Raw genomic sequence first — 57,428 nt, forward strand, 5'->3', positions numbered from 1 at the left:
GTTCGCGCCTGGCGGTGGAGCAGCACCCGCAAGTGCTCGGCCGCCCGTTGCACTACAAGGTCATCGACACCGAGGGCAATGCCGGCAAGGCGGTGCGCAAGGTGCAGGAGGCGATTCAGCAGGACGGCGCGCGGTTCTTCCAGGGCTGCACGCTGTCCTCGTCGGCCCTGGCAGTGGCCAAGGAAGTCGACAAGGTCGGCGGCGTGTTCATGACCCCGGTGGGCGCTGATGAAGTCACCGGCAAGGACTGCAACAAGGCGACGTTCCGCTGGTCGGTGCCCACCTACGGCGCCATCCGCGAAACCATGCTGCCGCTGATCAAGCTGCTGCCGGACGCCAAGCGCTGGTACACCATCACCCCGCAATACGTGTTCGGTGAAGCCTTGCTCGAAGGCGCGAAAAACGTGCTCAAGGAACACGGCCTGGAGCACGTCGGCAACAGCTACCACTCCTTGCAGGAGCAGGAGTTCTCCGGCTACCTGACCAATGCCATTTCCACCAAACCCGATGTGCTGGTGCTGCTGAATTTCGGCAGCCAGTCATCCAACACCCTGCGCCAGGCGGTGAATTTCGGCATCAAGGAACGCATGAAGGTGCTGCTGGTATGGTCCGCCGGCCTCGATCAGTTCCAGGAACTGGGCAGCGACATTCTCGAAGGCGTGTACCTCGGCGCGCAGTACTGGCACCAGGTCGATACGCCGCTCAACCGCGAACTGGTCAAGCTGACCCAGGCCAAATACGGCATCAACCCCACCTACCCGCTCGCCGCCGACTACATCAGCACCAAGGTGATGCTCGAGACCATCGTCGCCACCGGCAGCTTCGACGGGCCGACCGTGGCCAAGGCCCTGCAGGGCCTGAGCTATGAGGGCCCGACCGGCAAGGAGTCGATCCGCGCCGGCGACCATCAGGTGATCAAGGACTACTACCTGCTGATCGGCAAGGCCGCCGCCGATATGACCGACAAGGACGACCTGGCCAAGGTGCTCAGCGCCGGCCAGTCCTTCCCGCCGGTGGAAGCCACGGGCTGCACGCTCGTCTGAGTTTCTGACTATCGCACCGGCTTCCTGCTGAGGGCTTGCGCATGCTTAATCTTTACCTGTTCCAGATACTCAACGGCCTCGGGTTGGGAATGATCTACTTCCTGATCGCGGTCGGGCTGACGATCATTTTCGGGCTGCTCAACTTCGTCAATTTCGCCCACGGCGCGTTCTTCCTGCTCGGCGCCTATATCTGCTACACCGCCGTCAGCCTCACCGGCAGCTTCTGGCTGGCGCTGCTGATCGCGCCGCTGGTGGTGGCTGCGCTGGCGTGGGTGATCGAGCGCCTGCTGATCCAGCGCATTTATCATTTGCCGCACATGTTCCAGATCCTGGTAACGCTGGGCATCGCGTTGATCATCCAGGAAGCCAGCGTGATGATCTGGGGCCCGGTGGGCAAGAGCGTCGCGGTGCCGGAACTGCTGCGCGGCGTGCTGGTGGTGGGCGATTTCGTCTACCCCTACTACCGCCTGTTCCTCATCGTGTTTTCCGCGGTGGTGGGCCTGGGCCTGTGGTTGCTGCTGGAACGCACGCGCTTCGGTGCACTGGTACGCGCCGGCAGTGAGAGCACCGAAACCGTATCGCTGCTGGGCACCAATATCTTCCGCCTGTTCTCCATGACCTTCGCCCTGGGCGTTGGCCTGGCCGGCATGGCCGGTGTGCTGTTCGCGCCGTTGCGCGGTGCGCAGCCGTTCGTGGGCCCGGAGATTCTCGGCATCGCCTTCGTGGTGGTGGTGATCGGCGGCATGGGTTCGTTCAGCGGTGCGCTGGTCGGCGGTTTGCTGGTGGGCGTGGTGCAAAGCCTGATGACCACACTCTGGCCCCAGGGCGCGAGCCTGATGATCTACGGCGCAATGGCCGTGGTGATTCTGGTACGCCCCTACGGCCTGTTCGGGAGAGCCTGACATGAGCGAGAAAAATCCCCTGCCGTTTGCCAAGACGCAATCGCGCGCCATGTTGCTGTGGGTCGTGGCGGTGCTGATCGGCCTGCCGTTGGTTTTACCCTCGGCCACCCTGGCCAGCGAAATACTGATCTTTGCCATGGCCGCCCTGGCCTGCAACCTGTTGCTGGGCTACACCGGGCTGTTGTCGTTCGGCCAAGGTATTTTCTTTGGCGCCGGTGCATATTGCGCGGCGTTGCTGATGATCCACCTGCAATGGGGCCTGTTCACGGCGTTGCTGGGTGCTGCCGTCGTCGGCGGCTTCCTGGCGTTGCTGGTGGGCGCCCTGGCGATCCGTCGCACTGGCATCTACTTCGTGATGCTCACGTTGGCGTTCAGCCAGATGGCTTACTTTGTCGCCTACACCCTGAGTGACTGGACCGGCGGCGACAACGGCCTGCTCAGCGTGCCGCGCCCCGAGATTCGTATCGGTGACACGGTGCTGCTGTCGCTGGCCGATGCACGCGCCTTCTACGGCTTTGTCGCGGTGCTGTTCCTGCTGATCTTCATCGGCGCGCGCCGGGTGATCGCCTCGCCGTTCGGCAGCACCTTGATGGCGATCCGCGAAAACGAAACCCGCGCCTCGGCGATCGGTTATGACACACGGCACTTCAAGATTCTGGTGTTTGTGTTGTCGGGCGCGGTCACCGGTATCGCCGGGGCGCTGTACGCGATGCTGCTGCACTTTGTACCGCTGTCGAATATCGATCTGATGATGTCCGAGAACATCCTGATCATGACCATCGTCGGCGGCACCGGCTCGTTGTTCGGCTCGTTGCTGGGCGCCGGCTCCATCGTGCTGCTGGGGGATTTCCTGTCGGACCTGTGGCCGCGCTGGCTGATGCTGCTGGGGGTGATCCTGATCGTGGTGGTGGTCTTCATGCGCGGCGGTTTGTGGGGCGGCCTGGTGTCGCTGTTCGAGAAGGTGCGCGGCAGCCGCAAAACCGCCGTCGTCGCCAAGGAGGAAGGGCTATGAGCATCCTGCTGGAAACCCACGACCTGGAACTGGCCTACGGCGCGTTCCATGCGGTCAATGGCGTCAACCTCAAGGTCGAGGCCGGCACCATCCACACCATCATCGGCCCCAACGGCGCGGGCAAGACCAGCCTGTTCCACTGCCTCACCGGTGAGCGCCAGGCCACCGCCGGTGCGATCCACTTCGACGGTAGGAACCTGATGCGCAAACCGGCCCACGCCCGCGTCGGCCTGGGCATGGCGCGCTCGTTCCAGCTCACCAGCCTGTTCCAGAACCTCAGCGTGCGCGAAAACCTGCGCCTGGCGGCCCAGGGCCGGGACGGTGCGCGCGCCCTGAACTTCTGGCGCCGCGTGGACAGCAAGCGCGAACACCTGGAGATGGCCGACCAGGTGCTCGAGCGCCTGCAACTCACCGCTCGCGCCGACACCCTGGCCGGCGAGTTGTCCCACGGCCAGCAGCGAGTGCTGGAAGTGGGCATGTCGATCTGCTCCAAGCCCAAACTGCTGATGCTCGATGAGCCCACCTCGGGCATGGGCATCGATGACATTCCGATCATGACCCAACTGATCAGCGATCTGGGCCGCGACCACACGGTGCTGCTGATCGAACACAACATGAGCATCGTCATGTCCATCAGCCAACGCATCACCGTGATGAGCCACGGGCAGATCCTGGTGGAAGGCACGCCGGAATTCGTGCGCGCCGATGAACGTGTACGCAGTGCATATCTTGGGGAGGCTGCCTGATGCTGATCGTCGAGAATATCCATTCCTACTACGACAAGAGCCACGTGCTCGAAGGCGTGTCATTGACCGTCAACCCCGGCGAACTGGTGACGCTGCTCGGGCGCAACGGCGCCGGCAAGACCACGACCTTGCGCAGCATCCTCGGCATCATCTGCCCGCGCCAGGGCCAGATTCACTTCAACGGGCAGGCGCTGGTGGGCCAGAAGATTTTTCAAATCGCCCGCCAGGGCCTGGCGCTGGTGCCGGAGAACCGTGGGATTTTCCGCCTGCTCAGCGTCGAGGAAAACCTGCGCATCGCCGCCCGCAAGACCAGCCGCTGGCAGCTGGAGGATGTGTACGGCATGTTCCCGCGCCTCAAGGAACGGCGCAAGAACGCCGGCCATGCACTCTCCGGCGGCGAGCAACAGATGCTCGCCATTGCCCGCGCGCTGCTTAACGACCCCAAGCTGCTGATCCTCGATGAACCCACCGAAGGCCTGGCCCCGGTGATCGTCGACGAACTGGTGAAGATCCTGCGCAAGGTCAAGGACGACGGCCTGCCCGTGCTGCTGGTGGAACAGAACCTGATGGTCTGCGACAAGCTCGCCGACCGCCATTACGTACTCGAACAGGGCCGCGTGGTGTACGAAGGCAGCGCCGCAGATTTTCGCGCCGACCCGACCATCAAGAATCGCTACCTGGCCCTGAGTGCCTGACCGGAGAATGCCCATGAACAGCTTTGCGCAACCGCTAACCAGCAATGCCCCGCTGATCGATCGCGACCGCCTGTGGCAATCCTTGATGGACCTGGCCCGGCTTGGCGCCACGGCCAAAGGCGGCGTGTGCCGTCTGGCCCTGACCGACCTGGACCGCCAGGCCCGTGACCTGTTCGTGCAGTGGTGCGAGGCCGCCGGGTGCAGCGTCAGCGTGGATGCCATCGGCAATATCTTTGCCCGCCGCGCCGGGCGCAATCCCGCCCTGCCCCCGGTGATGACCGGCAGCCACATCGACACCCAGCCCACCGGCGGCAAGTTCGATGGCTGCTACGGGGTGATGGCCGGCCTGGAAGTGATCCGCACCCTGAACGACCTGCAGATCGAAACCGAAGCGCCCATCGAAGTGGTGGTGTGGACCAACGAAGAAGGCTCGCGCTTCCCGCCGTGCATGATGGGCTCCGGGGTATTCGCCGGTAAGTTCGACCTGCAGGACACCCTCGACAAACAGGACGAACATGGCCTGTCGGTGGGCGCAGAATTGCAGCGCATCGGTTATGCCGGCTCCCGCCCTGTGCTGGGCCATCCGGTGGGCGCGTATTTCGAGGCGCATATCGAACAGGGCCCGGTGCTCGAGGACCAGGCCACCACCATCGGCGTGGTGATGGGTTGCCTGGGCCAGAAATGGTTCGACCTCACCCTTACCGGCGTCGAAGCCCATGCCGGGCCGACGCCGATGCACCTGCGCAAGGACGCCCTGGTGGGCGCCGCCGAGGTGGTCAGCGCGGTCAACCGCATCGCCCACCAACAACAGCCTCACGCCTGCGGCACCGTCGGGTGCCTGAGCCTGCACCCCGGCTCACGCAATGTGATTCCCGGCCAGGTGCACATGACCCTCGACCTGCGCCACCTGCATGCGGACAAGTTGCACGCCATGGTCGACGAAGTGCGCGGCGTGATCGAAGCCAGCGCCGCCCGGCACGGCTTGACGTTCGAACTGACCCCCACCGCCGACTTCCCGCCCCTGGACTTCAACCCCACCTGCGTGAATGCCGTGCGCGACGGCGCGAAGGCCTTGGGCTTGAGCCATATGGATATCGTCAGCGGCGCCGGGCATGACGCGATCTTCGTCGCCGAACTGGGCCCGGCCGGGATGATCTTCGTGCCGTGCGAAGGCGGCATCAGCCATAACGAAATCGAAAACGCCGCGCCGGATGACCTGGCGGCGGGTTGCGCGGTGCTGCTGCGCGCCATGGTCAATGCCGCACAGGGAGCCCAGCCATGAGCGAAATCGGGCAACTGACGGCGGTGCAACTGCTGCAGCATTTTCGCGACAAGACCTTGTCGCCGGTGGAGGTCACCGAGGACGCGCTGTTGCGTATCGAGCGCTATAACCCGCTGGTGAATGCCTACTGCCATGTGGACCCGGAAGGTGCGTTGAATGCGGCACGCGCCGCCGAGCAACGCTGGCTCAAAGGCCAGCCCTGCGGCGCGCTGGACGGCGTGCCGGCCTCGATCAAGGACTTGACGCTGACGGCGGGCATGCCCACCCGCAAGGGTTCGCGCACCACGTCCGCCGAAGGGCCGTGGGACGTCGATGCACCCTTCACCGCCTTCATGCGCAAGGCCGGCGCGGTGCTGCTGGGCAAAACCACCACCCCGGAGTTCGGCTGGAAAGGCGTCACCGACAACCCGCTGTACGGCATCACGCGCAACCCCTGGGACACCCGCACCACGGCGGGCGGTTCGTCCGGTGGCGCCGGGGCGGCAGCGGCGCTGAACCTCGGCGTGCTGCACCAGGGCAGCGACGCGGGCGGCTCGATCCGGATTCCCTGTGCGTTCACCGGCACCTTCGGCATCAAGCCGACCTTCGGTTATGTGCCGCAATGGCCGGCGAGCTCGATGACGATCCTGTCGCACCTGGGCCCGATGACGCGCACCGTGGAAGACAGCGTGCTGATGCTGCAGGCCGTGGCGCAGCCGGACGCGCGGGACGGGCTGATCGGTGCGCCAAGGACCACGCCGTGGCTGACGCCAGGTAACGATCTGAAGGGATTGCGCATCGCCTACAGCCCGACCTTTGGTTACGTGGATGTCGACCCGCAGGTGGCCAGGGTGGTCGCCGCGGCGGTCGATGGCCTGGTGCAGTTGGGCGCCCATGTCGAACAGATCGACCCCGGCTTCAGCGACCCGTTGGAAGTCTTCAGCACCTTGTGGGCCGCCGGCGCCGCGCGCTTGATTCGCAGCATGAGCGACGCGCAGAAGCAACTGCTGGATCCCGGCCTGTTGCGCATTGCGCAACGGGGCGAACGCTTGAGCCTGGATGATTTCAATGCGGCCCTGGAGGCACGTGCGGCGCTGGTCGCGCGGATGGCGGCGTTCCATGAGCACTACGACGTACTGGTGTCACCGATGATGCCGATCACCGCGTTCGAGGCCGGGCACACCGTCCCGCCGGGTTCGGGCCTGGAGGAATGGACGCTGTGGACGCCGTTCACCTACCCCTTCAACCTCACCCAGCAACCGGCCGCGTCGGTGCCGTGCGGGCTGGCGGCGAATGGGCTGCCGGTGGGGCTGCATGTGGTGGGTGCGCGGTTTGCCGATGAGCAGGTGTTGAGGGTGTGCCAGGCGTACGCCAAGGCATTCCCCACCCAACACCTGCAAGCCCCGATCACCCAAGCACTCTAGATCCAAATGTGGGAGGGGGCTTGCTCCCGATAGCAGTGGTTCAGTCAATTAATCTGTCACTGATCCACCGCCATCGGGAGCAAGCCCCCTCCCACATTTTTGACCGCATTCCAGTCCCTAACCTCTACAATGCCCCATTCATTTCCGGGGGGCTTCATGGACATCGAACTGGCACGCACCTTTCTCGAAATCACCCGCTGCGGCAGCCTGGCCGCGGCGGCGGAGAAACTGCACGTTACCCAGACCGCCATCACCGCACGGGTGAAAAACCTGGAAAACCAGTTGGGCAGTACGCTGTTCGTGCGCAATCGCGCCGGGGCCAGGCTGACCGCCGATGGCGAGGCCTTCGTGGTGTACGCCAACCAGTTGCTGCAAACCTGGGAAGCGGCACGCCGTGACCTGCCGTTGCCCGATGGCTATCGCAATGTGCTGCATATCGGTGGCGAAGTCAGCCTGTGCAACCCGTTGATGCTCGGCTGGGCCAAGGCGCTGCGCGAGCGGATACCGGGGCACGCGCTGCGCACGGAAGTGCGTGAAGGCGAGTACCTGTTGCGCCAGTTGGAGCTGGGGGTGCTCGACGCCGCGCTGGTGTTCCAGCCGCAATACTGGCCGGGCTTGCAGGTGGAGCAGGTGCTGGAAGAAAAACTGATCCTGGTGCAACTGGCGAGCAAGCCCGAGCCCTACGTGTATATCGATTGGGGCCCAGGCTTTCGCCAGCAGCACGACGCCGCCCTGCCCGACCGGGCGCGTGCTGCGGTGAGTTTCAACCTGGGGCCGCTGGCGTTGCAGTACATCCTGGAGAACGGCGGCGCCGGGTATTTCCGCACGCGGGTGGTGCAGAGTTACCTGGACAGCGGCGTGATGCAGCGCGTGGCCAAGGCGCCGGAGTTCAGTTTTCCGACCTATCTGGTGTACTCGCGGGCACGGGACTCGGCGGTGCTGCAGCAGGCGTTGACGCTGTTGCGCGAGGTGGTCAAGGCCGAAGGTGACTGGTCGCAACGCTGGGACCCGCTGATTTGAATCACCCTGCACCTGCGCCCATGCTAGCCTGCGGGTGTTTCCTCTCGCAGCCTTACCGATGAACAAGAAAAAGTCCGTCACCATCAGCGACATCGCCAAACGGGTGGGCATGACCACCATCACCGTGTCCCGGGCGCTGAGCAAACCCGACCTGGTCAAACCCGCCACCCTGGCGCGCATTCTGGAAGTGGCGCGCGAGCTCGACTACGTGCCCAACGCCTTCGCGCGCGGGCTCAAGCGCAGTGAGAGCCTGATCATCGGTGTGATCACCGCATCCGTAGACAACCCGTTCTACAGCGAGATGATCAAGGCGATTTCCCGCGAAGCGAAAAAACACGGCTACACCATCATGCTGGTGGACACCGATGAGCTGGAAGAACTGGAAAGCAAGGCCGTCGATACCCTGCTGGGGTATCGCGTGGCGGGGATCATCCTGTCGCCGGTCTCCGATGAGCCAAGTTACCAGCCCGACTATCTCGAGCGCCTGGGCAACGGCAAGACACCGGTGGTGCTGCTTGACCGCACGCTGCATGACAGCCCATTCAGCCGCGTGGTGCTCGACAACTACCACAGCGGCATCCAGGCCGCGCAGTACCTGCTGCGCCAGACCCCGGACCTCAAGCGCCTGCTGGTGCTGACCGGCCCCGAGCACTCGCGCATCACCGTGGAACGCCTCAAGGGCCTGCGCGAAGTGCTCGCCGAACATCCCCAGGTGCAGGTCGAAGTGCAGGCCGGGGACTACACGTTGATGCCGGCTTACCTGCACACCCTCGACTACCTCGCCGCGCACTCGGCGCCGGACGCGATCATGGGTTTCAACCAGTTGATCACCCTCGGCGCCCTGCGCGCGTTGCGCATGCACAACATCGCCCATGACAGCCTGACCATCTGCGGCATCGACCGCCTGCCCTTCGCCGACATTTTCGGCGTGCCCATCGCCTGTGTGGCCCACGACGCATCCCTGGCCGGCAGCAGCGCGGTGCGACTGCTGCTCGATCGCCTGCAAGACCCGCACAGACCACGGGACAAGGTGGTTATCGCCGGGCAGCTGGAGAACGGCTAGCGGCTGGTATAGCCGCCATCGATGGGCAGGCTCACGCCGCTGATCATGCTGGCGGCATCGCTGAGCAGGAACAGCACGGGCAACGCCACTTCCACGGTTTGCGCAAAACGGCCGAGGGGAATCGCAGCCAGCGCCGGATCTCGCTTGGCCGGATCCGACCAGGCCATGGTCGCCATCGGCGTGAGCGTGACAGTGGGGTTGACACTGTTGACGCGAATGCCGAAGCGGCCCCATTCAGCGCACTGCACGCGGGTGATCGCATCCAGCGCGGCCTTGGAGGCGCAGTAGCCGAGATGATCATCCAAGGCCACCAGCGAGGCCTGGCTGGACACGTTGACGATACTGCCGGCGATGCTCGCCTCGATCATCCTCGCCGCGACACGGCTGGCCACCTGCGCAGCGGCGCGGGCGTTGACGTTCATCACCTGGTCGAAGGCCGCAGCGCTGATGGAAACGGCGGGCTCCAGGCGTGAAATGCCGGCGCAGTTGACCAGGCCGTGCAGGGGCGGCAAGTCTTGCAATGCTTTATCGAGGGCCGCGCTGTCGGCGATATCCAGGCTCAGGGTATGGCAGCCTAATTCGGCCAAAGCTTGAGCATCGCGGCCCAGGGCGAATACTTCAGCGCCGCTGAGGATGAGCTGTCGGGCGATCTCGCGACCGATGCCACTGCTGGCGCCGGTGACGAGGATGCGGTGACGGGTGAAGTCAAAGCTGGCCTGCATAAATGAATTCCCAAAATAATGAAGATCCCCTGTGGGAGGGGGCTTGCCCTATGCCATTCAGTTAAGGCTTTTTGTAGGAGCGAGCTTGCTCGCGAAAAACTCACAAGCACCGCGTTTATTCAGGAAGCACGCGTTATCGTTGACGTTTTTCGCGAGCAAGCTCGCTCCTACAGACGGTGGTGTACGCTTAACTGACTGGCATTAGGGCAAGCCCCTCCCACATTTTTGGCCAATGTTGGGTCAGGTGGCTTGCAGGTTGTGCATGATCGGTTTCAGGGCCGGGTAGAGCTTCAGATATTCGGAAAACGCCTGGTCGTAGATCGCGACGTTCTCGCGCTTGGGCTGTGCGCGCAGCGTCAACTGCACCCAGCCCTTGTCCATCTGCCCATCACTGACCATCCCCACCGTATGCGCCGCCAACAATGCAGCGCCGAGCGCTGCTTCGACTTCCTGGACAAGGGTGTACACCGGGTAGCGCGTCACATCCGCGATGATTTGCATCCACAGATCCGAATGGCTCGCACCGCCCACTACGATCAAACGCGGGTCAAGGGAATGCGCGCCCTGGGTGCCGGCTTCGATGTTGTGGCGCAGGGCAAAACTCACCCCTTCGAGCACGGCGCGGTACAGGTGCAGGCGCGTGTGATACAGGTTCAGCCCGACAAAACTGCCACTGGCGCGGTCATCCCATACCGGGCTGCGCTCGCCCATCAGGTACGGCAGAAACAGCAGGCCCTCGCTGCCCGCCGGGATCGTCATCGCGCCGTGTTCCAGCAGCGCCAGGCTGTCCTGGCCGGTGGCCTGGGCCTGTTGCTCCTCGGCCTGGCAGAACTGCTCGCGAAACCAGCTGACCGACGCCCCGGCGGTGATCGCGCCGCCGAAGATGTACAGGTCGCGATGGCCGTTATAGACGTGAGGCATGCTCACCAACCCGTGGTGCGCGTCGACCTGCTGGTTGAGGTAGCCCCAACACATGCTGGTGCCGATCATTGCCACATGGTTGCCCGGTTGGGTCACGCCTGCAGCCAGGGTCGCCATGGCCGCATCCACGCCACCGGCGAGCACCGGCGTGCCTGCCTGCAAGCCCAGGCGGGCGGCCCAGTCTTCCAGCAAACCGCCCACCACTTCGCCGGAATACACCAACCGCTCGGGCATCATCGAGTGCGGGATGCCCAGCGCATCGAGCATCTCGCCCGACCAGCTGCGCGCAGCCACATCGTAGACACCGCCGATATTGCCGGCGCTGCTGTGGTCCACCGCCAGCGCGCCGGTCAGGCACCAGTTGATGTAGCTGTTGGGCGGCAGCAAATAGCGCGTACTGGCCCACACCTCAGGCCGATGCTGCTTGAGCCAGAGCATCTTGGTGAAGCCGTAGTAACTGTCCACCGAATTCCCGGTGATCGCGAACAGCCGCTCCAGGTCCATGTGCTCACGCACCCACTGCACCTGCTCGCCAGCGCGCCGGTCCATCCAGATCAGGCACGGGTGCAACGGGGTGATCTGCGCATCCACCGCGATCCCCGAACCGCCATACAGGCTGCTGATGCACAGCGCCTTGACCTGCGCCTGCTCCACACCGGCCTTGACCATGCACTGCGCCACGCACGCCTCGACCGCCGCCAACCAGACCTGCGGCCATTGCTCGGCCCAGCGCACTTTCGGGGTATCCACGCGATACCCCTGGCTGTGCTGGGCGATGAGCGTGCCGTGGGCATCCACCAGCAGCGCCTTGGTGCTCTGGGTTCCGATATCGACCCCGATCACGTAGTCCATGGTCAGAGCACCGGCTTCAACAAGACCTTGATCGACTTCGTGGAATTGGCCAGCTCGAAGGCTTCGGCAAAGTCATCCAGCGGGAAGTCATGGGTCACGATGCCCTGGGAGGTGACCAGACCGCGTTCGAACAGGTCGATGGCGATCGGGTAGCAATACGGGCCGAGGTGGGCGCCGCGTACGTCCAGCTCCTTGCGGTCGCCGATGATCGACCAGTCCACGCTGGTCTCGGCGCCGAACACGCTGAACTCGACGAAACGCCCCAGCTTGCGGATCAGGTCCAGGCCCTGGGTGACGCCGGCCGGTACGCCGGTGGTCTCGATGTACACGTCGCAGCCATAGTTGTCAGTCAGGCCGTTGATGATCTCGCGGGCGTTGTCGCGGGACGGGTTGATCACCACATCGGCACCGAACTTCTTCGCCAACGCCAGGCGCTCGTCGACCATATCGATCACCACCAGTTTCTTCGGCGTCTTCAGCGCCGCCACCTGCACCATGCACAGGCCCAGGGTACCGGCGCCGGCAATCACCACCACGTCATCGAGCTGGATATCGCCACGGTTGACCGTGTGGATCGAGCAGGCCATCGGCTCGACCAGCGCCGAGTCTTCCAGGGACACCGACTCGGGAATCCGGTGCACGATGGCGGTCTTGGGAATGCGCATGTACTGCGCCATGCCGCCCTCGGCGACTTCACGCTGGAAGCCGAAGATGTTGTGCACTTCGCACATCCAGTATTTGCCCGACTTGCAGAAACGGCACTTGGCGCACGGCACGATCTGCTCGGCGATCACCTTGTCCCCCACCGCCACTTCGAAGTGTTCCTCAGCGCCCTCGCCCGCCTCCACCACATAGCCAAAAAACTCGTGGCCCGGCACCACCGGCGCCTTGACCCAGGGGTTGTCGCCGCCCCAGAACATCGCCGCGCCGGAATGGCACTTGCAGTCGCTGGCGCAGATACCGCACGCGGCGATACGGATCACCAGTTCATTGGCGCGCGCCTGGGGTTTGCCGATGCGCTCCAGACGGTAGTCTTTCGGGCCGTGGCAGACGACGGCTTGCATCTCTGTGTGCTTGTCCATGGTGTTCGTCCTGTATTGATCGTTGTTTATCGATGGCGCTGACGGCTGATAAAGATCGCCAGCAAAATGATTGCGCCCTTGATCACGCTCTGCACGTAAGGCGAGACGCCGAGCATGTTCAGGCCGTTGTTCAAAACGCCGAGCAGCATGGCGCCCAGCAGCGTGCCGACGATCACCCCGCGCCCACCGGCAATCGATGCCCCGCCCAGTACCACGGCGGCAATCGCATCCAGCTCGAAGGACACGCCGGCATTCGGCTGGCCGCTCATCAAGCGCGACGTCAGCACCAGCCCGGCAATCGCGGCGGTGAGGCCGCTGATGCCGTACACCAGCAACTTGAAGCGCGCCGCCCGCACCCCGGACAAGCGCACCGCCTCTTCATTGCCGCCGATGGCGTATATGTAGCGGCCGATGCGCGTGTGCTGCAGCAGCACATAAGCCGCCAGGTAGGTGAGCAGCATGATCAGGATCGGCACCTGGATGCCCCACACGCTGGCGCGGCCGAAGACCGCGAACCACTCCGGCAGCCCGGAAATCGGGTAGCCGTCGGTGTACATCAGCCCGAACCCACGGGCGATGCCCATGGTCGCCAGGGTCACGATGATCGGCGGCATATGCAGGTAGGCCACGAACAGGCCGTTGCCGATGCCGAACGCCACCCCCACCAGCATCCCCGCGCCGATGGCCAGGCCCGGCGGCACACCCGCGACCATCAAGCCGGCCGTGAGCGTGCCGGACAACGCCATCACCGGCCCCACCGACAGATCGATGCCGCCGGTGAGAATCACGCAGGTCATGCCCACCGCGATAATCGCGTTGATCGATACCTGGCGGGCGATGTTCGACAGGTTGCTGGCGGTGAGAAAGGTGTCACTGGCCAGGATCATCACCAGGGTCACCACCACCAGCCCGACGAAGGGATAAAACGCCGGCGAGCGCAGCAGCCGCGCCAGGTTCAGGCGCAAGCGGCCGGTGCCTGCAAGGTTAATGGACGTATTCACTGGAGCCCCCTGTTGCATGGCGCATGACCTCTTGAGGATTGACGGCGGACGCTTCCAGCACCTTGACGATCGCGCCCTTGTGGAACACCGCGACGCGGTCGCACATGCCGATGACTTCCGGCAGTTCGGAGGAAATCATGATGATCGCGTAGCCCTGTTCGGTCAGGCTGCGCATCAGCGCGTAGATCTGCGCCTTGGCCCCCACATCGATGCCACGGGTGGGTTCGTCGAACACCAGCACGTCGCAGTGGTGGTTGATCCAGCGGGCGATCACGACTTTCTGCTGGTTGCCGCCGCTGAGGTTGAACACTCGGCTTTCAGCGCTGGGCGCCTTGATCGATAGCTGGCGCATCAAGGCTTCGACGCTGGCGCATTCCCTGGCCTTGTCGATCAGGCCCGTGGCGTTCTGGTATTTGGGCAGGTTATTCAGCGAGATATTTTCGCGAATGCTGAAGTCGGTGATCAGCCCTTCGCTCTTGCGGCTCTCCGGCAGCAGGCCGATGCCATGGGCAAGTGCCTGGGCCGGGTCGTCGAGGCTGACCTTTGCGCCGCGCAGCCATACGTCTTTGCTCACCGAGGGCAGCGCGCCCATCATGCCCAGGGCCAGCTCGGTACGGCCGGAACCGACGAGGCCGGCAAAGCCGAGAATCTCACCCTTGTGCAGGTTGAAGCGGTTGTGCGGGCCGTTGCGCACCAGCTGAATGTCCTTGACCTCCAACAGCAAAGGCCCGCGTTCTGTGGTGGGTTTGGGCGGGAAACTGCAGGCCAGGCGGCGGCCGACCATCATTTCGACCAAGCGGTCGATGTCGCTGTCGGCCACATCGGTGACGCCCACGTTAGCGCCGTCGCGCAGCACGCTGATGCGGTCGCACACCTGGAAAATTTCTTCCAGATGGTGCGAGATAAAGATCACCGCCACGCCCTGGCGCTTGAGCTCGCGCATGATCTCGAACAGCAACTCGGCTTCGCTGGGGGTCAGCGTCGCGGTGGGTTCATCGAGCACCAGCAAGCGCGCGTCCAGGGCCAGGGCCTTGGCGATTTCGACGAACTGCTGCTCGGCCACGCTCAGGTGCTTGACCGCGCAATCAAGGTTGATCGACACACCCAGGCGCTTGAACAGCGCTTCGCAGGCCTCACGCATGTCGCGCTTGCGCAACAGGCCGAAGCGGTTGCTCAGTTCATGGCCGAGGAAGATGTTTTCCACGGCCGTGAGGTAGGGAATCAGGCTGAACTCCTGGAACACGATGCCGATGCCGGCGGCAATAGCGTCCCGGTAGGTCGCAAATTGCCGGGCCTGGCCGTCGATCAGGATCTGCCCTTCGTCCTGATGCTCGACACCGCCGAGGATTTTCATCAGGGTGGATTTGCCCGCGCCATTTTCCCCGAGCAACGCGTGGATTTCGCCGCGCTCCACTTGCAGGTTGATGGACGTGAGGGCTTGTACCCCCGGGTAACGCTTACAGATATTTTCCAGCTTCAGAAGACTGCTCATACCGCCGACCTCGCATTCAGAAGGACAACCCGAGCCCCACGGCGGGCGTGGGGCGCGGGCGATTTACCAGCTGAAATCCTTGGCCTTGGCCTGGTCGATCAAGGTGATGTCCACCGGCAGCGTGGCGGGCACTTGCGCGCCCCACTTCCTGGCCAGGGCAATGCCCAAGGCAAGGCGGATCTGGTCGCGCGGGTACTGGGCCGAGGTGGCGATGAATTTGCTGCCGGGTTTCTGGATCGCCTTGATCGCTTCCGGCGCGCCGTCGACACTGACCAGCTTCACATCCAGGCCGCTGGCTTCAATGGCCGACAGCGCACCAAGGGAGCCGTTGTCGTTCACGCTGAAAATGCCCTTGAGGGTGGGCTGGGCCTGCAACATGTTTTCGGTGACGGTCAGCGCCTGGTCACGTTCCTGCTTGCCGTTCTGGATGCTGACAATCTTGATTTGCGGGTGCTTGGCCACCGCCTCCTTGCAACCGCGCACACGTTCCAGGATCGGCACCACGGCGATGCCGTCGAGGATGGCGATGTTGCCTTGGTCACCGATATTTTTGGCCAGGTATTCGCAGGCCTGGAAACCGGCGTCGTAGTTTTTCGAGCCGACGAACGAATCCAGCGGGCCATCGGCCTGGGCGTCTACCGCCACCACGACCACACCGGCGGCATGGGCGGACTTGACCGCCGATTGCACGCCCACCGAGTCGGTCGGGTTGATCAGCAGGATATCGATGCCTTTTTGCAGCATGTCTTCGACATCGCTGACTTGCTTGGACACGTCATGGCGGGCGTCGGTGATGATCAGTGTCGCACCAATGCTCGCGCCGGCTTCTTCCAGGGCGTTTTTCATGGTGACGAAATAAGGATTGTTGATTTCCTGGAACGAAGCGCCGATGCGGATCGGTTTGGCGGCGTCGGCATAAACGGCGGAAACGCTGCCCAGGGTGATGCTGGCAGCCAGTAAACACAGGGTTTTCGGGAGCATTTTCATGGCATGGGTCTCTGTTTTGTTTTTATTTTTAGAGCAAATGTTATCGTTAACATTTTGCGAGAAGCTAGCAAGTAAATGAGGCCCGCGCAAGGGGCCGTTGATCAGTCTTGATTCAAATGTGGGAGGGAGCTGATCGTTCCCACGCTCTGCGTGGGAATGCCTTCTGCGACGCTCCGCGTCGCGCCAACCGCTGCACGTTTCGGCTACCGCGCACAGGTGACGCAGAGCGTCACGGGCTGCATTCCCACGCGGGAGCGTGGGAGCGATCTATACACACGAAGCAAAAAAAGGGGCAGCCCCTGGAGGCTGCCCCTTCTGTTTCACATCACGCTGTCACGGGATGATGGTCTGGGTGCAGATATGCCCCAGGCTGACGTATTGCTTGTTATCACCGCCGACGCCCACGCCGGGGAACTCGGCCAGTTCGATGCGCCAGCCACCCTCGTTGTAGGTGGTTCTCCACCGGTACGGTACACCGGTGCTGCTGTCGTTGATCACCGTGGTGTAATCACCGAAGCAGGTGCCGATATTGGCCGTGGCCGTGGACGCACCGGCGCTGTTGGTGGTCGCCGGGTAGTCGACCCAGTGGAAGTTCAGGTCAACGAAGTGGTTGTCCACGCGCAACACCGGGGTGACGCCCAGCAGCGGCGCGCCGGTGGAGTCAGACCACTGGGTGGACCAATTCAACTGCCGCGCGGTTTGGGTGGCCAGCGGAGCCTCGCTGACCGGCACCCGCACGATGTTGTCACCCTTCACATCAAACGTCTTCAGGCTCGGCGTGGAACCCAGGCTCAACTGGTAATACTTGCTCGGGTCCTGCGCCACCGCCGGGTTGGCCCGCACACGCACCTTCACCGTGGTGCCCGGCGCGACGCTCGGATAGGTCGAGGTGGAACCCGCCGGCACGGTGATCCAATTGGCACCATCGAAGCGATCGAAGATCCACTGCTCACGGCTGCCGTTCTCATCGCCCGCCAGGTACATGCTCACGCTTTGGCCACGGACCGCCTTGAAGTCGAAATAATCGACGTCGCCGGCATTGTCGAGGTTACCGCTGAGCTTGTTCATCGAGTCCGGCAAGACGAACGCGGTTTGCGCGCTGTCGTTGGGCTCAAACGCGTCGACGTTGCTGTCCACCGCCACGCCGAAACTGAACTGCGCGTTATCGGCGACATTGGCCACCATGTACCAGTAATAATCACCGGCCGGCAGTACACCGTTGAGGTATTCATCGGCATTGCCCGCGGCATCCGAAGTCCCCACCACACTCAGGTTGCCCTGGCCGTCGTCCTGAAACAGGGTCAGCGCCATATCCGCGCCTGCGCTCTGGTTGACCAGTTGCACCTGCACCCGCGCGTTTTGCGCCAGGTTGAAGTGGTAGGCAAATTCGTTACCGGCCTGCACTCCATCGACGGTGTAGAGCGTGTTGATATCCAGGGTTGGGAACAGCGGCTCAAACGCTGCAACCGCCGCGTTTTTCAGCTCGCTTTGCGCCGGTTTCTTCAGCGCACCGACCACGCTGTCGAACGGCGCGGACTTGGGGGCTTTGGTCACTGCCTTGGATTGGCCGGATTTGGCCACCGACAGTTTCTTTTTGAGTTGCGGCGAGACCTGCGAGGCGTCCAGCTTGCCGCCGGACTTGAGCGCTTTGTTCGCGGCCTGCTTGACCGCTTCGGCACTGAGTGTCCGAGGCGCTTGATCAGCGAGGGAGAAGGCCGAGACGAAGCAGGAGGCCATCACGGCCGCACTTAGCATAAGGGCTTTTTTCGATTTCATTTTTTTATCCATCCATAGTTAAAAAATTGAAGCTCAGGTGAGCGGTGACATCCGGTCACCTGGGATGGACTGTAGGACGATACTGTTTATATGTACAGTATTTTCTCAATTTTTTGTCGGTCATGTCGGAGCAAGCCCGATGAAAAATCCTAGTACCCGGTCATCTCCAAATACCCCACCCCACCGTCGAACTTCACCGGCCCTTCCCAATAGGGAATTCCCAGGTTCATCCACGCCTTCGGGTTGACGGCTTCGGTAGTGATATCCAGGTGTTTGCCGGGAATTTTCAGCGACCAGCGCGTGGGGATATTGCGCCCCTCGATCTGGGTGGTGGTCAGCGGCGCCAGTTGGATATTGGCGTTATGCAAGGTCTCGGTACGGCCTTGCGCATCGATCCAGGTGCCGGTGAGGTAGCCGCCACCGTCCTTCTGCCGCACGCGAAACAGCATCAGGTGTTCGCCTCGGTCCAGGTGCAGGGAGAACCAGTCCCAGCCGGTCTGGTTCGCGGCCAGCGGCTGGCTGCTCCATTCGCGGTCGAGCCAGGCAGGGCCGCTGACTTGGTAGGTCTGGCCGTCGATGCTGAGGCTGCCGTTGGCGCTGAAAAATGGCTGGCTGTAGTAGTAGGACGCCTGGCCCTGGTCGGATTTGCGGCTGTAGCCGTTGTCGCCTTGCAGCACCAGCGGGCGGCTGGAGGTCAGCTGCAGGTCATAGGCGAACTGCGCGCCATGGGCCTGGAGTTGCATGGCGGCCAACGGGTTGGCGGCGCCAGGGCGGGTGGCGAAGGTCCAGTCGTCGATCCAGGCGTTGAAGGGCTGCGCCTGCGCCCCGGCCTGGCCGACGCCACCCCGGGCGAAGCGCTCGGCGGCGTAGTGCCGGGTGGCGGAGGTGACAGCGGCATGGCCGAGCCAGATCGTCGGGTCGCGCCAGCCCGCTTGCGTCGGCCCGGCTTTCACGGCATTGCGAAACAATGTCCATTGCACGCCGAAAGCGTTGCCTTGGGCGTCCTTGAGGTTGGCGGTGACGTACCACCATTCAATGCGAAAGCCCGGATGGGGGCCGTGGTCCTCGGGGAAGGCGAAGACTTTGCCGGGCAGCACTTGGACGAAGTCTGCCGCGTCGCTGCCCAGGCCGGCGAAACTCTCCTGGGGCGCCGGCGCCTGGTCGCAGGCGCTCAGCAGCAGCAACACCGCCCACCCCAACGCTTTAATCTTCATGGGCAAAGGTCCTCAACAAATCCGCCGGGCGGCTGCGATACAGCTGCCACAACGGCCAGGCCGATGCGAGCAAGGTGGCAAGCATCGCCAGCCCCATCAATTGCGCCAACTGCCACGGGAACACCTGCAACGGCAGGCGCCAGCCAAAGGCTTGCACGTTGATCACTGCATCCAGGCACCACGCCAGCAGCAACCCCAACGGCAACGCCAGCACCAGGGTAAGTACCGCCAGCAGCCAGGTCTGGCCGAGGTTAAGCAGCATCAGTTGGCGCCGCGTCACCCCCAGGGCCCACAGCGGCGCGAGTTGGCCGAGGCGGCTCTGGCTCTGGGTCAGCAGGCTGATGAACAGCGCCACACCGGCCACGCCGAGGGTCAGGCTGTTCAACGCGGCGGTGGCGGCGAAGGTGCGTTCGAAGACCTGGCTGGACCAGCCCTTGAGTTGCTGTTGATCGACGATGCGGCTGTCTTCCAGGGCGAATTCACGCTGCACTTCATGTATCAGCGGCTGCACGTCCTGGGGCGCCACGCGCAGGTTGAAACGCACCGGTGACAGGCTCGGCCAATGCGCCAACAGGTGCTTGGCGTTGACCAGCAGATGGCCCTTGGGGTTGCCGTAGTCGGCGTAGATCCCGACGATTGTCGGCGCCCATGGGCCCTGGGGCGTGGGGACTTGTACCCTGTCGCCCAGTCGGACGTTCAAGCGTCGCGCCAATTGCTCGCTGAGCATCACGCTGTCGTCCTGCAGCAAGCGGTCCCAGGGCGTACTCGCCGCCTCCAGCAACGGCCAGTGCTGGCGATAGGTGGGGTCGTCGACCACGCCAAACACCTCCGCCGGCCAGCCTTGCAGCTGCACCGCGACCTGCCAGCTGGGCAGCACCGCCCGCACTAGCGGTTGGTGCGCCAGCCAGGCATGCAGTTGCTCGGCCTGGGCCGGATTTTGCGGGTTGAGGTACAGCTCGGCGGTAAGGCGCTGTTCCAGCCAATTGTTGAATGTGCTGCGAAAACCCGAGGTCATCGAGCCTGCACCGATGTTCGCCGCCAGGGCCAACAGCAACGCCATCAATGCCAGGCTCAAAGCCGGCAGTTGCTGGCGGCAATCGGCCAGGAACCATTGGCCCAGCACCGAACGGCTGCGCCCCAGCACGCCCTTCAACAGCGCATTGAGCAGAACCGGCAAACCGAGTGCGGCGCCCAGCAGCAAGGCCGCCATCAGTACGAACCCGGCGGCCAGGCTGTTGCCCCAGACCAGCGCCAGCAAGGCGATGAGCAGGGCCGCAGCCGCCACCCAGCCCTGGCGTCGCAACCAACGCCCGTGGGCCTCATGCCAGGCTTGGGAGTTGGCCAGCGCCAGCAGCGGCAAGCGTGCCGCACGCCACAGGCTGCTGGCCCCGGCGAGCAACGCACCGAGCAGGCTCAAGCCCAGGCCGGCCAGCCACCACCACGGGCTCAAACTCAGTTGGCCGGCGACTTCGGCACCGTACAGGCCGCGCAAGCTGGCCGCGACATCCGGCAGCAACAGGCTGGCGAGCAGGTAACCGCTGGCCACGCCGAGCACGCCGCCGAGCAACGCGAGGAACCCCAGCTCAACGCCCAGGCTCAGGATCAGCATGCGTGCGCTGACCCCGCAGGCGCGCAGGGTGCGCAGCAGGCCCCGGCGTTGCTCCAGGGCCAGGCCGATGGCCGCGTGCACGATGAACAGCCCCACCACAAAGGACAAAAAGCCCAAGGCGTCGAGGTTCAGGTGAAAGCTTTCGGTGAGGCGCGAGAGGTTATTGTCGTCGCCCTGCTTGAGTTGCAGCCCGGCGGGCGGCGTGGGATGAGCGGCGGCGAAGCGGTTGTCCAGGAGCAGGCGCGACAGTTGTCCATGCATGTCGAGCAAGGGTTGGGCAAAGCCGATGTCGGTGAGCAGCATGCCGGGGGCCATGTCCGGCTGCACCTGCAACGGCGGCAGGCGTTGCCCGTTAGCCGTCAGTGGTTGTTCGCCTGGGCGCAAGCCAAGGGCCTGCAAGGTCTGCGCGGCAATCCAGGTGCGCCCCGGCGCCTCGAAAAAGGCGAGCATCTGTGCCTGGGTCAAGCGTTGCCCCGCCACGCTGCCGCTGCCGGGCAACGACACCGGCTCGATGCCCATCAACTGCAGGCGCTGTTCTTCATGCCCTTTGAGCACTATCCGCCCCTGCACCACCGGTGACACCGGCCATCCGGCACGGCGCAGTTCGGCGAACAATGCTTGCGGGAACCCAGCGCCGTCCGGCGCGCTCAGGCTGGCTTGCGGTGCGCCGCCGATCAACTGGCTGGCGCGCGCATAGCCGTCGCGCGCCTGGCTGTTGAGGGCCTGCACCCCGGTCAATAACGCGGTGGCCAGCCACAGGCCGGTCAGCACGCTGAAAAACTGCACGGGGTGGCGCCGCCAATGGCTCAACAGCGCCCGCAGCGCCCAATGGAACACCGCCATCTCAGCGCGGGTCCATCGGCACGACGCGGCCGTGGTGCAGCACCACTTGCTGATCCAGCCGCGCGGCGAGACGCGGGCTGTGCGTGACCATCAACAGGCTGGTGGGGCTGTCGCGCAGCAGGTCGAGCAGCAGTTGCAGCACCTCGTCGCTGGTAGTTTCGTCGAGGTTGCCGGTGGGCTCGTCGGCCAAGAGCAGACCGGGGCGCGACGCCAGTGCGCGCCCCACCGCCACCCGCTGTTGCTGGCCGCCGGAGAGCTGCTCCGGGTAACGCTTGAGCAGGTCGCCCAGCCCCAGGCGCTCCACCAACTGCGCCTGCCACAGCGGATCGAAACGCCCGGCCAGGCGCGCCTGGAACGCCAGGTTGTCCTCGACGCGCAAACTGCCGATCAGATTGAACTGCTGGAACACCAGGCCGATTTCGGTGCGCCGCCAATGGGCCAGTTGCCCTTCGTTGAGGCGATCGAGGCGCTGGCCGCCGATCAGGATGCTGCCGCCATCCACGCGGTCGAGCCCGGCCACCAGGTGCAGCAACGTGCTTTTGCCACTGCCCGACTCGCCCATCAGCGCCAGGCTGCTGCGCGCCCCCAGGTGCAGATCGACGCCTGCCAGAACGGCCAGCGGGCCTTGAGGGGTGGCGTAATGTTTAACAACACCTTCTACCTGCAACATCACCAACACTCGGGTTAAGGACTGCAAACGAGAATAACGGCTGCCGCGCGTTTCTACGCAATTTTTTCACATTGATTTCACCGCTTGCCCACCCCCGACACTTTAAATTCCCACCCACGCCTCATTAACCGGACACTTCAAAGTTGCCCAAAACGGTGTTTCTTAATATCCATATGTTCAGCTAAAAGACAGCAGCCCTATGACAGGCTTTTGCTCCACTAAGGGCATCTGCCGTATTAGTTGCGTCTGTCTTTTAACAACAAAACATTCATTCGTGTCCATGGTGAACAACGTGGCAGACATCACCCTGACCAAACCCCCACGGGCCAGGTTAAAGCGCCTGAAGAAATTCCGGGTGCCTGTAGCAAGTATCATCGTGTTCGCACTGCTCTTGACCGGTTTTGTATTCTGGCCACGGTCACCGGAAGATCTGGGCATCGGCAACCGCCTGGTCACCTCCGGGGTGCTGGCCAGTTGGCGCAACGGCGACCTGGTCGTGCTGGTGCGCCACGAAGAGCGCTGCGACCGCTCGCACAATCCCTGCTACGGGCCCGCCGACGGCCTGACGGTCGATGGCACGCAACGCGCGGCCGACCTGGGCATAGCCTTTGAAACACTGGGCATGGAGCGCACCGACGTGCTCAGCAGCCCCACCACGCGCACTGCGCAGACGTCGCTGTTCATGTTCGGCAAGACCGAGCTGTCCCCTGGCCCCCTCGCTATCTGCGGTGATGCCATGGGCGAGGAAATCCTCGGCCATAAACAGGCGGATCGCAACCTGATGCTGATCACCCATAGCGCCTGCATGAGTGATTTCCAAGCCGCACTCGGCTACCCCCATGCGCAGGCCGCCGAGTATGGCAGCGCACTCTTCGTACAGGTATTGCCCAACGGCACACTCAAAGCAATCGGCACGATGAAAATTCAGGAATGGGCTGCCGCGCTGAAGCAACTTTAAATACACTTTTTTACATATTGCCCAGTAGTGCGTTCAGCAAGACGACAGCCTGCGTCTGGCATTTTAAGTGCGCCTGTTAGTTCAGGACGCCCTAACTTCCCAATGAATTAGTGACCCTCTTAATGCCTGACGTCTTTAACTGTTCAAACTTCCCACGCACGACTGAACGCCATGGCGTGACACGGTCATGAGCCGATTGCAGCCCTTGCCGGTATTCTTGCTTGGCCTGGTCATTTTCTTCGTGCTGCCGTTGGGTTTGCACGGCTTATGGATCCCGGATGAAACCCGCTATGCCCAGGTCAGCCAGGAAATGCTGATGAGCGGCAACTGGGTGGCGCCGCACTTGATGGGGGTGCGTTATTTCGAGAAGCCAGCCGCGGGTTATTGGCTGATTGCCCTGGGCCAGGCGGTGTTTGGCGAGAACCTGTTCGGCGTGCGTATCGCCTCGGTCCTGACCACGGCGCTGAGTGTGCTGTTGGCCTACGTGATTGCCCGCCGCCTGTGGAACGAGCCGCGTAAAAGCTTCGCCTGCGCTCTGCTCTACATGAGCTTCGGCCTGGTGGCCGGGCAAGCGGGCTATTCCAACCTCGATCCGCAATTCACCTTCTGGGTCAACCTGAGCCTGGTCGCGCTTTGGTTTGCGCTCGACAGCGCCACGTCACGTGCCCGCCTGGGTGCCTGGGCCTTACTGGGGCTGGCCTGCGGCGTGGGCTTCATGACCAAGGGCTTTCTGGCGTGGCTGCTGCCGGTGCTGATCGCCGTGCCGTACCTGATGTGGCAGCGACGCGTCGGCGAGTTGCTGCGGTACGGGCCTTTGGCGATCCTGGTCGCGTTGCTGGTCTGCTTGCCGTGGGTATTGGCGATCCATGTGCAGGAACCGGATTACTGGCGCTTCTTTTTCTGGCATGAACACATCCGCCGCTTCGCCTCGGACACGGCGCAGCATGCGCGGCCGTTCTGGTTTTTCCTGCCGATCATGGTGGTGGCGTGCCTGCCCTGGTCAGCCCTGTTGCCCGTTACCCTGCTCAAGGCCTGGAAAGACAAACGCCAGCCCGCCATTGCCTTTCTCGCCCTGTGGCTGTTGCTGCCCCTGGGCTTTTTCAGCCTGAGCAGCGGCAAGCTGCCGACCTACATCATGCCGTGCCTGTTACCTTTGGCGCTGCTGATGGGCCATGCCTTGATCGACCTGATCAACCAACACAAGACCCGCGCGATCTTCATCAACGGCGCGCTCAACTTCATCCTCGGCATGGCGGCCATGGTCACGCTGATTTACCTGCAGATCGCCAACCCGATCTACAGCAACAGCCACGCCGAGATGTTCAGCCTGTCCCTGACCTTTATCGTGCTGCTCGGCTGGATCCTGGCCAACCTGCTGCAAGCGATGCGCCCGTTGAGCTTATGGGCGACGCCGGCGCTGGGTATCGGCCTGCTGGTGGCGCTGCTGCCGGCGGGCATGCCGCACACCATCGCGGCGAACGAAATGCCCGACCAGTTCGTGCTTGAACATCTGGATGAACTGCAACACACCCATGCTTTGCTGAGCAATGAACTGGGCTCGGCGTCTGCCCTGGCGTGGCGCCTGCGCCGGCCGGACGTGGCGTTCTACAACACCGCGGGCGAACTGCGCTACGGTCTGGACTACCCGGATTCGCAGGCGCGCAAGGTCACCCTGGACAGCGTTCAGTCGTGGTTGGCCGAGGCCCGCCGCCAGGGTTCGGTCGGCGTGCTGATGCGCGTCATGAGCACCAGCGAACACCTTGAGGAAGGCCAACTGCCGCCCGGTGGCAAGCGCTACCGCAAGGGCGACCTGGTGCTGACGATTTACCCCCGACAACCTTGATCGACTCACAGGAAACAGCCCATGCGCTTGTGGAAAACCGAACGCGGCGCTCTGGCTTTATTGCTGGGTGTCTCGGCCTTGCTCCTGCTGCTGGGCCTGGGCAGTCGCGAATTGTGGGGGCCGGAGACGCGCTGGGCGAACATCGCCCTGCAGATGCTGCAAAGCGGTGACTACTTCGATCCGTACCTGAAGGGCACGCCCTATTACGACAAACCCCTGCCCTCCTACTGGCTGATCACCGGCTTCGCCAACCTGATGGGCGGCCTCGGCCCCTGGTCACTGCGCCTGTCCTCGGTGATCGCGGCTTGGCTGAGCATCTGGCTGGTGTACCTGATCGGCGAACAGCTGTTTCGCAAAGGCACGGGGCTGATCGCCGGCTGGATGCTCGCCACCACCTTCTACTTCCTGTTCTGGGCCCGCGTGGCCACCGCCGATGTGCTGACCGTGTGCGGCGTACTGGCGGCGGTCTGGTGGTACTGGCGCGGGCCGGATGACACCCGGCTGGGCCGCTACACCGTATTCTTCCTGCTGCTGGCGGCAACGTCGCTGTTCAAGGGCCTGATCGGGTTCGTGCTGCCGGGGCTCGCGCTGTTGCCGCACCTGCTCAGCGAACACCGCTACAAACGCCATCTCAACCTGCGGCTGGTACTGGCCCTGCTCATCGCCGGCGCGTTCTACGCCATTCCCTTCGGACTGTCCCACCTCTACGGCGCCCCCACCTACGGCGAGAGCGGCCTGGAACTGGTGTTTCGCGAAAACGTGGTGCGCTTCTTCGACCCCTTCGACCATATGGGCCCGATCTACACCTACCTGATCTACCTGCCGGTCTACACCCTGCCGTGGGCGCCATGCTGGGTACTCGGCGCGTGGCTCGCCCTGCGTCACTGGCACCGCACGCCGCCCAACGTGCGCTGGCTGGTGTGGAGCCTGGGCCTGTTGTTCGTGTTCTTCACCGCCAGCGGCAGCCGACGCAGTTACTACGTACTGCCCCTGGTGCCCTTCGCCCAATTACTCGCCGCCTGGTGGCTGAGCGAACGCCTGCGCCAACACCCGGCCAGTTGGCCGCGCTGGCAAACAGGCTTCGGCATCGCCGCCGGCCTGCTGGTCTTGGTGCTGGGCGTGATCTACCCCTGGACCACGCGCAACGGCGGCGTGACCCGCTTCGCCGAGGACGTCCAAGCCCAGGCGGTGAAGAGCGCACCCTGGAACCAATGGCAACTGGTACTGGTGGAAGTCGACAACAAACTGCCGATGTACCTGCAGAACGGCGGCAAACCGTTCTACTACGTGAACGAAACCCAGGACTACCCGCGCCAGGGCGACAGCGCCGCGTTCATGGCATGGCTGGAAAAGACCAGCGGCCAGGGGTTTGATCCAAGGCACACGATTATCGTCGCGCAGTACTCCAGGGAAGATCCCGTGCCGTTGGCGTTTCTGGGGGTTGATCACCAGGTGGTCAAGACGCAACCGGATAATGGGGAGCGGTTGTTTCAGAAGCGGTCGGGGGGGAGCGTGGCGTTTGTTCCCAAAGGGCATTGAGACGCGGGCAATGCATAAGCGAGCACGGCCACTGTTGGGTCACACAATAGCTGGCGTTTCGTCATGTTTAACAAAGACCGGGCCGCTTCGCGCCCCAGCGGGAGCAAGCTCCCTCGCCACAGGGGACCGAGAGGTGTCAGGGCTGCCTGCGATCGTTCCCATGCTCCGCGTGGGAAAGCAGCCGTGACGCTCTGCGTCACCTGTGTCCAGTAGCGGTTGGCGGGACGCAAAGCGTCCCAGGAGGCGTTACCACGCAGAGCGTGGGAACGATCCCCTGTCGTTCACCCGCTGAAACATTTTCAAAGGGCCAGCAAGCCACATCTCTTTAAATTGCAGGACGTTTCCGAGACAATCCCCGCCGCCTTGTGCCGGTTGGAATCGGTGGCTAGTCTGCGGCCTGTCACTGCTCATCAGTGATCGGGTTTAGTCGCTCGGTATGTCACAAGGCGCATGGTCACATGGAGTTTTATGGTGGCTGTGCGCAGGGCGCCTTCGGGCGCGCCGGATTTCCTTGTGGCCGGTCGACTAACCTGCGTACAGCCGCCACCTTCGTTTAGTCGCGAGAGGCGTCGGCTCCAATACTCACAAGGAGCTACACCATGAACAAAGTCCTCCCCGATCCACCCTTCGATCCCGCCAAAGACCGCGCTGCGTTCAACCGGGCCATCGACCATTACCTGCCTACCCAAGGGTTCCACAGCGTCAACGAAGATTTGAGCTTCGAAGACGCGCTGCTCTACACCGCCAGCTTGCTCGACAGCGCTTCGGCGACGGCGTTGGATTGCGGGGAGTTGCTGAGCAGCCCTGAGCGGGCGAAGATCCTGGCGGTGTGGCATTTGCTGGAGATTGCCAAAACAACCGTGGATCGCTCTATCGAGTGCATGAAGCCTTCGAAAACGGCCTGATATGCAATATTTTCGTCGGCTGTCAGGCCGCCATCGGGGGCAAGCCCCAATGCCAGTCAGTTAAGGCTTTTGTGTAGGAGCGAGCTTGCTCGCGAAGAACTCAGGGCCCCCGCGTTTATTCAGAATGAACGCGTTGCCTGGCCGTTTTTCGCGAGCAAGCTCGCTCCTACAGTGGCATTGGGGCAAGTCCCCACAGTTGGATCGTGGAGTCTCAGTTGGATACCCGGCGGTTATCAAGCCCACCCGCCAAGGCGATCGTTCCCATGCTCCGCGTGGGAAAGCAGCCCGTGACGCTCTGCGTCACCTGTGTCCAGTAGCGGTTGGCGGGACGCAAAGCGTCCCAGGAAGCGTTACCACGCAGAGCGTGGGAACGATCCCCTGTCGTTCACCCGCTGAAATCTGTATACCGCGCTGGGCGGCGCGTGGGGCGAGCCACCGAGCCTGGCGGTCGCACGCTAGAGCAGTTTCAGGCCAATGACTGAATGGCGGTTCCAGTCGCGCTTATTCAGTTGCTGTTTGTACCCATAACTGTCCAGAAAGCCGTCCACCACCGCCATTGAGTGAAACGCGTCGGCGATCGTGCCGATAGCCCCGTCCATGAAGTCCTGGAGGGTTGCGGGCGCAACGAAGTCCTTTAAGCCCAGGCGCCGCAGGGCCTGCCCCGGATACTCACCGTCATTCAACGTGCGCATGGCGGCGGCGAAGCTCTCGTTGGCCTCGCCGTCATTATTTTCGAGATACGCGCGCTTGGCGCTCACGGCGTATAAGAACTGCGCATTGACCAGTACATCATTGGGTCGGTCGGCGCCGAAGCTCGCGCCGGCCGGGGCCTGTTTCAGCTCATCATGGGTGATGTCCAGCTTGAACCCATCACGCATGACGACACGATAGCCGGCGTCGATGGCGTGTATGGACGTGTAAATACCGTGGGGGTTGTGACCGAACTTCATCATGGCGGCTTTGATTGCGGATACCGTCACGCAATTGCCTTTGGTCAACTGATAGAAGTTCTGGAAAATATCATTGGGTTTGGCGCCCGTATTCGCAGGTGTGCCTTTCAGAAACTCGTCACGGTTTACATCACGCTTATCGACGCGCCGTTCATTCAGATTATCAAGGGGGGACGGTGAGGGTTTTACGTCGACTTCCGGTTTAAGCCGCGCCGCTAAAAGCGCCAATAAACGTTCCAACTCTCCCACCAGGTTATTCAACTGCTCGGTTGCTCCGGCGGGTGCAGCCTCATTTGCAGCACCTGAATAAATTACCGTACCACTCGCCTCGGCGAAGCCAGGGACAGCATACTTAACGTTAGACACTAACATCCACAATCACTCGCATAGCTGACTTAAAAAAGGCGCATAAACACTCAGCGCCTTGAACACTACGGCCACTGTTCCAATGAGAATAAGCAGATAAATACGTGGTTTACTCAACTTGATCGCTAAGCGTTACAACCTTCAACGACGGCGAAACGGGCTGGTTATATAACTGCCCCTCCATGCCCCCATCAAAGAGCGCACCATTCTTGTGTCGCTCGCCCTTGTCCAATGGCACCCCGACACGCGCGCCCAGTGCACTGGCATCGATGATCTGCATATGTTCTTTGAGGCCAAGGTACGACAACGCCATACCGCCGCCGATGCCCTGTGCCGCTGCCGCCAGCACCCCCGGATAAGTGCGGTGGGCGTGGTAAGCGCTGTCCTTGCCATAAATGCTGTAGAACGGGTCCGTTGCATTGTTGCGCGCCTGCTCCAGGTGCTGACGCTTGCTCATTACCCCAAACAGAAATTGCGCATCCTTGACCATGCTTTCATCGCCGCCACTGAATTTCGCCGCCTTGGCCGCCAGTTGCAGCTCTTCAGCGGTGATATGCAGCTTGAAGCCGTCTTTCATCGTGACGTCATAGCCATCTCCACTCTTGACGACTTGCGTGAACACCCCGGTTGGACTCTGCCCGAAGGTGGCCATGGCCACCTTGATCGCCGCCACGTGTTCTTCTCTGCCGGTGGTGCCCTGGTAGGGAAAGTTCTCATAGGTGGCACGCAGCCCGTTGCGGATATCGTCGGGTTTTTGCCTTGGGGCTTTTTCAGACAAAAACGTGTTCGACGGCTCGCTGTTTTTATCGGAAAACATTTCAATAAGTTCAGTATCGAAAGCGTTTCGGCTACTGGCCAGATCTGACCGATTCATGAACGGTGCCAGTTGTTCTTTCCATCGGCTTCTACTGGGCTGCGCGGCATCGGGGATCGGCGCGATATCGACCGGCGGCCTGGGAATAACCGGTTTGGGTATTACGGTCACGGGTGGCTGTGGGGTGGGAGGCAAACTTCCCTCGTTCATCCACGTTTTAAGTGTTGTTACCAGCGTCGTGAGTAAGTTCAACAGCTCAGCTGTTCCTCGATCATTACCGCTCGACTGGACAGTTCGACCCAGTGCAGGGTGTGCCGGCACTTGTCCGAAACGATTGAATCGATCGGAAGTTGAAGGGCCCTGTGTGTTTTTAACTTGCGCAGACGTTGCATAGGCGCAATAAGCCTGTCGAGTGTCAGACGTGTTAAGCGTGACCATCTTGTATAGCCTCATTTAGCAAAAGGATGGGAATCGCACCAGGCAACTCACACTGCGATTCAGGAAACATTACTTGCCAACCGACACCGTCGGTCATTGATGCAACAAGTCCTCATGCGTGGCAAGCCAGTGGGAAAGGTTCCTGATATCAGAGGCGTAACAGGTAACAACGTCCTTCTATTTCAGCTGATTTCCATCGGAAAATTCCTCAAACTCAGCGTTTTCATCCGAACAATCCTCAGCGTAATTCCAGCTGCCGCAAGCGATTTGATGGCGGTGCATCAGCCACAAATGAGCCAGCTGAACCGCCGCTATCGGGGGCAAGCCCTAATGCCAGTCAGTTAAGGCGACACCGAACCTGTGGCGAGGGAGCTTGCTCCCGCTGGACTGCGCAGCAGTCCCATTGTTTGGGGCCGCTTCGCGCCCCAGCGGGAGCAAGCTCCCTCGCCACAAGTTAGTTCTCGCTCCTGCTACTTCTTAACTGACTGGCATTAGGGCAAGCCCCCTCCCACATTTGATCTCCTGTGCCGGGCAGATCGCGCCTGGCTACCAGCTTCCCATCGCCAGGCTATAGGGCGAAAATTCGACGAACTGCCAACGCAAGGCCAATGCTGCCGGACGGCGGACCACCTGCTCCACAGTCACTGTCCACAATCGCTGCGCCCCTTCGAACTCGGCCACTTGCGGCCCGCTGAGGATCAGCGAAGTACGCCCGGCCACCTGCAGCACGTCACCCGATTCAAAATCGATGAACAACAACCCCGCCACCGGGTTGGCTTGCAGGTTGCCGAGGGTGTTGAAGAACAGGTTGCCGGCAAAGTCCGGAATGGTCAGCACATTGCCCTCGACCCGCACAAAACCGGTGCTGCCGCCGCGATGGGAAACATCCACCGAGCGCTCGCCGTGCAGGTCGACATAACTGGCGACGAAGAAGGTGTCGGCATTGCGGATCATTGTGTGTGCAGCGCCATCCAGGCTGTCGCTGCGCTCAGCCACGCTGCCAGGTTTGCGCGCAATGGTATCGACAGGTCGCAGTTGGATGTATTTGGGACAGTTGCCGAAGCTCTGCACCACGTCCACCGCAAAGCCGTCGTGATCCAGCGCGCCGATGCGCCCGTTCATGCGATTGCGACGGCGTGTGTTCAGGTCGATACCGAGCACGCCGACGGCCGCGCCGACCGCTAGCCCCGCCCGGGCGGGGTCGCTTCTGCAGGGCAGGCTGTCGATCTGCAACCGCTGCGGATCAGGCGAATGGGCGAAGCCTGGCGCGCCTTCGAGCATCGTTGCCCATGGAATGCCGTGTTCATCCACCACGCCCAGCATCAGGTAAGGCAGCAAGGGAAAGAAATCGCGATGCTGCTCCGGCAGGTGATCGCGTATGACCTTGGGGCCGATCACGGCCATGCGGTCGGCCACGCCGGCACTTTCCTGCAGTTGCCTTTCGCCGCTATGCCAGGGGGATGCTTCGATCGCGTTCATGGCGTTCACCTCTCGTTGGATAGCTGGATGCTGCGCCTGACCTGTCGCCGAGAGAATGACCACCCCAGGCAATCCACTGTTACGCCAACTGAAATGCCGGGTGCTCGCGCAAAGCCGCCACACAGTCATCGACAAAACTGCGCACGCGCATGGACGCATGGCGACCTTCGCGGTACACCAGCTGCACCGGCACCGCCGGCGACTCAAAGCCAGGCAATACGCGACGCAGCCGGCCGCTCAGCAAATGCTCGTGCACCGGGTAGCTCAGGCAACGCAGCAGCCCTGCCCCCGTCAAGGCCGCATTGATGGAACCCTGCACCGTGGCGCAGCGCAGCCGCGCGCGGGCCTTGAGCTGATAGTGCGCGAAGTCCCACTGCACCGGGTCGGTATTGGCGATCAAATGATGCTGCTTGAGGGCGGCGGGATGCTGCGGTTCTCCGTGGGCGGCCAGGTAGCCGGGGCTGGCGCAGAGGATATGCCGCACATGCCCCACCGGCCGTGCGATCAATGACGAGCTGGGCAACTCGCCGACCAGCACCGCCACGTCCAGCCCTTCTTCGTGCAGGTTCGGGTAGTAGTCGTGATAGTGAGCCACTACACGTACCTGCGGGTAACGGTCCATATACGCGGCCAGTACCGGCGCCATGACATAGCGGTTGAACAGCAACGGCAAGAATACCCGCAGATTGCCCTGGGCCTGGCTATGCAACCCTTTGGCCGAAGCTTCAGCCGCCTCCACCGCCGCCAGCAGCCGCACACAATCGGCCATGTAGGCGTCGCCCGCGTCTGTCAGACTGACCCCACGGGTACTGCGCTGCAACAACGTTACGCGCAAACGCCCTTCCAGACGTGCAATCGCCCGCACCAGGGTCGGGCCGGAGACCTGCGCCAAGCGCGCCGCCGCCGCCAGGCTCGGTTGCCCGGCCAGCGCCGCGAACAACTGCATATCGCGATAACGCTCCATCAGTCGCGCGGCTTTATCAGCGGTTTCAGGGCCGCGTCATGCCCCAGCCGATCGGCAAGGAAATTGACGAAGGTGTGGACCTTGGCCGGCACTCGCCCGTTGTTCTGGAATACCACCTGCACCGGCAGCGCTGCCGGCTCGAAATCCTGCAGCACAAGCTCCAGCTCACCCGCCGCCACCGCCGCCGCCACCTGATAGGACAGCACCCGCGTCATGCCCCAGCCAAGGCGCGCCAGGTTGATCGCAGCGTTGTTCGCGGTGACCACCAGGCGCGGTTCGATAGCCACCGTCAGCGCCTGGCCGGCGTCGACAAACGCCCATTCATCCAGGCGTTGGCTGGCGGATGAGGCCACGATCTTCGCTTCACGCAAGTGTTCAGGCCGTTGGGGTCGCCCATGCCGGTCGAGGTAAGCGGGCGATGCGCACACCACCCGGCGCACTTCGCCGACCTTGATCGCCTGCTGCCCCGGCTCGTGCAGATGACCGATGCGCACGGCCACGTCGACGCCTTCGTCGCTCATATTGACCACACGGTCGACCAGCAGCGCATTGATGTTCACCTGGGGAAAGCGGTCGAGATAATCGCCCAGCGTCGGCGCCACGAACAGCTCGCCGAACAGCACCGGGGCGGTCACGTTCAGTTGCCCGCAGGGGATCGAATAACTGCCCGCCGCCGCTTCCTCGGCCTCACCCAGCTCGGCGAGGATGCGCCGACAGTCTTCCAGGTAACGCTGCCCGGCTTCGGTCAAGTGAAGGCTGCGGGTGGTGCGCGCCAGCAGCTGGGTGCCGATGCGTTGTTCCATGGCGGCAATCGCCCGGGTCACGCTGGGCGGCGAGGTGTTCAGACGCCGTGCGGCGGCGGCAAAGCCGCCCTCGTCGGCCACCGCGAGGAACACCTGCATTTCATGAAAACGGTCCATCGACGCCCCTTGCTGGTTACTCTGATTGCAGACCCGCCGCCGTGCGCGGCATGCCGACGAAACCCGGCAGCGCTTCAATGCTGGCCAGCCAGGCGCGCACCTGAGGATAGTCGGCCAGCGACACATTGCCTTCCGGCGCATGGGCCGTATAGGTGTAGAACGCGATATCGGCGATGCTCGGCGAATCGCCAGCCAGGAAGCGGCTCTCACCCAGTTGCTGCTCCATCACGTTCAGCAGTGCATGGGCGCGGTTGATGGCGACGTCCGCATCCACGTCGGCGCCAAACACCGTGGCCAACCGCGCAGTGGCAGGCCCGGCATGCAACTGACCGGCCGCCGCCGAGAGCCAACGCTGCACCCGCGCCTGCCCGACCGAATCAGCGGGCAACCACTGGCCGTTGCCATAGGTGGCAGCCAGGTAGACCAGGATGGCATTGGAGTCCGCCAGTATCGTCCCGCCATCGTCGATCACCGGCACTTGGCCAAAGCGGTTAAGGGTGGCGATGAATTCGGGTGATTTATGCGCGCCTTGCTTGAGGTCCACCAGGATAAATTCCATAGGCAGGCCCAGCAGGGACAGCATCAGCTCGGCTCGATGGGAGTGGCCGGACAGGGGGAAACCATACAGTTTGATTGCGGGCTGAGACATGAGGGCTCCAGAAAATTAGATATCGACACCCGGCATATTCCACCGCTGCTTCAATTGACAGAATAACCAGGATTTACAATCCAGTATTTCAGCTGCCGAAACAATCCAGCGACGCGCGCTCGGCGTTTGTTTAGCCGCTCCCGCCCTAAGTTTTCATAAAAAAATTCAAACTATCGCCACCCTCATCGTTCACACCTTCACGTGCAACGCAAAGTAGGAGGCAACATGCAATACCGACAACTGGGTCATTCCGGCCTGCTGGTCTCGGAAATCATCCTGGGCACCGTGCCGTTTGGCGGTCGCGCCGAGTTCGAGAAATGCGGTGCGGTGGACGTGCCCCAGGCCAGGCGTATGTTCGATATCGCGTTTGATGCCGGGGTGAACATGATCGACACCGCCGACCTTTACTCCCATGGCCTGGCCGAGGAAGTGGTCGGTAAAGCCCTGGGCGACAAGCGCAACGACATCCTGCTGGCAACCAAGGGCCGCAGCCCGGTGGACCAGAACCCGAACAATTCCGGCTCATCGCGCTATCACTTGATTCGCGCCTGTGAAGCCAGCTTGAAGCGCTTGGGCACCGACCATATCGACTTGTACCAACTGCACAACTGGGACGGCCTGACGCCCATCGAAGAGACGCTCGAGGCGCTGCGCCTGTTGGTCGGTTCGGGCAAGATCCGCTACTTCGGCACCAGCAACTTCACCGCCTGGCAAATGATGAAAACCCTGGGCAAGGCCGAGTTGCATGGCATGCTCAAGCCGATCACCCAGCAGATCTACTACACCCCCGAATCCCGCGAGGCCGAGTACGAGCTGCTGCCGCTGGCACTGGACCAGCAGGTCGGCACGCTGGTGTGGGGGCCGATGGGTGAAGGCCTGCTGACCGGCTCGACCCGGCGCGGGCATAAGCCACCGGCCAACACCCGCCAGGGCAGCGACTGGCCGGAACCCTACGTGCACGACCAGGAACGCGCGCTGGACATCATCGAAACCCTGGCTGCCGTGGGCGATGAACACGGGGTCTCGGTGGCGCGCACTTGCCTGGCATGGCTCAAGGATCGCCCGGGGATCACCTCGCTGATCGTCGGCGCCCGTACCGAGGCGCATCTGCGCGACAACCTTGCCGCCACCGAGCTGAAGCTGACCGAGGAGCAATCCTCACGCATCGAGGCCGTGACGCGTCGCCAGCCGTTGTATCCGTACTGGCATCGGTTTACCGCAGGGATCGATCGCTTCGATCCGGCGGAGCAGCCGTTCCTTGCCGAGCATCAAAAAACCATGGATGCGCGCAAGGACAAATAACCCTTCGGCGACACACAGCCGTTCAACAGGTGGGAGGGGCCTGTGCCCTCTCACCTTGATCAAGGAGATCGCTTTGATCGCGCAAATCATGATCGCCGCCCTCGGCGTCGTCGCTATCTGGTTTAGCCAAAGCAAACGCCTGCATGTACGCCGCTACGCCTGCCTGTTCGGCATGGCCGGCCAGCCATTCTGGTTCTGGTCGTCGATCAATGCCGAGCAATGGGGCATCGTGCTGCTCAGTTGTTTCTATACGGTGGCGTGGGCCAAGGGCATCAAGACCCATTGGATTGATCGCAAGGCCGATGGGTAGCGCTTATGATTGAGCCTACCCACCGCTGAGAGCCTTTCAATGCGTAACCTGATTTTCGCCAGCGCCTGCCTTTTATCCATTGCCCTCACCGGCTGCCAGCAAACCCCACCGGCCAACGACCAGCTCGACGCCGTGCTCTGGACCCAGACCTCCATCGAGCACGAGTTGATCTACCGCCAGCTGTTCGCCAACGCGACCCGCCAACTCGATACAGCCCTGGCCGATCCCACCTGGGACGCCCTGCCCTTGCCTGCCCGGGATTTGAAAGGGTTGCCCCCGGCCGTGGTGGTCGATATCGACGAAACCCTGCTGGACAACGTGCCGCTCAATGCCCGTGACATTATCCATAACCAGGTCTATTCCTATGACCGCTGGAACACCTGGGTCGATCAAGCCAAGGCCCAGGCGCTGCCTGGTTCGGTGGCGTTCCTGCAGGCGGCTCGGCAAAAAGGCATCGAGGTCTATTACCTCACCAACCGCGAACACAGCCAGGTCGCGGCCACGGCCAGAAACCTGCGTTTGCGTGGTTTCCCGATCGAGCGCGACGAACAGATCCTGGCAGCCAGCACCCCCATCGGCCATTGCGAAAGCGCCGGCTACGGCAAGACCTGCCGGCGCCAATGGGTCGCCAGCCACGCGCGCGTGCTGTTGATGGCCGGCGACTCGCTGGGAGATTTCGTGCAGGCCGAGCACAACACGCTGGCGGCCCAACGCAAGGCGGTGGCGCCATATGTGAGCTGGCTGGGGCAGCGCTGGTTTCTGCTGCCCAATCCGACATATGGCAACTGGTACAGCGCGCCGTATGGGGATAATGAAACGTTGCCATTCGAGCAAAAGCGCAGGCTCAAACAGCAGGCGTTGCAGTTGTAGCCCACCGGCCTGTCATTGACGAGGAAACGCGAAATGCCCGCCCTGCTGCTCCAGCCCGCCATTCCGGGCATTGCGCTGCGCCGATGGCGCCTGTTACACCGCGTCAAGCAAACCCATGCCGCACAGATGTTCAACGTAAATCAATCGACGTTGTCCCGCTGGGAGAATGGCCTGCAAGCCATGGACGCTGCCGCGCACCAACAGCTGGAACGGTTGCTGTCCGCTCGGCTTGACACCGCAGCTGATCAGGCCCTGGCCGGGCTGGTCAGAGACAGCTCGCGCGCCGTACACCTGGTGTGCGACCTGACGCACCGCCTCCTGGCCTGTTCGCCCTCCCGCGCCGCCCAGTTCAGCCGCCCATTGGTCGACTTGATGGGCCAATCGCTGTGGCGTTATGCGACAGCGGAAATCCGCCAGGTCGAAGCCGCGTTGGACCACACCGGCTGGCGCGAGAACCAGGCGCCGCCAGCGCTTCAATTCAGCACCGGCAGCAACGACTCCAGCCTCGTGCCGATCCGCCCAAGCCTGTGTCGCTGGACACGCCTGATCCTCAGCGATGGCAGCGCCGCGCGTCTGGTCGAGACGCTCTGACCGGCCTCGTGCATTTTTTATGCGTGGACGCACCGCGCCAGCGCACCTAGGCTTACCTGCATCATCAACCTGATGGAGGCAGCGTCATGGACTTCGAGAAAATCAAAGGCCGCCTCGACTTTCTGCGCGAAGCCGAGAAACTCAAGGACGTGCTCAGAAGCGCCCACACCGCTTCGGGACGCACGGAAAGTACCGCCGAACACAGTTGGCGCCTGTGCCTGATGGCGATGGTGTTCGCCGATCAACTGCCCGGCCTGGACCTGCTTAAAATCCTCAAGATGTGCGTGATCCATGACTTGGGCGAAGCCATTAACGGTGACATTCCAGCAGTCAGCCAGGCGGCGTTTCCCAACAAGGGCGAGCAGGAGCGGCGCGACCTGCTGCAGTTGACCCAAGCCCTGGATGGGCCCCTGAAAAGCCAGATTCTGACGCTGTGGGATGACTACGAGAACGCACTGTCGCCGGAAGCCAAAGCCGTCAAGGCGATGGACAAGCTGGAGACCCTGCTGCAGCACACCCAGGGCCTCAACCCGCCGGATTTCGATTACGCTTTCAACCTGGTATACGGCAAGAAACATACGGATGCCGAGCCCTTATTCGAGGCGCTACGTGCGTTGATCGACCGGGCTACCCAGGAACGCCTCGACGCCGCGCAGTGACTGACATCACCCGGCCCTGGCCGCCACCGCATCCACTTCCACCAACGCCCCCGGCAGGGGCAGCGCCACCACCTGCAACGCGGTGCGCGCCGGTTTGTTCGGTTGTTCGGGGGTGCCGAAGAACTGCGTGTAACCGCGCTGCAGCCCGGCGAAATCCAGCTTGCCGTCGGTTTCAGCGGCGCCCACCAGAAACACCCGCAACTGCACGATATCGCCCAGGTCCAGGTCCTGCTGCTGAAGGATTTTGCGCAGTTTGTTGAACACCGAAACCGTTTGCACTTCGGTGTTGCCGTAAACCCCGGGGACGTTCGGGTCGGCCAGGTCCGGCAAGGTGCCGCTGACGAAGATCAGGCTGGCCGAGGCCGGTACGGTCACAGTCTGTGAGATGGGGAAATCGCCGACGCTGGTGCGTTGGATACTGTCGCTCATGATGTTGCTCCTTGATTGAAGGTTTACACAAATCTCGAAGGCTGCCCCATACCCTTTGTGGCGAGGGAGCTTGCTCCCGCTGGGCCGGGATGGCGGTCACCCAGCTCCCAGCTCACCACGATTGGGACCGCTACGCAGTCCAGCGGGAGCAAGCTCCCTCGCCACGACAGCGCAGTCTCATGACGCCGCCAATGCCGTGATCTGGCGCTGTTGCGTCACGCGCTCGGCCAGTTGCGCAACCACATGCCGCGCCGAATTGGCCGCCGATTCCTGCCAGATGCCCACGCCGCTTTGCACCAGACCGTCGCCGGCGAAGTACACGCGGCCGTGGGCCTGTTCGAGCAGCGCGCTGGCATCGGCCGGGAAGTGTTCGCGTTGCAGCCACGGGCCTTCGCTGTAGGGGATCTGCTCCCAGGACACCGCCAACGGATGGCGCAGGTGCCTGGAATAACCGGGGTGCAGCAACTCCACGGCTTGCCGGGAAGCGGCGTATTGCGCGTCGAACGACTGCGCGCCGAACACGTCGGCGCCCTCCCCGGTGACGTAACCGGCCACCAGCACGCCTTCGCGGGTATTGAGGTCGTTGCTCGGGTACCACAGCAAGCGCGCCGGGTGTTCGACCCAGGACAGGCCGCCATAAGTGCGGTAATCGGTTTCCCAGAAGCGCGGCGATTGCCACGCCACTTTGGTTGCCTGGTCGCTGCGGGTGCTGAGCAAGGCCGCCTTGATCGGGTCGCTGAAGTCGGTGTCGAGTTTGGCCAGCAACGGCAGCGGCAAGGTGCAGACCAGGTAATCAGCGCGCACCACCTGTTCACGGCCGCTGTGCTGGTCGTGATAGATCACCGCGACGCCGTCGTCCAACTGGCGAATCTGCCGTACCTGCGCGCCCAACTGCACCTGCTCGCGCACGCGCTGGTAGAACGCCTCGGTGATCCGGTCCATGCCGCCCACCGGCTGGAACATGGTTGCCGAAAACTCCGGGAATTCGGTGTGCAGCAGCGCGCCCCACAGCTCTGGATGCAGCAGGCGCTCAAGGTCGAGCGGCCGCGCGGTGGCTGGCAGTGCACCGGGGTGCGCAGGCGATTCCAGGTGGCCGGAACGCAAGCTGCCCTCGTACGCCAGCGCTTGGGAAAGGTCGCCATACACCTGCAGGAACGCGAGCAGTCGCGTGCGTTCATCAAGGGTCAAGACATCGTCAAGCGCATCACGCTGCACCGCCTTGGCGAGCAAGCCGGACAGATGCCCGCGTGCATCGTTGACCGCCTGGCCGACGCTGAACGCCGGTTGCTGCAGGTCGGGCCGGACCTGGGCGCCATGGCTGCTGTTGACCAGCACTTCCAGGGGCACGCCCAATTCGCTGCAATAGTCGAGGATCGTGCGATGCTGGCTGGGAATACGCGCAGGGCCGGCGTTGAAATACTGGCCCGGATCGAACGCCACGGTTTGCGAGCGGCCATCCTTGTAGTCCACGCGGTCGCCGTTGCGCAGGGTCCAAGTGCGCCCACCCACGCGGTCGCGCGCCTCCAGCACCTGCACGGTGAACCCGGCCCGGCTCAGCTCCAGCGCGGTGACCAGCCCGGCAATCCCGGCGCCCAGCACCAGCACGCGGGTGCCCTGCCCCAGGCCGTCCTTGAGTTTCAGCGGTTGCGGGCGCCGGTGTGAAGACGGCCCCAGGCCCAATGCGGCCAGCGCATCCTTGACCGCCTTTTCGCCGCCGACTGCAGCAATGCTGGACAGCGCTTCACGTCGTGTCAGTGTCATGGTCGCGACTCCTAATCCGGCAGGCCCGGTGGGTTGATCAACGATGCATCGACGCGCTCCACATCCAGCCCCCAGCGCTGCAGCACCTGCGCGTATTGCCCTCCGGCAATCGCACCTTCCAGGGCGGTGTGGATCGGCTTGACCAGGCCGTTGTCCTTGCGCGTGGTCACGGCGATATCCGCCTGCAACGGCCAGCCGCCGTTGACGGTGCCGACGCGCTTGATGCCGCCGGTGATCGCCGCCGAATAGGCGTACACCGAGTTAGGCCCGAACAACGCATCGCTGCGCCCCGACTGCACCGACAGCTGCGCGGCGGCCTGGTCGTCGAAGTACTGCAACAGCGCAGGCTTGAGGCCGGCCTTTTCATTGGCCTCGTTCCACGCCAGCAAGACTTTTTCCTGATTGGTCCCGGAGCCGACGATGATCTTCAGCCCGGCAATGTCGGCGGCCTGTTTGATCTCGCTGATCGGGCTGGTGCTCTTGACGTAAAACCCGAGCACATCCTGTCGATAGGTGGCGAAGTCAAAGCGCTTCTTGCGCGCCTCGGTCACGGTGACGTTGCTGATCACCGCGTCGTACTTGCCCGAACTGACGCCCAGGGGCCAGTCCTCCCAACTGGTCTGCACAACGTTCAGTTGCAGGCCGAGGCTGTCGGCGACCAACTGCGCGGTGTCGGCTTCACTGCCGATGGTGGTCTTGTCATCGCTGGCCAGCAGCGCCAATGGCGGCCCGGCCACACCGGACACGGCCACGGTGAACTTGCCCGGCTGGGCGAACTTGAAGCCCGGCGGGATTTGCGCGATGGCCGCCTCGTTACGTGGCGCATGAATGCGCGGGCGGTCGGGGCTGAGGTCGACCTGCTGCACAGCGAACGCGTGTTGTGCGGTGCCAATGGCAAGCGCCAGCACGGCCACGCGCAGGGGATGGTTAAACATGGGCAGTCACTCCTTGAACTAAAGCACCTTGCCGAGAAAGGCCTGGGTGCGGGGATGTCGGGGTTGGCGCAAGATCTGTTCGGGCGGGCCTTCTTCGATCAACTGGCCGTCGCAGAGAAACACCACATGGTCGGCCACCTCGCGGGCAAAGCCGATTTCGTGGGTGACGATCACCAGGGTCACGCCCAATCGGGTCAGGCCCTTGATCACGTCGAGCACTTCGCCCACCAGTTCCGGGTCGAGGGCCGAGGTGGGTTCGTCGAACAACAACACCTTGGGGTCCAGCGCCAGGGCACGCGCAATGGCGACGCGCTGTTGCTGGCCGCCGGAGAGCTGGCGCGGGTAGGCCTCGAGCTTGTCCGCCAGGCCGACCTTGGTCAGCAGTTCGGCGGCTTTGCCCTGGGCTTCGGCCTTGCTCCAGCGCTTGTGGGCCAACGGCGCTTCGGCAACGTTTTCCCAGGCGGTGAGGTGCGGGAACAGGTTGAAGTTCTGGAACACGAAGCCCACGTCGATGCGCCGCTTGAGAATTTCGCGCTCCTTGAGCTCGTAGAGCAGGTCACCCTTGCGCCGATAGCCGACGTACTCGCCGTCGATGGTGATATGCCCGCTGTCGATCTTTTCCAGGTGATTGATGGTGCGCAGCAAGGTGGATTTGCCCGAGCCGGACGGCCCGAGGATCACTGTGACTTTGCCCGGATCGATCGTCAGGTCGATGTTATCGAGCACCTGCTGGTTGCCGAACCGCTTGCCCACGCCCTGGATCTGGATGCGCCCTGCGCGTGCTTCAGCCATGGGATTTCTCCTTGAGCCAAAAGCGCAGGCGTTGCAGCGGTGTCGGCGGCAGCACGCGCGCGGTGCCACGGGCGAAATGGCGCTCGACGTAATATTGGGCGCTGGTCAGCACCGTGGTGATGATCAGGTACCACACCGTGGCCACGATCAGCAGCGGGATCACCGCCTGGGTGCGGTTGTAGATGACCTGCACGGTGTAGAACAGCTCCGGCAGGGCCAGCACGTAGACAATGGACGTGCCCTTGACCAGGCCGATGATCTCGTTGAAACCCGACGGCAGAATCGAGCGCAAGGCCTGGGGCAAGATGATCCGGAAAATCCGTCGCGAGGCCGGCAGCCCCAATGCCGCCGCCGCTTCATGCTGGCCGGCATCCACCCCGATCAAACCGCCGCGGATGATCTCCGCCGCGTACGCCGCCTGCATCAGGCTCAAGCCCAGCACCGCCACGGTGAACTGGCTGAGCACATCCACGGTGGACCACTGCGCGAACACCTGCTCGGTGAACGGCACACCGATCACGATGTGGTCGTACAGGTAGGCAAAGTTGTAGAGAATGATCAGCACCAGCAGCGCCGGCATCGAGCGGAAGAACCAGATATAACCCCAGGCCAACGCCGCCAGCAGCGGCGAGCCCGACAAACGCGCCAGGGCCAGCGCGGTGCCGAGAATGACGCTGAACAGCGTGCTCAGCAGCGTCAGCAACAGGGTCTGCCCCAGGCCGCGCAGCACCGACGGCGAGAAAAACCACTGGCCGAACACGCCCCACTCCCAACGCGGGTTGGTGGCCAGGGAGTGCACGATGGCGAGCAGCACCAGCGCGGCAAAGATCGACCCGGCCCAGCGCCATGGATGCCGGGCCGGCACCACCTGCAGGGCCTTGATCGGCGTCGAGGCGCGGCGCGTGCGGATCGGGTAATGGTTGACCTCATCGATCAGGTCGTAGGGTTTGGCGACAATGGGCATGTTCTATTCCTCGCAGGCCTCAGAAGGCATAAGTCAGCCGGGTGTAGTAGTACCCGCCGGTAAAACCATAGGGCGAATAGGTGCCGTAGCTGGCGAGCATGGTGCTGCTCGGCACGCCTTGTTTCTTGGGGTAAATGTCGAAGAGGTTCTTGGCGCCGATGGCCAGGTTGAGGTCTTTGGTGAGGTTGTAGCCAAGGTCGAGGTCGGTGATCCATTTGGCGCTGTAGACGCGGTCCAGGTCGCGATTGGCCGAGGCGTTGACTTCCTTGTAGGCGCCGTAGCGCGTCAGGGCCAGGTTGAGGTTCACGCGCCCGATGCTCCAGTCACCGCCGAGGATCAGCTTGGTGTTGGGTTGCACGTCGGTAATCAGGTTGCGCGCCTCGCGATCCATCAGCTCGTAGGAGGTGCCAAGGATGTTGGTCGATTCTTTGTAATTGAGGATCTTGGTCTGGTTCCAGTTGAACGCGGCTGTCCACTTCACGGCACCGAACGCGCCCAGGTCGTGGTTGTAGCTGCTGACCAGGTCCAGGCCCTTGGTGCGGGTGTCGGCACCGTTGATGAAGTACTGGCCGCCGGAGGTGGAGTTGACGCCGTTGTTCTGCAACACCTGGGTAACTTCCGGCCCGAGCAAGGTGCCCGTGAGGGTGATGCGGTCGCGCAGGTTGATTACGTAGGCATCGGCGGTGAAGCTCAGGCGGTCGGTGGGGGTGAAGGTGAAACCGAGGCTGAAGTTGGTGGAGCGTTCGGGCTTAAGGTCCTCGGCGCCCAACGCCTTGGCCGCCGCCGAACCGACCGGCAGTACGCCGTAGTTGATCGACTGGTACACCCCGTCCACCACGCCATAGGTGGTCGAGCGCGCACTGAACAGGCTGTTGGCCAGGGACGGCGCACGAAAGCCATTGCTCACCGTGGCACGCACCGCGAATTGCGGCGTGAAGTCATAACGCGTGGTCAGTTTGCCGCTGCGAGTAGCGCCCACGCCCTGGTTGTAATGCTCATAGCGCACGGCGGTGCCCACGTACCACTCCGGCAGCGGGTTGAAGCCCGCATCCACGTAACCGGCGACGCTGTTGCGCGAGGCGGTGCTTTCTTCGTCCGGGGAAATGCCGTTGGTGACCTGGGCCCCGGACGACGCGCAATTGCCCGGTGCCACGCAGTAGCCGCCGTTGGCATAGGACGCGTAGTCACCGGCCTGCACCTCATAGGTGTCGCGCCGGTGCTCGAGGCCATAGGACAGGTCCAACGGCTTTTGCAGGCCGATATCGAAGCCGCGCTTGACGTCCAGGTTGGTGGTCAGCTCGGTGGAAATCCAGGTGCCGGAGGTGAAGCTGTTCGGCGTGGCCTCGCCCAGGGACGGGTTCTGGTTATGGGTGGTGCCCTGCTCCGCTTCGTTGCGCCCGTAGGTGGTGGACAGGTCCCAGTCCCACTCGCCCACGGTGCCTTTGCCACCGAAGGCGGCCTGGAAATCGTCTTCGTCGATGTACCAGGTGGGCGTGTAGCCGGCCGGATAACCGTTGGGCCCGGTGGTAATCGTGTTGGTGATGGTCGGCAGGCGAAAGTTCTGGCCCTGCTCGGCCTTGCGCCGTGAGTAAGTGGTGAAGGAGTACAGGCTCAGGCTGTCGTCGATCGGCAGTTCGGCGTTGTAGCCCAGGGTCAGCAGGTTGGTCTTGGGCGTGCCGTAGCCGCCATAGGTGGACTTGCCGGCCAGGCCATAGGCTTGTTCTGAGGTGTAGCCGTTGGCGCTGGCCTTGTTGTCGTCATTCTGGCTACGCGCATCCAGGGCCAGTTGCACGATGCCGCCGTCGCCGATTTCAAAGCCTTTGTTGAGGCTTTGTTGCACGGTCTGCTTCTTGCCGTCATAGCCAAGGCCGGCGTTGGTCACCGAGGTGCCGCTGGTGTCGGCCTTGAGGATCACATTGATCACCCCGGCGATGGCGTCGGAACCGTACTGGGCGGCGGCGCCGTCGCGCAGCACTTCCACATGGTCGATAGCGCTGATGGGGATCAGGTCCAGGTCAGCCGGTGCGGCGCCGGTGTTGATGCCATTGATGTTCAGGGTCGCGCTGGTATGACGACGCTTGCCATTGACCAGTACCAGCACCTCGGCGGCGCTCAAGCCACGCAAGTTGGGGGCGCGGGCAATGCCGCTGGCGTCCCAGCCGGTTTTTTCCGGGAGTGTCAGCGATGGAATCAGCGCACTGAGCGCTTCCATCAAACCGGGTTTACCGGTGCTTTGCAGTTGTTTGGCGCTGACCACATCGATAGGCACCGGGCTGCTGGTGACCGTGCGTTGCTCGGCGCCACGGTTACCGGTGACGACCACGGTGGACAGGATGCTGTCGGCCTGGGCCTGGGCTGCGGCGGCCAGCAGGGACAAGGTCAAGGCTGCGGTGGGGGGTAGAACATGCTTCATCGCTGATCCCGGTTTTTCAAATCGCAGGGTCGGGCAGGCACGCGCCAGACGCGGCATGGCCGGTGTTCAAGGTGTGGGTGCGGTTTGAATTAGGTGTGGGGCGAGCGAGGGGCTTGAAGGGGCAACATACGTTGAACTCCGTTCCAACGATTCCGCTGCCGGGGATTACCCGGTCAGGTGCGCAGAATCTGAATCACGCTGGGTACCATCCGGGGTCTGGGGTAGGCTGTTGAGACCAAACATAACGGAATGGATTTTAAAAATATAATGCTATTTGGGCATAAGCTAATATTTGTTAATTTCATTATTTATAAATATCTTTATTCATATAAATAATGTCTCAGACACATTGGTACGGCGTTCGAAGATCGTTCCCACGCTCCCGCGTGGGAATGCAGCCCGTGACGCTCTGCGTCACCTATACGCAGCATCATCGGCCGGAAGCTGGACGCGGAGCGTCCCAGGAGGCGTTACCACGCAGAGCGTGGGAACGATCAAATGTGGGAGGGCTCGCTCCTACAGGGGCCGCAATAGCTGCATCTGCTGGCGATAATCATCCGTCACCTGCCGTGCCTGGCTGCTGCTGGTAATCACCCGTGGGGTAATCAGCACGATCAACTCCGTGCGGTCCTTGGATTTGCTGGTGTTGCCAAACAACCAGCGCAGGCCGGGAATCTTGCCCAGGTATGGTACGGCGCTGACGCTCTCGGCGTTGTCCTGCTTGATCAACCCACCCAACAACACGGTCTGCCCGCTTTGCACGGCGACCTGGGTCGACACCGAGCGCGTGGAAATCCGTGGATTGACCGGCGTTTCACTGCTGCTACCCGCGCTCTGTGCATCGCTGACCTGCTGCTGGATATCCATGTACACCAGCCCGCCCGGATTGATGCGCGGCACCACGTCGAGGATCACACCGGTCTGCACGTATTCGACGCTGCTCAAGGTGGTATCGGCGTCACCTGTGTTGACGGTGGTCTGGCTGATGGGAATGTTGTCCCCCACCTGGATCTGCGCCGGCTGGTTGTTCATCACCACCAGCGACGGCGCCGACAGCACCTGGGTGCGGCCATTGGTTTCCAGGGCGTGCAAGGCCACTTGCAGGTTGGAGCTGACGAAGGAATAGAACAACGAATCCGCCGCCCCCAGCCCGGCCCCGCCACCGCCCAACGCGCCCTGGCTGCCGGAGGCGTTGGCCACCGTGGTGCTGGTGGAATTGCCGGCCAGGCGGCCGAGGTACCACTGCACGCCAAGGTCGAGTTCGCCGGTCAGTTTGACTTCGAGAATGCGCGTCTCGATCTGCACTTGGAGCGGTGGGTTGTCGAGGCGCTTGATCGCCGCTTCGATTTCTTTCCATTGCGCCGGACGCGTGCGCACCAGCAGTTGGTTGCTGCTTTTTTGCGCGGTGATACGGGTGCCGGTTTCGAGGTCGCTGATGGGCGGCGCCGGGGTCTCCTCGCTGCTCTCCTGCGTAGGTTCCTCGGCGGCAGGCGCGGGGGTGTTGGCCTGCAGTCCTGCACTGGTGGACGAGGACAGCGTGGTGGTGCGCAACCCCGGCGCGACCTTGGCCGGGGTGTCGTCCTTGATCGCGCCATTGCCGTAAATCTGCCGCAGGTACCTGGCCAGGTCCGCAGCCTTCATGTTGCGCACGTCGTACACGTACATCTGCGGTTCATTGCCGCCGCCCTCGTCGATGGTGCGAATCCAGTCACCCACTTCGCTGAGGTACTGGGGCTGGGAAGAAATCGCCACCACCGAGTTGGTGCGCTCCACCGGCAAGAACCGCAGCATGCCCGCCAGGGGCGTGCCGCTGTCGGCGCCGAACATGGCTTGCAGCTCGGGCATCAGCTCGGCCACCGAGGCGCGCTGCAGCCCGAACACACCCACCGACATGCCCTTGAGCCAGTCCACATCGAAGGTGTCGATGGTGTCCTGGTAGTTGGCCAGTTCTTCCGGGGTGCCGGCCAGGCTCAGCACATTGCGCGCCGGGTCCACCAGCAGGAAGGCGTTCTCCCGGGCGAAGGGCTTGAGCAGTTTCTGCATCTCGGTGGCGGAGATATAGCGCAGCGAAAACAGGCGTGCCGAGAGGCCGCTGGCGGGCTGCGCCACGCGCATCTGCGGCACCAGCTTGCCGGCCACCGCCTGATTGGCCGGCAGGATTACATAGCGGTTGCCCTGGCGGATCATGGCGTTATCGGTCCAGGACAACAGGGTTTCGAGGATCGACAGCGCCTGCTGCTTATCCACCGGCCTGGAGGTGGAGAAGCTGACGTTGCCTTTCACGCCCTGGGCGATGCTGTAGTTTTCGTGCAGCAGGTCGCCCATTACGCTGTTGATCACCGCTTCGATGGGCTGGTCCTGAAAGTTGAATACGATGTCGCCGCCCGCCTCCTTCACCGCAGGTGTTGACGCAGGCGCGCGCAGGAACTGCTGGTTGCCGCGAATCAACTGGCGCGGAGCGGGTGACTGCGCCTCGGGCGGTGGGTTTGGCAGCGCCGGCGCCTCGCTGGGCGGGCGTTGCGAACCGGTGCCCTGCAGGGCTTCGTGGAGCAGTTCTTTATCCGGGTCGAGGCGGTCGGGCAACGCGCCGCAGCCGCCGAGGGCGACGGTGGTGGCCAGGCAAAACAACGGGGTGCGCATATCAATCAAGGGAGGGGCTCGCGAGAAGGAGAAATCGAGGGCAACCGCTTGCCGTACAGGCTCAGGGTCTGGGTGCGTCCGTCCAGGGCGAAGCGCGCCGATTGCGGGGTGAGGTGTTCCAGGCGCCAGCCGTTGGGCAGGCTCTGGCCCAGGCGCACCGTCAGGGGTGGGCCGTCGGCTTGTTTAAGCATGGCCATTTGCAGGTTGCCGGTGATCATGATGCCGCTGAGGCTCAGGTTCGACAGGCTGGTGACCCGCGCCTTGCCCGCCACACGGTCAGGGCTGCGATCCGGGCTGAACAGCGGCGCTTGCCAGGTACCGGCGAGGTCAGCCAGGGCCACCGTCGGCGGCGCCTGCAGGTTGACGGCGGGCTGCGCCGGCGCGGGTTCCTCGGGCAACCACTGCGGTTCATCGCCGATGCTGCTGAGGATCACCGCCATCAACAGTCCCAGTAACCCGGCCAGGCCGAGCAAGCCCCATTCCAGGGGGCGCAGTGTGCCGTTCATGGCGCCACCCGCGCCGGTTGCAGGTAGCCACGCACCAGCAGGTTCACCACCAACTTGCCCGCGCCGCCACGGGCGGGCGCTTCGCGACTGCGACGGATGCGCAGCTCATCGACGAACAGATACGGCGGCTGATACTCCAGCGCATGCAGGATCGCGGTCAACGGTTCGATGGCGCACTCAAGGGTCAGGCTGACCTTGACCTGGCGATACGGCTCGCCAGCGTCCTGCCCGGCAGTGATGGGTTTGCGCTGGGTCAGGCTGCACCCGCCGCCACGGCTGGCCTGGCTGGCGATCAGGTCGGCGAGGCGCTGCATCAGGTCGGCGGCGACCACGTCGGGGTCATCCCCCGGCAACAGGCTGGCGCTGCTGGCCGGGTCCTGCCGGGCCTGCTCAAGCTGCTGGCGAAGCGCATCGCCCTGGCGCAACAGGCTGGCATAGCGCTGCTGCTGTTCGCGCAACTGTTCGGCGTGGGCGCCCATGCTGCGCAGCGGCCCGGCGAACCAACTGTCGATCAACAGCCAGTAGGCTGCGCCCAGCACGACGGCCAGCACCAGCAAGGCGGCCCCGCGACGTTCACGGGGTGTGAGGGTTCGGCGCATCGGCAGCCTCCTGGCGCAAGTGGGCACGCAGGGCAAACTGATCCTTGCCGGTGCGCGCATCGGGTTGAATCACCCCTTCGAACTGGGCGTTTTCCAAACGGTGGCAGCCTTTGATCCGGGTGATCAGGCCGCTGGCCTTGGCGCTTTGACCGGCGATGGAAATCTCACCGTCCTTGACGTCCAATTGCTCGAGCCAGGTGTCGGCCGGCAGGCAGCGGGTCAAGTCATTCAGCAGCCCGGCCAAGGTCGGCTGCGCCAGTTTGCGGCGCGTGAGGTACTGCGCCGCGCCCTGGGTGTTGAGCAGTTGCTGGCGCAGGGCATGCACCTGGGCCACCTGGGCTTTTTGTTGCTGGACGCTGTGCTGCATGGCATCGAGCACGCGCTGGCGGTCGTTGAGCCACAACAGCATCGCCGCGATCAGCAAGGCGCCGCACAGCCACGGCAGGCTGCGTTGCAAGCCTGAGCCCTGTGTGCGTTGACGCGGGCGCAGGCTGGCGGGCAACAGGTCGATGCCCAGGCCTGCCACATCCACCCGATGAGGCCGCAGGCCCAGGGTGGCGCAGTCGGCGAGAATCTGGTCCAGGCGTTCGCGCAGGATCGCTACCAGCGTCACCTCAAGGTGCGTAGCGGTGCGCTGTTCCTGGCGCACGACGAAGTACAACTGCTCGGCATCGAACGGTGTGTAGCGGTCCAGTTCATACCCCACCACATTGGCCAGGTTGCGCGCCGCGGCCAGGGGCAGGTGCACGGTTTGCCGCAGCACGTCGTCAGGGCCGAGCATCAGCACTTGGCGCGCTTGGCCCAGGTCGAGCGGCGCGCTCAGCGGCCAGTGATGGATGCGCTCCGGCGGCTCCTTGAGTGCCAGCCAGCCCGGCACACAGCCGCGCAACTCCGTGAGCCACAGGCGCCAGGCCTGTTGGGCCAGGCTGCCGCGCCAATGACGGGCGATAGGTTCGAGTCGATTCATTCTTGCCACCGCAGCACCCGATAGGGCTGTGCGCTGTCCTCCGCTGGGCTCAGTGAAACGGTAATGCGCACGCGCGCCTGGTAACCGCCGGGGCGCTCGGCGCGGCTGTCGATTTCCACCACTTGGCCGGGGTCGGCGCCCTCGGCATTGCGGCTTGGCAGGTTGAGCGCCTTGCGCATCAAGGGGCTGGCGAACGCCGGATCGGGTCGATCCAAGTCGCTCCACAAGGTGATTTCGGGCAGCAATTGGCTGTAGAGCGCCTGGGTCATGCCTGGCAGCTGGCGCACTTCTTCGAGCACCCGAAACGGCGCCAGGCCCTGTGTACGCCGGGCCTCGAGCGCCTTGACCCATTGCTGCGCCTGGACCGGCGTGGCGCCGCAGGCCAGGGCCAGGCGCGTGAGGTCATCGGCCGAGGCGTTGATCAGGTACAACTTGCCGCGCTCGCTGCGCAGGCTGACCTGCAGCCGCGCATCGTCAAAGCCCAGCGCCATAGCGCGCCCATCGGCCACCCAGTGCGGCTGCGCCATGACCATGGCGATGCCGGCCTGGGCCGCCAATTGCGTCTGGGTATGCTGTTTGAGCCACAGTGCCTGGCGACTTTGCAACTGCACCCAACCGGCCAGGCCGCCGAGCAACACGCTGAGCAATGCCAGCACCCAGAGCACCAGCAGCAACGCCGCACCGCGCTGGCGCTTCATTCTTCCAGGCTCCCACTGGACAGGTTCAGGCGCAGCGCAATCACTTGGGTGACCCACGGCACCGGCCCGTTGACGTTGGCCACGATGCGCACCGCATAAGGCAAGCGCCTCGGCCAGGGCCAGTCAGCGACCCAACCGGTCGGCTGGCCCAGGGGCGACAGGCCGCGGTAACTGAACTGCAGCTGCTCGACGTGGGTGAGCAGCACCTGCGGTTCAACGCGGGCCGGGTTGATGTGGGATTCCAACTGTGCGAACTGCACCTGCAAGGCCTGGTCGACCCGCTGCAGGGTAAAGCGCTGGATGCCGCCGCCGAGCACACCGGGCAAGGTTGACACAAACTGCAGGCGCTCGGCCGTGCCGCTGAAAAAGCCCTCGGCCTGGCTGTCGTCTTCTGTCACATCCAGGGGCAGCGCCTCGCTGATGGCGGTGCGCAGGAACTGCTGGGCGGCACGCATTTCGTCCAGGCTGACGGTGTAGCGCTGGGCCTTGGTCACCGCACGATTGGCGCCCAGCAAGGCACCGCCGACCAGCACCAGCAGCACCGCGAGCAAGCTGAGTACCACGAGAATTTCCAGCAAAGTGAAGCCCTGCTCGCGGCGCTTCACAGGCGCGCCTTCAAGGTACTGAAATGCGCCTGGTGCGGGCCTTCGCTGACGGTCAGGTCGAGGCGATACAGCTGCGGCTGTTGGCGGCTGAGGGTCAGTTGCCAGTGGATGCCATCCAGTTCGCCCTGGCGCACACCGCTGTCGAGGCGGCCGGCGGTTTCCTGATCAAGCACCGTGAGCGCCGCATGGGCCAGCCGATCACTGCGCGCCACCTGCGCCAGGGAGCGCGCGCTCTGGCCGAAGGCGACCAGCAACACGCTGCTGCACACCGCCAGCAGGGTCAGGGCGGCGAGCATTTCGAGCAGGGTGAAGCCGGCCTGGCGCTTCATGGCAACGCCTTGGACTGCACGCTGCCGGTCAGCCAGCCGATATCGATGCGCCAGCGCCGGGTGCCGCTGGTCAACAACAGGTTGCCGCCGGTGGAACTGCCGTCAGGGTAGAACTCAACCGCCGAGCCGGCCTGCTCGGCGGTGTGCATGCTCAGTTGCAGCGCTTGCGGCCAGTGCAGCGGTGGCCGGCCAGGCGCGCTGAACGCACGGTTGGGCAGATCGAATTCGGTACGCGCCGCCTGGCCGCTGATAATCGCCCCGGCGCGTGTAGCGCGCAGCGCCTCGACCATCTGCCCGACCACCCGACGCTCTTTGGCCGCTTGCAGGCCCTGGCGCAGGCCGACGCTGAGCAAGCCGGCAGCGAGGCTGATCAGCAGGATCACCACCAGCATTTCCAGCAGGGTAAATCCACGCTGGGCCATGGGCCGCTTATTCCCAATTGCCCAGGTCGGCACTGTAGCCCTCGCCGCCGGGTTGGCCGTCCTGGCCGTAGAAGATCAAGTCAAAGGCGCCATGCTCACCGGGAAAGCGATAGCCGAACGCGTGGCCGAACGGGTCTTTCAATTCCGACGGCTTGGCGTAGGGCCCGGCCCAACCGGAGGCCGTCGCGGGCTTGTCCACCAGTTGTTGCAGGCTGGTGGGCGGCGAGCCAACGTCCAGCGCGTAGCTGTCGATCTTCATGCTCAAGCCGGCGAGTTGGGCCTTGCCCGCGCCGTACTTGCCCTTGTCCACATTGCCGCCGACCTGGCGTACCACGATGGTCGCGACAATGCCCAGCAGCACGATCACGGCGAGCATTTCCAGCAGGGTAAAACCGCTTTGGCGGCGTCGGGCATTCATCGTTATAGCTCCTTGAAGTTCATATATGGCTGGTGAGGCTCATCAGCGGCAGCATGATCGCGAGCATGATCACCGCCACCAGCACCGCCATGACCACGGTCAGGGTGGGCACCAGTGCGGCGAGCAATCGGTCGATGCCGCGCTTGGCCTCGACGTCGAAAATATCGGCGACCTTGAGCAGCATGCTGTCCAGTTCACCGGCCTGTTCACCGACCTCGATCATTTGCAGCGCCAGTTCGGGCAGCAAGGGTTGGCCGCCAAACGCCTGGCCGAGGCTGCCACCGGCTTTCACCGATTCGGCGGCCATCGCCACCTGCGCCTGCAGCGCACGGTTGCTGCAGACCTGCCGGGCAATCACCAGCGCCGGCAGCAGCGCCACGCCATTGCTGAGCAAGGTGCCCAGGGTGCGCGTCAGCCGTGCCGCTTCGACCCGTTGCAGCAGCGGGCCGAGCACGCGCAGGCCGAGCACGCGGCGATCACAGCGCTCGCGGCGGCGCGGGTCGCGCAGGCCGATGACCACCGCCCACAGCAGGGCAATCAACCCGGCCAGCACCAGCAGCCCATAGGCGCCGAGAAACTCGCCGAGCCCCAGGATCACTTCGGTGATCAGCGGGATCGGCACGCCCAGGTCCTGGAAAATCGGCACGAATTGCGGCACCACGTACGCCAGCAACAGCGCCAGCGAACCCAACACGCCCACCACCAGGAACGCCGGGTAGATCAGCGCGTTGATCACCTCGCCACGCAGGCGCTGGCTGCGCTCCAGGTAGTCGCTGAGCTGGCGCAGGGTGCGCTCCAGCGCGCCGCCCGCCTCACCGGCGCGCACCATGCTCAGGTACAGCGGCGAGAAGCTGCCGCCCTCCTGTTCCAGCGCGGCCGATAACGGTTGGCCGGCCTTGACCTCATCGCGGATGCGTTCGATCAAACCGCGCACCTGGGGCGAGCCGGGCTGCTTGAGCAGCAGGCCGAGGCAGCGTTCCAGGGGCTGGCCGGCGCCGAGCAAGGTCGCCAGTTGTTGCGTGAAGCTGACCAGGCCCGCGCCTTTCAATGCTCCGCGCGCGGGGCTCAACAGGGGCCGGCCCGCTGTCTCGATCTGCAACAACAGCAGGCCGCGCTTGTGCAATGCGGCGACGGCAGCGGCCTGGTCCCTGGCTTGCAGGGTGCCGTTGTGGGCGACACCCTGGCTGTCGAGCGCACGAAACTTGAACAGCGTCACGCGGGTTCCCCACGGGTGACGCGCAGCACTTCTTCCAGGCTCGTGACGCCCGCCAGCGCCTGGCGCAAGCCCTCTTCATACAAGGTGCGCAAGCCGGCGCGGCGAGCGGCTTGCTCGAGGGTGGCGGCGTCGGCGTGGCGCATCAACAGGTCGCGCACCTCATCGTTCATCACCAACAACTCGGTGAGGGCGCTGCGGCCATGGTAATCGCCGTGGTAGAGCAGGATCGGGCGCTGGTCGGTCAGACGGTCCAGGCCGTGCTCTTCGATCAACGCGGCTGGCGCTTCGAACGCCACGCGGGTGGCCGGGTGCAGGCGGCGCACCAGACGCTGGGCAAGGATGCCGCTGACGGTCGAGGCAATCAGGTAACTTTCGACGCCCATGTCCAGCAGCCGCGTGATGCTGGCGGCGGCGCTGTTGGTGTGCAGGGTGGACAGCACCAGATGGCCGGTGAGCGCGGACTGGATGGCGATGCGGCAGGTTTCCAGGTCCCGGATCTCGCCGATCATGATCACGTCCGGGTCCTGGCGCACGATGGAGCGCAGCACGCCGGCAAAGTCCAGGCCGATGGCCGGTTTTACCTGGATCTGGTTGATGCCTTCGAGCTGGTATTCGACCGGGTCTTCGACGCTGATGATTTTGCGCTCAGGGGTGTTGAGGCGCGACAACGCGGTGTAGAGCGTGGTGGTCTTGCCGGAACCGGTCGGCCCGGTCACCAGCAGAATGCCGTGGGGCCGTTCCAGCAGTTCAAGAAAAGTGGCCAGGCGCTGACCATCGAAACCCAGGCTGGGAAAATCGAACTGCACGGTCTGCCGGTCGAGCAAGCGCATCACCACCGATTCGCCGAAAGCGGTGGGCACCGTGGACACGCGCAAATCCAGTTCCTTGCCCTGGATGCGCAGCATGATGCGGCCGTCCTGGGGCAGGCGGCGCTCGGCAATGTCCAGGCGCGCCATGATCTTCACCCGGGAAATCACCGCCGCCGAGGAGCTGGCCGGCGGCGCCTCGGCGTCGTGCAGCACGCCGTCGATGCGGTAGCGCACCTTGAGCTGGTGTTCGAAGGGTTCGATGTGAATATCCGAGGCGCGCTGCTCCACGGCGCGCTGCAGGATCAGGTTGACCAGGCGAATCACTGGCGCTTCGGAGGCCATGTCCTTGAGGTGTTCGATATCTTCCAGCGCACCGCCCTGCTCGCCCAGGTTTTCCACCAGCGTGCCCATGGCGGATCGGCCCTGGCCGTAGTAGCGCTCGATCAGGCTGTCGACTTCAGTGCGCGGGCCGATGGCCAGCCAGATCGGCACCTGGCAGGCATAGGCCAAGGCCTGGAATGGATACAGCTGGGCCGGGTTGGCCGCGAGTACGCGCAACCCGCCATCGGCCCAACCGATGGGCACCAGCTGGTAGTGGCGCATGAAGCGCTCGGTCAGCGCGGGCATAGGGTCGAGCAACGGCGGCGCCGCCTCGGCGTGCACCAGCGGCGCATCGAGCAAGGCGGCCCAGGCGCGGGCCAGTTCGATTTCGCTGACCAACCCCAGGCGCGTGAGCAGACCGAGCAGGTCGCTACCCTCGGTGGATAAGCGTCTGGCGCGGTCCAGGTCGACGGTCTTCAGCCCTGCATGCGCCATCAACCATGCGCACACCTGCTCGGTGTGCGGGACAGGCATCTGGCAGGCATTGATGGGGGCTGACGACATAATGAAGTGATATCTGATAGGGCGAGAAGTATGGCTATTTGGAACTACCGAACAATGCCATTAGTTCGCCATAGCCCTGCCGGGAGTTAGCCGGGGGTATCGACTGGAAGTTATAGCGCTAGTTCCTGTGCGATGGAAATATAAATACAAAACATTGCTGAATGCACTGATTTAGAGCGTTAACAGCCAATTGCCACTAGTTGCAAATAGCCATACGCCTTAATTATTCACACACTTTCCCTTAAATAACCGGCGAGGAAAAACAGGCAAGCGTTTTACTCCGGCACCACGCGCGAAGGTGTTTCGCCGGGAAGGGATTTTTACCCCCTCTTCCACAGCCAATACTGCTTTTTACCATGGGCGTGCCCAGGGAGCTGATCGAACGACTATTTCGGCCTAACGATGCTTATAAAACGCTATTAGAGGCATTTAGCCATACCCTGCCCCTTTCCAAAAAGCCATCTGATTACAGTCAGTTGGACGCTAAGCAAGCCACGCGCTCGTCGCAAAACTGGCAAAAAAACGCACCAAATTCTGTTAACGCCCTGCCTTTACAGGCGAAGAAGCACGCCTAGACTCTCACTCGATTCAGCTCCCTGGATCATGACCAACACTGGAAAAGGATATTCAAAATGAACGCCTTCACTTCGGTAAATACCGTCACCACGCCCCTCACCATCAACTGCAACTCCGTGACCACGTATAACGGCGATCCCAACGAAACCACCAAGGTCACGTTCAACTACCAGAACAACCTGCTGTGGGCTACCCAAGTCAATAACACTGCCTCAACGCAAATTCTCGCCGCCGACGCCCCTGCCGGACCGGTGATCCTGCGCGCGGGCGCCAAGGTGACGCTGCAAAACGTCGGCGCGGGGTTCAGCATCCTGTTCACTGGCATCATCGTCGACAGCGGTTCCGAGACGCCTTTCACCAGCACCAACATCGGTACATTCAGCCTTTCCTGATCCATACGGGTTCTTTAGCCAGACCCCATCCTTGAAGCCGGCGGACGCGCACGTACGCCGGTTTCATTAACGCAGTACGGGACATGGACGGTACCCTCGCGTGACAAAGCATCGGATGCTTTATACCCGGGTTTGCTGGTTAACACTGGGCGCGATTCTGGCAAGCATCCTGTGGGTAATGGCGACCGGCAGACATGCGCCGACGGCTTTGCCTGACGGGTTCAGCCACACTTTTTCCAGCGTCGAGTACGCCTCCCTGACCTCGGGCTGCGCCGAACTCGTTCCCGCTCCTTCCGCCTCTTCGGCAACCCCGGCACCCTGCCTGCCAGGGCCGATACTGCTGCCCGGCATGAACGTCAGCCGTCAGGTGGGTCCGGTGCTGTTTGTTCTGATCGTCGACAGTCGCGAGGCCCGGGTGAACGCCGAACTGTCCATGGGCGGCGCTGGCCTGACCGGGTTGAGCATGACGGCCGACACACCCACTGCCACCTTTGACCTGGCCAGCGATGGGCAACGGATACGTGGCAGCCTGGGCGCATTTTTCTGTGCCCCTCCGAACACTTCGCATGTGCTCGCCGACTTCAATATCGAAGGCACGCACGAGGACAACAAGGACAACGCGCAAGCCTATCGCGGCGACCTTATCCGCTGGCAGAGCCCAACCACCAGCGTGATTGCCCACTACCGCCAACCCTTGTTGCCGGACCTGCAAGTGACCGTGGAACTGCTTGATCCCTACAAACCCGACAGCAGCAACGCGTTGACGGCCCAAGTGAGTTTCTACTACGCCACGAACCTGATCGACCGCTACACCGTCATGGCCACCGCCACCCCCGTGACCCTGCGCAAATCCAGCGTCGGGCCGGTGCATATCCAGGGTGGGGCCTTGTCGTTTCGTCCCGCCACCCAGGAACAGCGGGGGCAGCTCAGCCTCGATGGCACTTTTCAGTCCGGCCATAACCTGCCCAACCACTACGCCGGCAGCATCGCCGACTGGTCGTGGATTCGTGGCCGTGCCGACAACTGCAGGGGATAGACATGACCAGCCGCGCCACCACCCCATCCGACTATCAGCAAATTGCCAACAGCGCGGCCTATGCGCTGCCCGATGACAGTGGTTATGGCTGGCGCGGCTACGTGATGCCCCAAGGCACCCTACCCGCCGATTTGCCGGCCAGCC

The 57,428-nt window shown here is 63.3% G+C and carries 54 protein-coding genes (2 of these 54 running past the window's edge); 21 read left to right on the forward strand and 33 right to left on the reverse strand.

The window, feature by feature from the left end; all coding sequences use genetic code 11:
- From C4J88_RS17115 to C4J88_RS17155, 9 genes are all read left to right on the forward strand, one after another.
- Positions 1-1,043, forward strand: the 3' portion of a protein-coding gene (locus tag C4J88_RS17115) for an ABC transporter substrate-binding protein (protein ID WP_124407635.1). The gene continues 160 nt to the left of window position 1, outside the view; 1,043 of the gene's 1,203 nt are visible here — the last part of the coding sequence; its start codon lies beyond the left edge, outside the window; it ends in the stop codon at positions 1,041-1,043.
- A gap of 41 nt (positions 1,044-1,084) precedes the next feature.
- The gene (locus C4J88_RS17120) at positions 1,085-1,945 is read left to right on the forward strand and encodes a branched-chain amino acid ABC transporter permease (protein ID WP_124363435.1); all 861 of its coding nucleotides are present in this window, start codon (positions 1,085-1,087) and stop codon (positions 1,943-1,945) included.
- Between the two features lies 1 nt (position 1,946).
- Positions 1,947-2,957 (forward strand): branched-chain amino acid ABC transporter permease, encoded by a 1,011-nt coding sequence (locus C4J88_RS17125; protein WP_124404643.1) that lies wholly within the window; start codon positions 1,947-1,949, stop codon positions 2,955-2,957.
- Complete coding sequence (locus tag C4J88_RS17130) at positions 2,954-3,703, forward strand: ABC transporter ATP-binding protein (RefSeq protein ID WP_124407636.1); 750 nt, start codon at positions 2,954-2,956, stop codon at positions 3,701-3,703. The genes C4J88_RS17125 and C4J88_RS17130 overlap by 4 nt, the downstream gene beginning before the upstream one ends.
- Complete coding sequence (locus C4J88_RS17135; RefSeq protein WP_124367543.1) at positions 3,703-4,398, forward strand: ABC transporter ATP-binding protein; 696 nt, start codon at positions 3,703-3,705, stop codon at positions 4,396-4,398. The genes C4J88_RS17130 and C4J88_RS17135 overlap by 1 nt, the downstream gene beginning before the upstream one ends.
- 13 nt (positions 4,399-4,411) lie before the next feature.
- Positions 4,412-5,680: a Zn-dependent hydrolase gene (locus C4J88_RS17140; RefSeq protein ID WP_124367544.1), complete on the forward strand. Its 1,269-nt coding sequence runs from the start codon at positions 4,412-4,414 to the stop codon at positions 5,678-5,680.
- Positions 5,677-7,083, forward strand: a complete 1,407-nt coding sequence (locus tag C4J88_RS17145; protein ID WP_124407637.1) for an amidase — start codon at positions 5,677-5,679, stop codon at positions 7,081-7,083. The genes C4J88_RS17140 and C4J88_RS17145 overlap by 4 nt, the downstream gene beginning before the upstream one ends.
- 156 nt (positions 7,084-7,239) lie before the next feature.
- Complete coding sequence (locus C4J88_RS17150; RefSeq protein WP_124367546.1) at positions 7,240-8,103, forward strand: LysR family transcriptional regulator; 864 nt, start codon at positions 7,240-7,242, stop codon at positions 8,101-8,103.
- Positions 8,104-8,161: 58 nt separating this feature from the next.
- Positions 8,162-9,166, forward strand: a complete 1,005-nt coding sequence (locus C4J88_RS17155) for a LacI family DNA-binding transcriptional regulator (RefSeq protein WP_124407638.1) — start codon at positions 8,162-8,164, stop codon at positions 9,164-9,166.
- Here the strand turns inward: C4J88_RS17155 and C4J88_RS17160 are convergent.
- The 10 genes from C4J88_RS17160 to C4J88_RS17205 all read right to left on the reverse strand — a co-directional run bounded on the left by C4J88_RS17160 (position 9,163) and on the right by C4J88_RS17205 (position 22,335).
- Positions 9,163-9,888: an SDR family oxidoreductase gene (locus C4J88_RS17160; protein WP_124367547.1), complete on the reverse strand. Its 726-nt coding sequence runs from the start codon at positions 9,886-9,888 to the stop codon at positions 9,163-9,165. The genes C4J88_RS17155 and C4J88_RS17160 overlap by 4 nt on opposite strands.
- 240 nt (positions 9,889-10,128) lie before the next feature.
- A complete protein-coding gene (locus C4J88_RS17165; protein WP_124407639.1) occupies positions 10,129-11,661 on the reverse strand; it encodes an FGGY-family carbohydrate kinase in 1,533 nt (510 codons plus the stop codon).
- A 2-nt stretch (positions 11,662-11,663) separates the two neighbouring features.
- Complete coding sequence (locus tag C4J88_RS17170) at positions 11,664-12,743, reverse strand: alcohol dehydrogenase catalytic domain-containing protein (protein ID WP_124407640.1); 1,080 nt, start codon at positions 12,741-12,743, stop codon at positions 11,664-11,666.
- 26 nt (positions 12,744-12,769) lie between these two features.
- Entirely contained in the window at positions 12,770-13,762 is a 993-nt protein-coding gene (locus C4J88_RS17175) for an ABC transporter permease (RefSeq protein WP_124407641.1), read from the reverse strand.
- Positions 13,728-15,236, reverse strand: coding sequence for a sugar ABC transporter ATP-binding protein (locus C4J88_RS17180; RefSeq protein ID WP_124407642.1), 1,509 nt, complete (start codon positions 15,234-15,236; stop codon positions 13,728-13,730). The genes C4J88_RS17175 and C4J88_RS17180 overlap by 35 nt, the downstream gene beginning before the upstream one ends.
- Before the next feature lie 63 nt (positions 15,237-15,299).
- On the reverse strand, positions 15,300-16,223 hold the full coding sequence (locus C4J88_RS17185; protein ID WP_124407643.1) for a substrate-binding domain-containing protein: 924 nt from the start codon (positions 16,221-16,223) through the stop codon (positions 15,300-15,302).
- 333 nt (positions 16,224-16,556) lie between these two features.
- Positions 16,557-17,999, reverse strand: a complete 1,443-nt coding sequence (locus C4J88_RS17190) for a hypothetical protein (protein ID WP_124407644.1) — start codon at positions 17,997-17,999, stop codon at positions 16,557-16,559.
- A 149-nt stretch (positions 18,000-18,148) separates the two neighbouring features.
- Positions 18,149-19,213, reverse strand: a complete 1,065-nt coding sequence (locus tag C4J88_RS17195) for a lipocalin-like domain-containing protein (protein ID WP_124407645.1) — start codon at positions 19,211-19,213, stop codon at positions 18,149-18,151.
- Entirely contained in the window at positions 19,203-21,665 is a 2,463-nt protein-coding gene (locus C4J88_RS17200) for an FtsX-like permease family protein (protein WP_124407646.1), read from the reverse strand. The genes C4J88_RS17195 and C4J88_RS17200 overlap by 11 nt, the downstream gene beginning before the upstream one ends.
- 1 nt (position 21,666) lies before the next feature.
- The gene (locus C4J88_RS17205; RefSeq protein WP_124367556.1) at positions 21,667-22,335 is read right to left on the reverse strand and encodes an ABC transporter ATP-binding protein; all 669 of its coding nucleotides are present in this window, start codon (positions 22,333-22,335) and stop codon (positions 21,667-21,669) included.
- A gap of 283 nt (positions 22,336-22,618) precedes the next feature.
- On the opposite strand from C4J88_RS17205, the gene C4J88_RS17210 reads away from it, so the two are divergent.
- The 4 genes from C4J88_RS17210 to C4J88_RS17225 all read left to right on the forward strand — a co-directional run bounded on the left by C4J88_RS17210 (position 22,619) and on the right by C4J88_RS17225 (position 27,580).
- Positions 22,619-23,293 (forward strand): histidine phosphatase family protein, encoded by a 675-nt coding sequence (locus C4J88_RS17210; RefSeq protein WP_124408642.1) that lies wholly within the window; start codon positions 22,619-22,621, stop codon positions 23,291-23,293.
- Between the two features lie 187 nt (positions 23,294-23,480).
- Positions 23,481-25,136, forward strand: a complete 1,656-nt coding sequence (arnT, locus tag C4J88_RS17215) for a lipid IV(A) 4-amino-4-deoxy-L-arabinosyltransferase (protein ID WP_124407647.1) — start codon at positions 23,481-23,483, stop codon at positions 25,134-25,136.
- Positions 25,137-25,157: 21 nt separating this feature from the next.
- The gene (locus tag C4J88_RS17220) at positions 25,158-26,675 is read left to right on the forward strand and encodes a glycosyltransferase family 39 protein (RefSeq protein WP_124407648.1); all 1,518 of its coding nucleotides are present in this window, start codon (positions 25,158-25,160) and stop codon (positions 26,673-26,675) included.
- A gap of 599 nt (positions 26,676-27,274) precedes the next feature.
- Positions 27,275-27,580, forward strand: coding sequence for a DUF6124 family protein (locus C4J88_RS17225; RefSeq protein WP_124371198.1), 306 nt, complete (start codon positions 27,275-27,277; stop codon positions 27,578-27,580).
- A 455-nt stretch (positions 27,581-28,035) separates the two neighbouring features.
- Here C4J88_RS17225 and C4J88_RS17230 read toward each other — a convergent pair whose 3' ends face one another.
- From C4J88_RS17230 to C4J88_RS17255, 6 genes are all read right to left on the reverse strand, one after another.
- A complete protein-coding gene (locus tag C4J88_RS17230) occupies positions 28,036-28,896 on the reverse strand; it encodes a hypothetical protein (protein WP_256659039.1) in 861 nt (286 codons plus the stop codon).
- Between the two features lie 109 nt (positions 28,897-29,005).
- A complete protein-coding gene (locus C4J88_RS17235; RefSeq protein ID WP_177412916.1) occupies positions 29,006-29,962 on the reverse strand; it encodes a type III secretion protein in 957 nt (318 codons plus the stop codon).
- Between the two features lie 732 nt (positions 29,963-30,694).
- Positions 30,695-31,627: a pyridoxamine 5'-phosphate oxidase family protein gene (locus tag C4J88_RS17240; protein WP_124407649.1), complete on the reverse strand. Its 933-nt coding sequence runs from the start codon at positions 31,625-31,627 to the stop codon at positions 30,695-30,697.
- Positions 31,628-31,706: 79 nt separating this feature from the next.
- Positions 31,707-32,591, reverse strand: a complete 885-nt coding sequence (locus C4J88_RS17245) for a LysR family transcriptional regulator (protein WP_124407650.1) — start codon at positions 32,589-32,591, stop codon at positions 31,707-31,709.
- The gene (locus C4J88_RS17250; RefSeq protein ID WP_124407651.1) at positions 32,591-33,511 is read right to left on the reverse strand and encodes a LysR family transcriptional regulator; all 921 of its coding nucleotides are present in this window, start codon (positions 33,509-33,511) and stop codon (positions 32,591-32,593) included. Before C4J88_RS17250 ends, C4J88_RS17245 begins: the two co-directional genes overlap by 1 nt.
- Before the next feature lie 16 nt (positions 33,512-33,527).
- Positions 33,528-34,160, reverse strand: coding sequence for a glutathione S-transferase family protein (locus C4J88_RS17255; RefSeq protein WP_124407652.1), 633 nt, complete (start codon positions 34,158-34,160; stop codon positions 33,528-33,530).
- 225 nt (positions 34,161-34,385) lie between these two features.
- Here C4J88_RS17255 and C4J88_RS17260 point away from each other — a divergent pair, with 225 nt between their 5' ends.
- The 5 genes from C4J88_RS17260 to C4J88_RS17280 all read left to right on the forward strand — a co-directional run bounded on the left by C4J88_RS17260 (position 34,386) and on the right by C4J88_RS17280 (position 37,892).
- A complete protein-coding gene (locus C4J88_RS17260; RefSeq protein ID WP_124371208.1) occupies positions 34,386-35,462 on the forward strand; it encodes an aldo/keto reductase in 1,077 nt (358 codons plus the stop codon).
- 73 nt (positions 35,463-35,535) lie between these two features.
- A complete protein-coding gene (locus C4J88_RS17265) occupies positions 35,536-35,772 on the forward strand; it encodes a hypothetical protein (RefSeq protein ID WP_124363466.1) in 237 nt (78 codons plus the stop codon).
- Positions 35,773-35,811: 39 nt separating this feature from the next.
- On the forward strand, positions 35,812-36,642 hold the full coding sequence (locus C4J88_RS17270) for a 5'-nucleotidase, lipoprotein e(P4) family (protein ID WP_124407653.1): 831 nt from the start codon (positions 35,812-35,814) through the stop codon (positions 36,640-36,642).
- 33 nt (positions 36,643-36,675) lie between these two features.
- Positions 36,676-37,233 (forward strand): helix-turn-helix transcriptional regulator, encoded by a 558-nt coding sequence (locus C4J88_RS17275; protein WP_124407654.1) that lies wholly within the window; start codon positions 36,676-36,678, stop codon positions 37,231-37,233.
- 86 nt (positions 37,234-37,319) lie between these two features.
- A complete protein-coding gene (locus C4J88_RS17280) occupies positions 37,320-37,892 on the forward strand; it encodes an HD family hydrolase (protein ID WP_124407655.1) in 573 nt (190 codons plus the stop codon).
- Positions 37,893-37,898: 6 nt separating this feature from the next.
- Here C4J88_RS17280 and C4J88_RS17285 read toward each other — a convergent pair whose 3' ends face one another.
- The 17 genes from C4J88_RS17285 to C4J88_RS17365 form a co-directional block, all read right to left on the reverse strand.
- A complete protein-coding gene (locus tag C4J88_RS17285; RefSeq protein WP_124407656.1) occupies positions 37,899-38,321 on the reverse strand; it encodes a RidA family protein in 423 nt (140 codons plus the stop codon).
- A gap of 177 nt (positions 38,322-38,498) precedes the next feature.
- Positions 38,499-40,082, reverse strand: coding sequence for an FAD-dependent oxidoreductase (locus C4J88_RS17290; RefSeq protein ID WP_124407657.1), 1,584 nt, complete (start codon positions 40,080-40,082; stop codon positions 38,499-38,501).
- A gap of 11 nt (positions 40,083-40,093) precedes the next feature.
- Positions 40,094-41,017 (reverse strand): ABC transporter substrate-binding protein, encoded by a 924-nt coding sequence (locus C4J88_RS17295; RefSeq protein WP_124407658.1) that lies wholly within the window; start codon positions 41,015-41,017, stop codon positions 40,094-40,096.
- A gap of 18 nt (positions 41,018-41,035) precedes the next feature.
- Entirely contained in the window at positions 41,036-41,809 is a 774-nt protein-coding gene (locus tag C4J88_RS17300) for an amino acid ABC transporter ATP-binding protein (protein ID WP_124407659.1), read from the reverse strand.
- Positions 41,802-42,773, reverse strand: coding sequence for an amino acid ABC transporter permease (locus C4J88_RS17305; RefSeq protein ID WP_124367572.1), 972 nt, complete (start codon positions 42,771-42,773; stop codon positions 41,802-41,804). Before C4J88_RS17305 ends, C4J88_RS17300 begins: the two co-directional genes overlap by 8 nt.
- A 19-nt stretch (positions 42,774-42,792) precedes the next feature.
- Positions 42,793-45,186, reverse strand: a complete 2,394-nt coding sequence (locus C4J88_RS17310) for a TonB-dependent siderophore receptor (protein WP_124407660.1) — start codon at positions 45,184-45,186, stop codon at positions 42,793-42,795.
- 516 nt (positions 45,187-45,702) lie between these two features.
- Complete coding sequence (gene gspD / locus C4J88_RS17315; protein ID WP_124408645.1) at positions 45,703-47,826, reverse strand: type II secretion system secretin GspD; 2,124 nt, start codon at positions 47,824-47,826, stop codon at positions 45,703-45,705.
- A gap of 5 nt (positions 47,827-47,831) precedes the next feature.
- Entirely contained in the window at positions 47,832-48,332 is a 501-nt protein-coding gene (locus tag C4J88_RS17320) for a general secretion pathway protein GspN (protein WP_124407661.1), read from the reverse strand.
- A complete protein-coding gene (gene gspM, locus C4J88_RS17325) occupies positions 48,329-48,931 on the reverse strand; it encodes a type II secretion system protein GspM (protein ID WP_124407662.1) in 603 nt (200 codons plus the stop codon). Before gspM ends, C4J88_RS17320 begins: the two co-directional genes overlap by 4 nt.
- Entirely contained in the window at positions 48,906-49,898 is a 993-nt protein-coding gene (locus C4J88_RS17330; protein ID WP_124407663.1) for a type II secretion system protein GspL, read from the reverse strand. The genes gspM and C4J88_RS17330 overlap by 26 nt, the downstream gene beginning before the upstream one ends.
- The gene (locus tag C4J88_RS17335; protein WP_124407664.1) at positions 49,895-50,596 is read right to left on the reverse strand and encodes a general secretion pathway protein GspK; all 702 of its coding nucleotides are present in this window, start codon (positions 50,594-50,596) and stop codon (positions 49,895-49,897) included. The genes C4J88_RS17330 and C4J88_RS17335 overlap by 4 nt, the downstream gene beginning before the upstream one ends.
- Positions 50,593-51,201 carry a prepilin-type N-terminal cleavage/methylation domain-containing protein gene (locus C4J88_RS17340; RefSeq protein WP_124407665.1) on the reverse strand — a complete coding sequence of 203 codons (609 nt, stop codon included), beginning with the start codon at positions 51,199-51,201 and terminating at the stop codon, positions 50,593-50,595. The genes C4J88_RS17335 and C4J88_RS17340 overlap by 4 nt, the downstream gene beginning before the upstream one ends.
- A complete protein-coding gene (locus C4J88_RS17345; RefSeq protein ID WP_124363481.1) occupies positions 51,198-51,530 on the reverse strand; it encodes a type II secretion system protein in 333 nt (110 codons plus the stop codon). Before C4J88_RS17345 ends, C4J88_RS17340 begins: the two co-directional genes overlap by 4 nt.
- Positions 51,527-51,952, reverse strand: coding sequence for a GspH/FimT family pseudopilin (locus tag C4J88_RS17350; protein WP_124363482.1), 426 nt, complete (start codon positions 51,950-51,952; stop codon positions 51,527-51,529). Before C4J88_RS17350 ends, C4J88_RS17345 begins: the two co-directional genes overlap by 4 nt.
- 7 nt (positions 51,953-51,959) lie before the next feature.
- On the reverse strand, positions 51,960-52,370 hold the full coding sequence (gspG, locus tag C4J88_RS17355) for a type II secretion system major pseudopilin GspG (protein ID WP_124363483.1): 411 nt from the start codon (positions 52,368-52,370) through the stop codon (positions 51,960-51,962).
- 19 nt (positions 52,371-52,389) lie between these two features.
- Positions 52,390-53,586 carry a type II secretion system inner membrane protein GspF gene (gene gspF, locus C4J88_RS17360; RefSeq protein WP_124407666.1) on the reverse strand — a complete coding sequence of 399 codons (1,197 nt, stop codon included), beginning with the start codon at positions 53,584-53,586 and terminating at the stop codon, positions 52,390-52,392.
- Positions 53,583-55,250 carry a GspE/PulE family protein gene (locus C4J88_RS17365; protein WP_124408646.1) on the reverse strand — a complete coding sequence of 556 codons (1,668 nt, stop codon included), beginning with the start codon at positions 55,248-55,250 and terminating at the stop codon, positions 53,583-53,585. The genes gspF and C4J88_RS17365 overlap by 4 nt, the downstream gene beginning before the upstream one ends.
- Before the next feature lie 662 nt (positions 55,251-55,912).
- Between C4J88_RS17365 and C4J88_RS17370 the strand changes: the two genes are divergently transcribed.
- From C4J88_RS17370 to C4J88_RS17380, 3 genes are all read left to right on the forward strand, one after another.
- The gene (locus tag C4J88_RS17370) at positions 55,913-56,248 is read left to right on the forward strand and encodes a hypothetical protein (protein WP_124407667.1); all 336 of its coding nucleotides are present in this window, start codon (positions 55,913-55,915) and stop codon (positions 56,246-56,248) included.
- 178 nt (positions 56,249-56,426) lie between these two features.
- Positions 56,427-57,284, forward strand: a complete 858-nt coding sequence (locus tag C4J88_RS17375) for a hypothetical protein (RefSeq protein ID WP_124407668.1) — start codon at positions 56,427-56,429, stop codon at positions 57,282-57,284.
- A 2-nt stretch (positions 57,285-57,286) separates the two neighbouring features.
- Positions 57,287-57,428, forward strand: partial view of a hypothetical protein gene (locus C4J88_RS17380; RefSeq protein WP_124407669.1) — the 5' end (the start) only. It continues 3,434 nt past the right edge of the window; 142 of the gene's 3,576 nt are visible here — the first part of the coding sequence; it begins with the start codon at positions 57,287-57,289; its stop codon lies off the right edge, out of view.

The sequence above is a fragment of the Pseudomonas sp. R4-39-08 genome, from assembly GCF_003852275.1.
In the GTDB taxonomy this organism is placed as follows: domain Bacteria; phylum Pseudomonadota; class Gammaproteobacteria; order Pseudomonadales; family Pseudomonadaceae; genus Aquipseudomonas.

Bases quoted from the DNA above. Each gene is read 5' to 3' on its own strand.
- C4J88_RS17120 (WP_124363435.1), top strand. From the start codon at position 1,085: ATGCTTAATCTTTACCTGTTCCAGATACTCAACGGCCTCGGGTTGGGA.
- C4J88_RS17125 (WP_124404643.1), top strand. From the start codon at position 1,947: ATGAGCGAGAAAAATCCCCTGCCGTTTGCCAAGACGCAATCGCGCGCC.
- C4J88_RS17130 (WP_124407636.1), top strand. From the start codon at position 2,954: ATGAGCATCCTGCTGGAAACCCACGACCTGGAACTGGCCTACGGCGCG.
- C4J88_RS17135 (WP_124367543.1), top strand. From the start codon at position 3,703: ATGCTGATCGTCGAGAATATCCATTCCTACTACGACAAGAGCCACGTG.
- C4J88_RS17140 (WP_124367544.1), top strand. From the start codon at position 4,412: ATGAACAGCTTTGCGCAACCGCTAACCAGCAATGCCCCGCTGATCGAT.
- C4J88_RS17145 (WP_124407637.1), top strand. From the start codon at position 5,677: ATGAGCGAAATCGGGCAACTGACGGCGGTGCAACTGCTGCAGCATTTT.
- C4J88_RS17150 (WP_124367546.1), top strand. From the start codon at position 7,240: ATGGACATCGAACTGGCACGCACCTTTCTCGAAATCACCCGCTGCGGC.
- C4J88_RS17155 (WP_124407638.1), top strand. From the start codon at position 8,162: ATGAACAAGAAAAAGTCCGTCACCATCAGCGACATCGCCAAACGGGTG.
- C4J88_RS17160 (WP_124367547.1), bottom strand. From the start codon at position 9,888: ATGCAGGCCAGCTTTGACTTCACCCGTCACCGCATCCTCGTCACCGGC.
- C4J88_RS17165 (WP_124407639.1), bottom strand. From the start codon at position 11,661: ATGGACTACGTGATCGGGGTCGATATCGGAACCCAGAGCACCAAGGCG.
- C4J88_RS17170 (WP_124407640.1), bottom strand. From the start codon at position 12,743: ATGGACAAGCACACAGAGATGCAAGCCGTCGTCTGCCACGGCCCGAAA.
- C4J88_RS17175 (WP_124407641.1), bottom strand. From the start codon at position 13,762: ATGCAACAGGGGGCTCCAGTGAATACGTCCATTAACCTTGCAGGCACC.
- C4J88_RS17180 (WP_124407642.1), bottom strand. From the start codon at position 15,236: ATGAGCAGTCTTCTGAAGCTGGAAAATATCTGTAAGCGTTACCCGGGG.
- C4J88_RS17185 (WP_124407643.1), bottom strand. From the start codon at position 16,223: ATGAAAATGCTCCCGAAAACCCTGTGTTTACTGGCTGCCAGCATCACC.
- C4J88_RS17190 (WP_124407644.1), bottom strand. From the start codon at position 17,999: ATGAAATCGAAAAAAGCCCTTATGCTAAGTGCGGCCGTGATGGCCTCC.
- C4J88_RS17195 (WP_124407645.1), bottom strand. From the start codon at position 19,213: ATGAAGATTAAAGCGTTGGGGTGGGCGGTGTTGCTGCTGCTGAGCGCC.
- C4J88_RS17200 (WP_124407646.1), bottom strand. From the start codon at position 21,665: ATGGCGGTGTTCCATTGGGCGCTGCGGGCGCTGTTGAGCCATTGGCGG.
- C4J88_RS17205 (WP_124367556.1), bottom strand. From the start codon at position 22,335: ATGTTGCAGGTAGAAGGTGTTGTTAAACATTACGCCACCCCTCAAGGC.
- arnT (WP_124407647.1), top strand. From the start codon at position 23,481: ATGAGCCGATTGCAGCCCTTGCCGGTATTCTTGCTTGGCCTGGTCATT.
- C4J88_RS17220 (WP_124407648.1), top strand. From the start codon at position 25,158: ATGCGCTTGTGGAAAACCGAACGCGGCGCTCTGGCTTTATTGCTGGGT.
- C4J88_RS17225 (WP_124371198.1), top strand. From the start codon at position 27,275: ATGAACAAAGTCCTCCCCGATCCACCCTTCGATCCCGCCAAAGACCGC.
- C4J88_RS17240 (WP_124407649.1), bottom strand. From the start codon at position 31,627: ATGAACGCGATCGAAGCATCCCCCTGGCATAGCGGCGAAAGGCAACTG.
- C4J88_RS17245 (WP_124407650.1), bottom strand. From the start codon at position 32,591: ATGGAGCGTTATCGCGATATGCAGTTGTTCGCGGCGCTGGCCGGGCAA.
- C4J88_RS17250 (WP_124407651.1), bottom strand. From the start codon at position 33,511: ATGGACCGTTTTCATGAAATGCAGGTGTTCCTCGCGGTGGCCGACGAG.
- C4J88_RS17255 (WP_124407652.1), bottom strand. From the start codon at position 34,160: ATGTCTCAGCCCGCAATCAAACTGTATGGTTTCCCCCTGTCCGGCCAC.
- C4J88_RS17260 (WP_124371208.1), top strand. From the start codon at position 34,386: ATGCAATACCGACAACTGGGTCATTCCGGCCTGCTGGTCTCGGAAATC.
- C4J88_RS17270 (WP_124407653.1), top strand. From the start codon at position 35,812: ATGCGTAACCTGATTTTCGCCAGCGCCTGCCTTTTATCCATTGCCCTC.
- C4J88_RS17275 (WP_124407654.1), top strand. From the start codon at position 36,676: ATGCCCGCCCTGCTGCTCCAGCCCGCCATTCCGGGCATTGCGCTGCGC.
- C4J88_RS17280 (WP_124407655.1), top strand. From the start codon at position 37,320: ATGGACTTCGAGAAAATCAAAGGCCGCCTCGACTTTCTGCGCGAAGCC.
- C4J88_RS17285 (WP_124407656.1), bottom strand. From the start codon at position 38,321: ATGAGCGACAGTATCCAACGCACCAGCGTCGGCGATTTCCCCATCTCA.
- C4J88_RS17290 (WP_124407657.1), bottom strand. From the start codon at position 40,082: ATGACACTGACACGACGTGAAGCGCTGTCCAGCATTGCTGCAGTCGGC.
- C4J88_RS17295 (WP_124407658.1), bottom strand. From the start codon at position 41,017: ATGTTTAACCATCCCCTGCGCGTGGCCGTGCTGGCGCTTGCCATTGGC.
- C4J88_RS17300 (WP_124407659.1), bottom strand. From the start codon at position 41,809: ATGGCTGAAGCACGCGCAGGGCGCATCCAGATCCAGGGCGTGGGCAAG.
- C4J88_RS17305 (WP_124367572.1), bottom strand. From the start codon at position 42,773: ATGCCCATTGTCGCCAAACCCTACGACCTGATCGATGAGGTCAACCAT.
- C4J88_RS17310 (WP_124407660.1), bottom strand. From the start codon at position 45,186: ATGAAGCATGTTCTACCCCCCACCGCAGCCTTGACCTTGTCCCTGCTG.
- gspD (WP_124408645.1), bottom strand. From the start codon at position 47,826: ATGCGCACCCCGTTGTTTTGCCTGGCCACCACCGTCGCCCTCGGCGGC.
- C4J88_RS17320 (WP_124407661.1), bottom strand. From the start codon at position 48,332: ATGAACGGCACACTGCGCCCCCTGGAATGGGGCTTGCTCGGCCTGGCC.
- gspM (WP_124407662.1), bottom strand. From the start codon at position 48,931: ATGCGCCGAACCCTCACACCCCGTGAACGTCGCGGGGCCGCCTTGCTG.
- C4J88_RS17330 (WP_124407663.1), bottom strand. From the start codon at position 49,898: ATGAATCGACTCGAACCTATCGCCCGTCATTGGCGCGGCAGCCTGGCC.
- C4J88_RS17335 (WP_124407664.1), bottom strand. From the start codon at position 50,596: ATGAAGCGCCAGCGCGGTGCGGCGTTGCTGCTGGTGCTCTGGGTGCTG.
- C4J88_RS17345 (WP_124363481.1), bottom strand. From the start codon at position 51,530: ATGAAGCGCCAGGCCGGCTTCACCCTGCTCGAAATGCTCGCCGCCCTG.
- C4J88_RS17350 (WP_124363482.1), bottom strand. From the start codon at position 51,952: ATGGCCCAGCGTGGATTTACCCTGCTGGAAATGCTGGTGGTGATCCTG.
- gspG (WP_124363483.1), bottom strand. From the start codon at position 52,370: ATGAATGCCCGACGCCGCCAAAGCGGTTTTACCCTGCTGGAAATGCTC.
- C4J88_RS17365 (WP_124408646.1), bottom strand. From the start codon at position 55,250: ATGCCTGTCCCGCACACCGAGCAGGTGTGCGCATGGTTGATGGCGCAT.
- C4J88_RS17370 (WP_124407667.1), top strand. From the start codon at position 55,913: ATGAACGCCTTCACTTCGGTAAATACCGTCACCACGCCCCTCACCATC.
- C4J88_RS17375 (WP_124407668.1), top strand. From the start codon at position 56,427: ATGGCGACCGGCAGACATGCGCCGACGGCTTTGCCTGACGGGTTCAGC.